The sequence below is a fragment of the Bacillus sp. CH140a_4T genome (assembly GCF_008923725.1).
Classification (GTDB): domain Bacteria; phylum Bacillota; class Bacilli; order Bacillales; family Bacillaceae_G; genus Bacillus_A.
Genome location: NZ_WBPF01000021.1, coordinates 197,077 through 254,747 on the forward strand (window position 1 = coordinate 197,077; position 57,671 = coordinate 254,747).

Consider the following 57,671-nt stretch of genomic DNA (forward strand, 5'->3'; position numbering starts at 1 on the left):
GTTGGAATATAAATTGGCGGAAGAACTGGAAAAGTAGGTCCAATATTTTCAGATCTTATCATACCTTTATTCAACGATAATTTGTCATTGCGGTTCAATTTAATACCTCATTCCACATATTTTTTATTCATTCAAATCATTATAAATCTATTTATTAAAAAATAACTTATCAGCTATTTTCTTTTTCATTCCAAATAATAATTCTATTAAACATTTTACCGTTATTATAACTACTACAAAAACCTTCATTTCCCAGCTCTACTTTTTATTCCACAATATCAACTTCAAATTAATATAATAATTCCACTTCACCAAATGTCTCTCTAACAATTATACGAATCGTTTAAAAAATGATTCATTTTTTTATAAGACACCATCTTAAATACTTAAGAAAAAAAGCGAAAGTTTAATCAGTAGGAGTTTTGTCCATCCCCATTTATTATTAGTTAAACCAATCGAGCATTTACGTGAAGCTCGATTCCCACCTAACTTCTTTGCTGCACCTGAATTTTAATGTAGGAATTTTACTGCTCGTTAATACGATATAATAAATACATTACACTATATTCATAGTAGAAATTATCTATACTAAATTTTCCGTATAAACATTATCAATTTACACTTCTCACTGCCAATGTTACATTGAATAAGAAGACAGTTTATCAAATGCGGACCATCTCAATACGTATTCGATAAACACACTCCAATCCTATACGCGAGAGCAATACTATGTTGACACTCAAACGAGTGTCTTTTTTTTATGAATTTCAAAAAATAAAACCATCTTTTATAGATGGTTTATCAACGCACTTTTCTTTATATTCTTGATGCAATAACAAGTTTATACAGCTGGATAATAAATAGTCATACTTAACCGAGTTAACGTTCTTCCGGAATTATAATAAGAGTGCGGCCTATCCGCCTTAAAGCAAATTGCATCCCCGCTATTTAAATTATATTGGCAATCATTTATTTCAATTGTCAATTCCCCTTCAAATACCGTTATAAATTCTTTACTCCCTTCTTTATGGCCTTCCGAAATTAATTTTCCTTCTGTTTCAATTTCAACCGTATAGATTTCAAAGTTCCTATCATCTTGAAAAGGAAAAGAAGGATACACTTTATATCTCCCATTGTCTTCTGATAATACTTGAACATCATTTCGTAAAACAACTTTCGTATCCGGTTGTGAATTATTAATTAAAGAAGTAAATGATACTTTCAAACCATTCGCAATTTTCCAAATCGTCGTTAATGTTGGGCTTGACTCTCCTCTTTCAATTTGTCCAATCATCGTTTTACTCACACCTGTTAATTGAGAGACCTTTTCTAAACTCATTTTCTCTTTTTCACGTATTGTTTTTAAATTTTTTGCTAAAATAAGTTGAATTTCCTCCATAAGAAACACTCCTAAACTATATACAATATAACGACCATTATGTATAATAAAAAGCACACGTTATATTGTTCTTTTCGGTCATTATAACACACACTAAATAATTAGGGGGTTTTGAAATGCCTATATTTTCTTTTTTATTATTTGTTTTTATAAGTAGTTTCACACCTGGGCCTAACAATTTTTTAGCTATGACATACGCCAACCAACATGGTTTAAAAAGGAGTATGCAATTTTGCTTTGGAGTAGCTTTCGGTTTTTTCATTCTCACTTCCTTATGTAGTTTCTTTAATGTTGTACTAATTAATATCCTACCCATAATCGAATTCCCTTTAAAAATATTAGGTGTAGCTTATATGCTATATTTAGCTTTTAAAATACTCACTAGTAAAACTAGTACAGATCCCAATGAACAATATAATAAAAATTTATTTACAGTGGGGATCTTTCTTCAGTTTGTTAACCCTAAAGGAATACTTTTCGGACTTACTGTAGTATCAACTTTTATTCTTCCTTACTATAATTCATATTCAAGTTTTCTACTTTTCTCATTATTTCTAGGTGTAGTTGGTTTAATGAGTACATTTAGTTGGAGCTTATTTGGTTCCATGTTTCAAAAACTTTTATTAAAACATACTCAATTATTTAACATCATTATGGCTGTTTTATTAGTTTTTAGTGCTATTTCAATTGTAATCAATTAAATTCAACTTCTAAATTTCTTTTCTCTTTAAAAGTATATTTTGTAAATACACTTAAAATTTCCGATGCATCTCCCACTTACATGTATTACTTATTAATTTTTAAAGCGGGAGTCTCCTACATCTAATCTTATTTTTACGAGATAAAATAATAAAAAGAGGATTACCGATAATAAGTAATCCTCTTTTTATAGCCTATTGTTTTTTATATTCTGTTCTATTAAATTAGAACCTTTACTTAACTTCATACCACCAGCCTTTACGATCGAGATAGTCCGTCATTCCTTTAAGTTGCGCATCTGAAGTTGGTTCAGAGATAAAATATGTTAGACCATCAGATTGTAAGATGAAATTAGCTGTCATTTTTAAGGACGTTAAAGCTCCCATTACATCAGGCGTTTCATACGGTGAAAACGCTCCTGATTGAATGATATTCTGTTTAGATGGCGGAGTTGTCCCACCAGATTGCCCCGTTAATGCATACACAATGGAATTAGCAATCTTATCTGGATTCCATTTTGCCATATCTGTTTCATTATCGATAAATCCAAGTTCAATTAAAATTGCAGGTGCTTTCGTATTCGCTAACACATATAGATCTTTTCGTTCCTTAGCACCACGATTTGACCAGCCAATATCTTTTGAAAGTTGTGCTGCTATTTTTGCTGATAAAGCTTGTTGGTCATAGTACAGAACTTCAACACCATTAGCTTTCGTATCATATGAGTTTAAGTGAAACGAAACTACTAAGTCTACATCGTGCGAATTTGTTTTTAAAACAATATTATTTAAATTTTGTGCTTGTGTTGTCCCTACTTCATCAGTATCATCATAAACTGTATGCCCTAATGCTCTTAATTTAGCAACAACTGCATCCTTAACTTGGCGATCCATAATGTGTTCTTTCCGATTTCCATAATTCGCACCCTGTACAATACTGTTGTGACCTCCATGCAAACTATACCTAGCCATTATTCAACATCCCCTTTTTTATTACTATATTCAAAGCTCGTCTTATTGTCCGGTCAAATATCCAGTACAGCTCTAGCAAATAATAAATAGGGCACTAATCTATTTTTTTAACCTATCATTTCTAAATTAACTATCTTCTAAAAAACGAATTCCAACATAAATACCACAACTAATGTTTTAAGTTGTGGTATCATTTTTTGCATAATATTCATTTTGAAATCTATTTATTATAATATATATTTCTGTTTTTTAGGAGGGGTTTAATGGCTGATAAGTATAAATTTTTGATTCTCATTGTTACAGCATTTTTTTCTTTCTTTTCCTTAATAAAAGATTTCCGTAACACTTCAAAAAGTTTCTTTTTTGGGAAGCTTTGCAATCCTAACCAGCTTTATATTATTAACTCACACTTTAGAGTTAACTCCAATACTTCTCTATTCAGCCCAGATTGCTCTTGAGATTATTACAATACCACGTAAATTATTCCTTCCATCTGTCACTGAAGTTGCTAGTTTTCGCTAACAATTCATGTATCTAAAACATTCCAATCCTATATTTCTAATTATCTTTACAAATATAAAAAATGCGGCTTCTCCTTCCTAGAGAAACCGCATCACATCAATGTTTTTATTAAATTTTAAACTGACTCGTATACAGGTCAAAATAAAATCCTCTATCTTCCATAAGAGATTCATGATTTCCTTTTTCTAAAATACTTCCATCTTTTATAACAAGGATTTGATCTGCTTTTTCAATCGTTTTCAATCGATGAGCGATTACGAAACTTGTTCGATTTCTCATCAAATTGTTTAATCCTTCTTGAATTTGCAATTCTGTTCTCGTATCAATATTTGAAGTTGCTTCGTCGAGAATTAATATATCTGCATCTGCTAAAATTGCTCGTGCAATCGCAAGAAGTTGTTTTTGTCCTTGACTTAAATTCGATCCTTCTGAAGCAATTTTTGTTTCATATTGATTCGGTAAATGCTTAATAAAAGAATGTGCAGATGCTGCCTTAGCTGCATTGATTATTTCTTCATCACTTGCATCTAATCGACCGTAACGAATATTATCCATAATCGTCCCAGCAAATAAATACGTATCTTGTAAAACTACCCCTATTTTACTTCGCAACGAATTAATATCATAATCTTTTATATTTTTTCCATCGATATGAATTTGGCCTTGTTGTATATCGTAAAAACGCGTTAGCAAATTAATAATTGTTGTTTTGCCCGATCCAGTTGGACCAACTAAAGCAATTGTCTCCCCTGGCTGTGCCTTAAGACTCACTTCTTTTAAAATCGTTTTATTTTCCTCATAACCAAATGAAACATTCTCAAGTGCAACATGCCCTTGTAAATTTTGTACAATGCATGATGCATCTTTTTTATTTTGAATTTCTGGTACTTCATCCATAATTTCAAAGACACGTTCTCCACCAGCAACTGCCGCTTGAATCGTATTCATTAAAGTTGCGAATTGACTGAGTGGTCTTGAGAATTGGCGAGAATAATTAATAAAAGCCGCAATGACACCTACTGTTGTCATTCCATTTAAAACCATAACTGAACCAGTCCCAATTACAAGCCCCATACCTAAGTTATTTATAAAGTTCATACTTGGAAAAATAAAAGCTGAAAATGTATCCGCCTTCGTAGCTGAAATTCTTAGTTGTTCATTAATTTTATTGAAATTTTGTACGGTTTCTTTTTCTTTCCCGTATAACGTTGTAACATCCGCTCCTGTTATAGCTTCCTCAATAAAACCATTTAATTCTCCTAAATCTTTTTGACGCTTTGCAAAGTTTTTACCGCTATAAGCAACTAGTTTTTTTGTAACGAAAAACATAATAGGTACTGTAATTAAAGTAACAATCGCTAAAATCCAATCTAATGCGAACATCGCAATCGTTACACCTATAAAGGTTAATGCTGATGAAATAATTTGTACAACACTTTGCGTCAACGCTTGATTCAAATTATCTATATCATTTGTAACACGGCTCATTAAATCCCCTTGAGAACGTACATCAAAGAACCGTAAAGAAAGCGTTTGGATTTTCTCAAAAATATCTTGTCGTATTTTTTGTATTGTTTTTAATGCAACATTAATCATAACAAATGTTTGCAACCATGTTAATACTACCGTTACACCGTAAATCGCAATAAGTAACAAACACATTCTCGCCGTACCACTTAAATCTTTCGGCACAATATATTGATCGATAATTACTCCCATTAAATAAGGACCTAATAACCCAAGTAACGTCGTAACAAATACTAAAAATATGACGAACGTAAGAGAAGCCTTTTGATACCCCATATAGTTCCATACTCGCAATACAGTTCCTTTAGTATTTCTAGATTCACCCATTTTAGGCGCGTTACGCCCACCTTTATTAGCAAATTGCCCTTGAAAATCACGCATGTTCTTTCCCACCTTCTTTATATAAGTTACCACCTTGGGAAAGATAAATTTCTTGATATACCTCACATTGTTCTAACAATTCTTCATGTGTACCATCACCAACTAATTCACCGTTATCTAAAACGAGAATTTTATCAGCATCTATTATAGATGAGATTTTAGAGGCAATTAATAATGTTGTTGTTCCTTTATATTCTGTTCTTAATGCCGATTGAATGTTAGATTCTGATTTCGCATCAACTGCTGATGTAGAATCATCTAATATAAGAATGGATGGCTTTCTTACAAGCGCCCTTGCAATGGATACCCGTTGTTTTTGTCCACCTGATAAATTTGTCGCACCTTGTGTTAAATGATATTGATAAGAATCTTCCAGCTTGCTGATAAACTCAGTCGCACAAGCTGATGAAGCCGCTACTTCCAGTTCATCACTTGTTGCATCTTCTTTACCATAACGTAGGTTCTCTTCTATACTACCCGAAAACAACAATGCCTTTTGAGGTACAAAACCTATTGAAGCACGAAGTTTTTGTAAATCATATGCCTTAACATTTATTCCATCAATGCATATTTCACCTTGATCAACATCGTATAAACGCGGTAACAGTTTTGCTAGAGTAGATTTACCACTTCCTGTAGAACCGATAATCCCAACTTTTTCACCTTTACTTATACTAAATGAAATATCTTTTAAAACATATTCATTATTTTTCGTGTAACTATAACTAACATTTTTAAAGTCAATCTGTCCCTCAATTTGCTTAGGTACAAATGCATTTGTTTGGCTCATTATATCAACTTCAGTATTTAAAACTTGTTGTACACGATCCGCAGACGGAAATGCTCGTGCGATTTGCATAAATACCATACTTATAGACATAAGTGACATTAAAATAATATTCAAATAGTTTATAAACGCTAATATAGCTCCTACTTGAAGAGATCCATTAAATACTTTTTCTCCACCAATCCACAATGTTGCGACAATACCTCCGTTCACAACTAACATAATGATTGGCATCATTAAGGAAATAAGCTGTACCGCTCGAATATTTATCTTCGTTAAATTTGTATTAACATTTCCAAACTGATTAATTTCATATTTTTGTCTTACATACGCTTTTATAACACGTACACCAGATAAATTTTCTTGTAACTTTGTATTCACTTTATCTAATGCTTCTTGCACTTTTTTGAACGTCCCGCTTGCTCTACTTGCAATGAATATAATCGCAAGTAATAAAATTGGAACGACTACGAGCAATATAGGAAATAACTCGCGCGCTGTTACAAAAACAATTATTATACTTCCTATAAATAACAAAGGACCACGAACAAGAACACGTAATGTCATCGTCATCGCCGATTGAATAGAAGTAATATCATTTGTCACAATCGTTAATAATTTCCCAGTTCCAAATGAATCACGGTTTTCACTAGAAAATGTTTCTATTTTCGCAAATACATCTTTTCGTATGTCTGTAGCGAAATTAACAGCTGCTTTTGTAGAATACATCATACACCCAAGTCCTCCAACTAAACCGAGTGCTGCTGCTCCTATCATAAGAAGCCCCATTTTTATTACATAATCCATATCCCGATTTGCTATCCCAACATCAATAATATGTTGCATAATAGTCGGCTGAATTAAGTCCATCGCAACCTCAAGTACCATAAATAGCGGTCCAATAATAGCGAAGAACATGTATGGTTTTAAATACTGTAATAATTTGCGAAATGATTTCATACATAATCTCCTTTTTCCTATAAAATTACCATTTAATAATTCATACCCTCCTTACTTAAGCCATATAATTTTTGATTTTTTCATTACTTCTATTATATTATGCAAATTAATATTTAACATTATTAAATGATAAGCATTAATGACTTTCCGGTCAATAAATGTGCTTTATATTACGCAAATAGAAAAACCGTATTCTCAAATAGAAAGAATACGGTTTTTATCTATATTTGTTAGATTGCAAAATTCAATCTCAAATTCATTTTTTCAAGTGGGCTTCATATGTATAAACCTATTTTAATAGTATTTATACATGTATCCCCCTCAAAAATATCTATATAAACATTTAAAATTCCGTTAACACTGGGAATTTAAATCCTTTAAAATCTAACTCTTTATTACTTCGAACCATTAAATACTTACTTGATTGTACTTCTGTAAATTGTACATCCTCAATCCCTAATTGATCTGGAGAGAAGTAAAATTCGATTTCTGTAAACCTTTCAGAAATTTCCCCGCAAATTTCATCTAAAACTGGAAGTACTGGCGCAAACACTCCAAATAATTTCAACTTCTCATTATTTACTTCATACACAATTAGAGCATCTAGTTTCTCTGAATAATACAGTTTCTCATTCCATTTCGCATCATACATATTTAAATAAAATGAAGATTGGAAGTTAGATGTTGAAAATTTATTTGAAAGCCTTTGGCTACTATCGATAGTTTCTTGTATTAACTGCCTATTCTCTTCGTTATAATAATCTAATTTTCTAAGTAAGGAATCATTATTATTCTTTTTATCATATGGAATAGTCATCAAATACTCCTGCACAACTTTAAACCCAAATGATGCATATAGTTCAGGTATTTCCGTAAACAATAAAATACATTCACATTTCTTATCGATTTCTTCTAGCATTTTACTCATTAATTGTGTCATGAGTCCTTGTCTACGAAAATTAGGGTGTGTCATGACCGATTGAATTCCCGCTGCATTTATTCTTTCACCATTTACTAACAATGGTAGCGAAAATGCCGCAACATTTGCTATTGCTTTATCGTCATGTAAAAATGATAAAGCTTTGTATGTATCATCCCAATAACCTCTCTCTGAAAAATCATTCAATGTTTGAATTGTAATCTCAAACACTTCTTCAAATAAAGGAAATAACTGCTCTCTTTCCGGTTCTTCTAAAAGAAGTTTTTCAAAATTTTCAACATTCCCCATGTTGTCCCTCCATACGTTAATTCCATCAAATTAGATATAGTTGTAGAACCTGCTCTTAAAGTAATAGGTCTTACCAATCAATATACTATCATAAAATATAAAAAAAAAGTCTAATTTATTTTATGTTTCGACTATTCGAAAATAAGTCGAATAAAATAATATTAGGATTTTTGAATATTAATGAGTTGATTATTTAAAAATAGTGCTTTCTAAGTCGTTTTTACTAATAGAAATGCACCATTTATAAATAATATATTTTATTATTCCTTATCTTCTAATCTCTCCTTTGTACTAATTTTTTCTCCTCTCATTCGCTTTTCAAATGTATTTCTCCAACTAGTAGAAAGTGCATGTACTTCTAAGATCCTTTTTAACCCTTCCATATTTTGTTTTTCCTTATGCATGATACGGTTAGCAAATGCTACTGTAACATCTTTCGGATCAGATTTTAGTAACTTTAACGTATCAACAGGTGATACCCACCCTTCTTTTAATACGCGAAAATAAAATCCTGTATATCCTGTTTCTTGAAAATATAGTGGTAACTTTGGAATATTGTATTTCTTAGCTAATTTAAAACAAGGTTGTCTTGGCTGTGTTATTTGTACAATTGCTTCTCCAATTTGAAATATATCACCAATACAAACATCCTCTTCACACATAGCACTAATTGTTATATTTTCTCCGAATGCTCCATATACAAGATCTTGACTCAACTCTTTTTCCCAGTATCTATAATGTTCTCCCGAATACACACAAACTGCTTTATCTACTCCGCCATGATGAACTAAGTCCGCTTGCCCATCTCCATTAAATTTTAAAAATGATAAAAACACCGGTTCCCTTACTTGCTTCTTATTTATACCTGTATGAATTACCTTTCCGCCGTATGTAACCTCTTTTGGTAACCCAATATTTAAAGATAATAATTTATATTCATTAACCAATCTACTTCCTCCTTTAAAGGTGTTACATGAATTTTCTCACTCGATTTATTTTCACAACTATCTCTGTTATATAAAGATGATTATAAAACCCGAAAATTCATTGTTCAATCCAATTATTTATATAATAATGATAGGTATAACCTATCATTAAACTTGAGGTGATCCCAATCGAATTACGACAACTTGAATATTTTTTAGCTGTTTCAAAAGAATTGCATTTCACAAAAGCAGCTGAAAAATTAAATATTTCACAGCCTTCACTAAGTCAGCAAATACGTGCATTAGAACATGAAGTAGGAATGCCGCTTTTCGATCGCATTGGTAAAAAAATATCTTTAACTGACGCAGGAAGGATTTTATTATTACATAGTAAAACCATTTTTCATGAAGTTGAACAAGCTCGTTCCGCTATTCAAGACTTAAACGGATTACAGCAAGGTTCCTTAACAATAGGATCATTGTTAACCGTCGTAAATTATTTACTACCACCAGCTATTTTAAATTTCAATCATTTATATCCCAATATAGAGCTTTCTGTATTAGGACTTCGTACAGGCGATATTCGTGAAAAACTATTACAAAACGAACTAGATATTGGTATTATATTTCTTCCTGTACAAGATAAAGAGATTATTTCTATCCCTCTATACGAAAGTGAACTTACATTAGTCGTACCAAATGGTCATCGATTAGGTGAACGTGATCATGTAGCAATTGCTGAATTACAAAACTACCCTTTAATTCTTTTACCTAAAAATTTCTTTTTAACCGAACTAATTACATCTCATTGTCAAAAATTTAACTTTAAACCAAAACCAATTTTAGAAATTAGTACGATGGAATCTTTAATCCAAATGGTTTCAATGGGGATGGGAATTACAGTGTTACCAAAACCGTATATAGACTTTTTACAAAATAATAACATTCAAGCTATTAAAATAGAAAATCCTACTCCAACAATTGAAATAGGACTTATTTACAGAAAAGATAAATATATGTGTGCTGCAACTCGAGAATTTATTGAGCAACTAAAAAGAACGGTGCGTTCTTTACAAAGTTAAACGAGCAAAAGAGATTATCCTATGAAACCGTTTTACAACGACTTAGTAGAATAATCTCTTTTTAAAACAAAAAACATAATATGAAAATTCACATAAATTTCAATGTACCTTTTTAGATATTGGAATATATTTCGTAAAATATGCTCCCACGAGCAATAAAACGATTGAAATGAACCAAATATAAATACCGCCAAAGTTAAACCAATATGCAAGCAAATGTAAGATTGCTAGTGTAAAAAAACAAATGGAAGTTAATGCACTCTTCAATCCTTTTACCCCTGCTTTTTTTCTTTTTTCATAAGTAATATACATTGAAACGACAACTAATAGGATAAAAACAATTGGTAACACAACTTTAAACAATGGTAATCCCCCCCATATTTACACCTTGTTATTACCATCTTATCTTATTCAATCTTTTGGAATCAATTAATAACGCTCTTCTCTCCAAAAATCAGCATACTTTTTATTTTTAAAGTTCACATTCACCTCAGAAAACGGAAGACTTTCTCCAACTTTCAATGAGTACCAGGCGTTTAATAGTGGAGAGCCGAAACAAATATTCATTGTACGATTATGTAAATCAAATAAGACAGAATGCAAAGTTCCAAACCATTCTTCATAATTATGTACTGTCAGCCCAGTAGGATACTCTTTTTCTACTAATCCTTTTAAAGATTCCAGACTCACTTGTTCATTTCGATTTAAATGATCATACAATGTGTGATATCTGTTTGTAGATTGTTCTAATCTTCTATTATTCAATTTTTGAATAGGTAAACTGATCGCATGGTTTGTTGATACGATAAAATCTTGGTTTTCCTCATCGATTGTGGTTATGGATTTATACCCATCAAATATTTCAATTCTTGCTGCGTCTAAAGGATCCGCTACAATTAGATTAATATTGCTTGCAATTGGCATTTCAACTATAAGTGATTTCGCCTCCTGCACATTTTTACATTTCTCCAACAATACTCGAATTACCGTAAAACATTGTAAACCACTTAACACTGGCTTTCGTAAACCTGCAATATTTCCTACTGGTTGACCACATGCTGAAAATGTAACAGCTAACCCATGCTCATTAACACCTTCAGTTCGACCAAAATAAAAAGTAGAAAATCCACTATGGGCATACGTGCCTTCAGCATGTGTCGAGCAAAAACGCATATCATCTATTTCTGGTGACAAATCATAATTTCTTAATATATATGTGTGCTGTGAATCTGTCTTTTTAGGCAATACCACACCATGACTACATCCTGCTTTTAATAATGTTTGATAATAATACATCATATGTTTAGAAGGAATTTTCAACACTTCACAAAAACCTTCAATTTCTTCATTAATTCCAGGACAATATTGATTTAATATATTTCTACATTCTGACCAATAGTTATCTGATACTAAATGTTCTTGTTGTATAAACTGTGGAATAAGATACGGATGATTTTTCACAAACTCCCCTTGTTGCTTTCCAATATCATAATGACTTCCTTTTAATGATGAAAAATACCCCTTTACTTCATACATCACTTTTCCCCCTCGCATTGATTATATCCATATCATACCAAATGAATTTTATTCATTCTTGATGTTTTTTACTCTCCCCCTTAATACCATCCCATTTAAAATTCTCTTCTAATAATTATTTGATAGAAAACTAGACACTTGTTAATATTACCGTAATAGCTTTATTTCAAAATAAAGTAGTTTAATATTAAATGAGCAAAATTCTATATTGAATCCATTTATAAGTAATCAACTAATTATTGTGATAATAACTTATTTTACGGTACAAAAGGAGAACATTTTTATGAGTAATTGCAAACCAATTGATGAATTAACGATTGAGGATTTGAAACAAAACCCAATATGGGAATGGACAATCGATGAAGAAGAAAACGAAGAGTATGATGAAACATGGGTGAAACCAGGGACAACAACTAACTTTACAGAAGAGTTAAACGGTTCAATAGTACTAGGCGAATTACTCTTACATAATGATGAAAAATTCCCTATGATGTGCGAAATTGATATAGAAAATGAAGAGGTATTAATTAGATCTGTTGTTTACTATAACGAAACAGATGATGAGTATGTTGCTATAGAAGATGTAGTAAAAAAGCTCGAACTACCTGTAACAATTCATATAAATCTTACTATTAATAAAGAACATAAAACATTAATATTTTCCGCGAATAAAGTAGATATTTATAAAAACTCTATAAAAACTAATTTATATTAAATTCTCACAAAAATAAGAACTAGGAAACTAGAGTTTCCTAGTTCTTATTTTTGTGTAATTCTATACTAAATAATCCCTTCCTCCACCAACGTTTCTGCAATTTGAACTGAGTTCCAAGCAGCCCCTTTTAATAAATTATCGGAAACAATCCAAAGATGGAACCCTTTTGGCGTATCAGGATCTTTTCTAATTCTCCCGACAAATGTGTCTATTTTCCCTTCTGCATATAATGGCATTGGATACAGCTGTTCACTAGGGTTATCTTGCAATATAACACCTGGTGCATCCAGCAATACTTCTCTTATTTCTGCAACGGTCGCTTCTTTTTCAAGTTCAATATAAACCGATTCTGAATGCCCTGAAACAACTGGAACACGCACACAAGTAGCTGCCATTTTCAAGTTTTGGTCCTCCAAAATTTTCTTCGTTTCTTGAATCATTTTTACTTCTTCAAATGTAAAATCATTCTCTGTAAATAGATCTACTTGAGGCAATACATTAAATGCAATTGGATAGTGTTTTTTATCTTTTTTCGCGGGCAGTATATTACTCTTAACCTCTTCCCCTGCAAGCATTGACTTTGTCTGTTCCTTTAATTCATGAATCGCATGAATTCCTGATCCTGATACAGCTTGGTATGTGGAAACGATAATTCGTTCTAAACCAAATGATTTTCGAATCGGCTGAAGAGCTGTTACCATCTGTAATGCTGAACAATTTGGAACCGCTATGATACCTTTATGATCCTTTAAAGTGTGCGCATTTACTTCTGGAACAACAAGTGGTACACCATGTGCCATTCGGTACTCACTTGTGTTGTCAATTACGATGGCGCCACTAGAGACTGCGTAATTAACAAATTGTCTAGACACTTCTCCTCCAGCACTAAAAAAGGCAATATCTACACCTTCAAAGCTAGTTGTTTTTGCCTCTTGTATTACTATCTCTCGTCCTTGAAACTGCACTACCTTACCAGCGGACCTTTTTGACGAAAGTAATGTAACTTCAACTATATTAAATGTAGTTTCTTTCTCTAACAGTTCAATAATTTTCTGTCCTACTGCACCTGTAGCCCCCACTACAGCTACATGATAGCCCTTTTCAATCATCTTTTCTCCTCCAATACCACTTAAATGAATATTGCTACAATTTCATTTTATAAAGAATTTAATCATTTGGAAAATTGAAATACATGATATAATCATTCACAAATCATGATAATAAAAGAGGGATCGCTTATGGAAATGAGACATGTTAAAACATTTTGCGCCATTGTTAAGTATGGTAGTTTTTCTAAAGCTGCTCATGCGTTAGGTTATGCGCAATCTACTGTAACAGCGCATATGAAAGCATTAGAAAACGATTTACACCTCCCTCTTTTTGATCGATTAGGGAAAAAAATACTTCTTACAAAAGCAGGTCATCAATTTCATCCTTATGCTCTAGAGTTACTTGCTATTTATGAAAAAGCACAAGAAATCCCTCAAAATAGTGATAATTTAGAGGGAACATTAAGTATTACATCTAACGAATCATTAGCAGTGTACCGATTACCACAATTATTACGTACTTACAAACAGGAAAATCCGAAAGTAAATATCGTACTGGAAACAAATACAAACGAACAAGCAATGAATAAGCTACGTGAAGGAGAAACAGATGTTATTTTCATAATTGGGGAAAGTATGGAACATAATGATTTTATTACACATACTTTTTGTAATGAAGCATTTGGATGGATTTTACCTACACATTACTCAACGCACTCTAATCCATTTTGTTTACTAAACGATACCCAGTTTATCTTTACAGAACAAAGCTGTGGCTATAGACCGATGGTAGATCGTTTTTTATGGCAAAGCGGGAATATACCCGCTAAAACATTTGAAACTTCCAACGTTGAAGTCATTAAACAATCTGTCATGTGTGAGTTAGGAATTTCGATTCTTCCTTACATCGTTGTAAAAGAAAGTTGCGAAAATGAGCAACTCTGTTTTCAGCCTATCGAAACGCCAGCAGTTATTCAAAGCCATGTAATCTATCATAAATCTAGATGGATTTCACCGATTTTACAATCGTTTCTTTCCTTACTAGAGAAAGAATAAAAAGTGCACATAAAAAAGAGTAACTGCCAAAAAGCAATTACTCTCTTCCGATATTATCTTATTTATTAGTCTGTCCCCCACCTGCAATTAATTTACTACCTGAATATGTACCTTTTTGCATAAACAATTGATTAATTAACTCTTTTTGTTCCGCTTCAGACATTACTCCTTTTCCTTCGCCTAAATTCCCACTTTGTAATTTCCAAATCTTATTGTGATCCGCGTCCATCTTTTCATATTTCCCTTGTTTCCATCTCTCTAAAATGTCTGCATATGTATTTCCTTGTACTAGATCATTACTCTTTACAATATCAAGTAAACTTTCAATACGTTCTTGTGTGATAAAAATATAACCCCACTTTTGATCAGCTTTCGTTTTTTGATGTGCCATTTCATGTAATGCTGTCTGTATGTTCTCATCTGTCCACTTGAAATTTTTATTAAAGCCGCTATTTGGTAATGAATGATTGCCATTTTCTAAAAGCTTTGCATCTTCAGCTTTTACATTACTATCAGCTAGTACTTCTGCTGCTGGAGCAGCTGGTGATTCCTTTTTCGCAGCTGGTTTACTATTATTCAGATAATACAGCATACCATATGTTACACCTACTCCGATAACCGCCATACCAGCTATAATTCCTATTATTTTAAATAATGTTTTCATCTTGCTTATTTCCTCCCACATATCCCATTTCGTATTTTCTATTTCCTGAAACATATGTATATTTCCTTATATTATATTTCTTTCCAATGGTAATTGAAAGATTATTCTGTCAAAACACCCCGTCTTTTTTTAAATACAAATCTACCTCTAAGCATTTCGTTTTAAATTAATAAAAATATATGCTAGCCTAAATTTAAAGGAGATGAATATATATGAGTTTATTGTATAGCGATTTAACTTTTTTAAACTTTGATAATACGTATTTATTACAAAATAAACTCCATTCTTATTCACATGAAGATATTGATTTTAGTCATTTAGAGCACTCAAACCTGTATTGCGAGTCTGCTTCTTTAATGCATATAAAACAGGAGTTATATCGTAGAAAGCAAAAAGGAATCACTTTTATCGGTTCTGGAAATTATCATTATGTATCTTATTTACTACTAAAAGAAATAGATGAACCGTTTAGCCTTATTTTATTTGATCATCACACAGACATGAACTTAAAAGAAGAAAATGAACAAACTCTTATTTCTTGTGGGTCATGGGTATCATTCGCTCTTCAAAAAAACCCGAAATTAAAGAAGGTAATTATTATCGGCCCTTCTTCTTTAAGCATTCATTCTACTGATTATTCATGCGTAGAAGTGTTCCCAATAGATACGTCTCATGAAGCATCTGCATATACAATACTTCCGTATATTCATACAGAAACTATATATGTAAGCATTGATAAAGATATGTTAGATTCAAAAGTAACTATTACAAATTGGGATCAAAGACAGATGAAACTCTCTACACTATTAAAATGTTTTCATTCTCTTATTAGGAATAAAGATGTCTATGGTATCGATATTTGTGGTCAACTACCGGTTTATCCTTCTCAACTCTTTCTAGCTAAATATACAAATGCTTTTCAAAAAAATGAAAAAGCAAACTTACAAATTTTAAATTCAATATATAATACATAAAAAAACAACGAGTACCTTATACGGCACTCGTTGTTTTTTATGCACGATGTTCTTTTAACCACTTCGTAATAGCATCTAACCGTGAAACATCAAAACGGCTCTTTTCACACACATTTAAACTGTTCAAACTGTTTACAATTTCTAATTCATTCGATTTTACATTTTTCGCGTCAATCATTTTGCAATACCCATCTGTAACGGTATTTAAATTTTCATAATAACGTTTAAACAATTTTGATATATGTAAATGTTTTTCAAAGTTTCTTCTTTTTTTCGTCTCGTCAGATTCTTTCCGTTTTCTAAGCTCTTCATCATTCGTATATAAATAGAAATATTGATCAGGAAATCCAATTTCCCTATTTATCAGCTTTTCTTTATAAAAGTTTTCTATTAAAGATAATGGCTGATTAAATATATCAAAATGGAAACACCAATTATAACTAAGTGGCTGATAAATATCGCCATCAAGTATTACTAATTCATATTGCTCTGACTTCTGCACTGCTATTTTCCAGCGCTCTACTTGCTTTTCAAAATACCATGTTCTATGTTCGTTTTTGGGTCTTTCAAATAAAACATTCACTTCAGGTATAATGTACGCACCATAATTTTTTTCTAACTCACGACACGTGCTGCTCTTACCAACCGCGCTCGCTCCCTCAAACGCTATAATCCCCATAGTTTCTCCCACTTTCATTAACTTAGATCTCGTTGTTTCGCTTTTCTCCCCCATAACTGTCTCCATAAAACAATGGAAGCGATAGAAAGCATGATTGTTGTGATGATACTACCCTCGATTCCGAACGAGCCTCCATGAAGGAATTCCGATCCTTTTGTTACAGGTTTAAAAAGTGGTGTAGAATACATTGCCATTCCACTAACTGCAAATCCGAATACGTTATATTGTGCCCAATTCCAAATGGAATGCCATGCGCATATCCCCCAAAGACTACTGTCTTTCAAAACGTAAAAAGCTGCAAATACACCAACTAATATTATATTCGATATTGAAAGAATTGTAATACCTGGATTTAGTAAATGAAGAAAACCAAATAAAAAAGAAGTAACAACAATCCCGATCCATATACGGCTTCTTATTGAAAGGACTGGAAATAGCCATCCTCGAACAACAATCTCTTCTGTTGCACCTTGTATTAAAAAAGCAACTAAAGATCCCGCAATTCCAAGTATAGCGGTTGGTGTGATTTGTTGCATTTGTAGTTGTACATTACTTGTTAATAAAAGGAGCATGACTGGTATTGAAATGAAAACAAAACCTATTAATGCGCCTTTCAAATATTTTCTTATCCACTGATTTCTCCAAAACCCAATGGATGAAATCGATCTTTTCTCTACAAATCTAATCCATAAAAACACAAAAAATATAGCTCCACCAAACGTCAAGATCATCTCTATATCACTATAAATTGCCTTCATTAAAAGTGTTTCTGCTTTCGGTAAAAAAAGCATAAATAACATGAACAATTCACCTAAAGTTAAAAATACAATTGCAAGTATAACAGCGAATACCGGATGAACTTTTCTTCTTCCCTCTTTGGCTGCTTCAATTATTTTAAATTGAGTAAATTGCAATATTCTCACCTCCATAACAAATATATATATAAATAATATATATCATTTCTCTAATGCAAATTTTCAATAAAAATGTTCTCAGTTTAGCATAAACCCGAATTAGGAATAATATATAAATAAAAGAGATGACTTTGTGCGTCTTACTATTATCACCAAGATTATTCACTGGTATTACCATCACTTGCTATTTCCCACCATTTGTTGTAAGATAGTAATTAAGGTCAATTTAACACTATATTTTCTTTGCATATTATCAAGTATCAATCAGGAACATTTTGTACGCCTTATTGGTTTTTGATAATATGTGAACTTTTATTTTTCATTCAAATAAGGCCGATCATATTGTAATCTTTTTAAATTTTAGGAGGCATTACCATGACATTAACAGGTAAAGTAAAATGGTTTAACAGCGAAAAAGGTTTCGGTTTCATCGAAGTTGCAGACGGTAACGACGTATTCGTTCACTTCTCAGCTATCACTGGCGACGGCTTCAAATCTCTTGACGAAGGTCAAGAAGTTAGCTTCGAAGTTGAAGACGGTAACCGTGGACCTCAAGCTAAAAACGTTGTAAAGCTATAATTCAAACAATAAAAAGGTTGTTACCAGCTCGGTTAACAACCTTTTTAATATATAACTAAAATTTTTTACATAAAAGGAGTGGTTATATGTATCGCAATCGAAAGAACGATGTAGCAGAAGTACCACCAGAACAAACCCCTGTCTGGGAATGTGAAGCAGAGGATTGTTTAGGATGGATGAGAAAGAACTTTTCATTTGAAGAAGAGCCTAAATGCCCTTTATGTAAAAGTAGCATGAAAAGCGGAGAACGTTTATTACCTAAATTAGGTTAATTTTTACTTAACCCCTCTTTTATAAGAGGGGTTTTTTATTATAAATTTATATCTTCTACATCGGTTCGAACTATAGAGTACAGTAGTGCATCATGTTGCTTATTTCCTTGATGAATATATCCACGTAATAACCCTTCTTTATGAAAGCCTATTTTAGATAACATTTTACAAGAAGTAACATTTTCAGGGTATGTAATAGCTCCAATTCTAAATAAACCTAAATCTTGAAATCCATAATGAATAATTTCCCCGGCCGCTTCTGACGCATAACCATTCCCCCAATAACGAGGATGTAAGTCATATCCAATTTCAGATCGTTTACTCCATAGTTGTAAATTATTTAATCCAATTGTACCTACTAAAGTATTTGTTTCTTTTAATACAATCCCCCATCGTATCGCCTTTTTCTCGAAATAATTTTTTGAAAAAGATTCAATCATACGTGAAGCTTGTCCAAACTCCGTAAAAGAATTCATACCGTAATAACATGTTACCTCATCCAATGAAAAGATTTCATATATTTTTTGACAATAAGATTGTTCTATTTCAACTAAACGCAAACGTTCAGTTTCTAATATAGGAAATGCCATAGAATCATTCCTTTCTTTCTACTCATTCATTATAGCAGAAAAAATATTTTAAATTAGGAAAGTCCTTAATGTCCCATTAATCAAATATTTCAAGAGAAGCTTATCCTCTTAATTCCATACGAACTAAGAGTAACCCTTCTTGCTTTTATATGATTAGAAAAAATAAAGAGATGATCAAAATACTATGACCATCTCTTTATTATCTATTTTCAAAAATTAATTGTTTTATTTTCATCACTCTGCTCGTAATAATATGTATTATAATTTCGACTCCATACTCACTTTTCCCTTCTAAAATAACAACCTATCCCATACATTTATGGTAAAATATAGTTAAAATATAGTTTGTTATGGAGGTGTATATTTTCTATGTATATATTCATCGGTTTATCCCTCTTACTCATATTACTCATATTTTTATTTGCAAAAAAGTTCGCACCAAACTCATTCATGATGACTAGTTTTAAAGGTAATAGCTTTAAGACATTTTCAATTAGCATTTTAATCGCCGCCACTCTTTCACTTTCCTATGGAATCTACCACGCAGCAACATATCAACCTAAACATTTAGATATCACGTTACAAAATCATAACTTTACTGTTTTCGGTAATGTTGGGGAGCTTGGATATTTCTCAGAAGAATTACTAAAAAAAGATATAGAAGTTGAACTATATTTTGCCTCTTGGAAACCAATGCAATTAAATAATCCAGAAATAATAGTAAATTATCCTTCAGGTAAACAGGAATCATGGAAACCGAACATAACATTACTTCCTGCCAATACATTGAAAGAGAAACACGGTATAAAAGAACTTTATCAACTCTCATCCTATTCATTTAAAGAGTCCGGAAATATAACATTAACGATTACTGAGAATAATACAACTAATAAAAAAATTTCTATTCAAGTGAAATAAATAAAATGTCCCTCCAGTATACTGGAGGGACATTTTATTTATATATGTATTCTATTTTGAAGGTTCCTTTAATGTTGCCATTATTTCATTTGCAGTGTTCTTTCCATTTCCAATGCATGCACCAATTCCCACACCGTAATAGGAAGCACCAGCTAAGTATACATTTGGATAAAGATCCGTCATTTTTTCTTGTAATGTTTGAACTGCTTGATTATGTTTTAAATGATATTTCGGCATTAAGTCTTTCCAATTTGTAACTTCAACTACTTCTGGTTCACCTTTAATTCCGAGACTCTTTTCAATATCATATAAAGCGACTCGTACTAATTCTTCTTCACTATAATTTTTAATCGTTTCATATACCGGATTGGTACTCTTATAAAACATTCTTACTAATAGCTCTTGGTTTCCAGATGTATGTTTCCACTTTCGGCTTGTCCATGTACAAGCATCACACTGTAAATCACTATTCTCCGTTACGATAAATCCTGTGCCATCCGCCGGTAATTGTTCATCTAATATGTCAAATCCTAAGTAAATACTTATAAGAGATGAGTTTTTAAATGTATGGAACTGCTCGTTTAACTCATTAGACTGTAATAAAGTTTGTGCGATATCATGCGGAGCTGCTAAAACAACATAATCTGCTTGAATTGATTCATGATTTGCAAAGGAAATTTCATAGCGATCACCTTGTTTCTTTACAGCTGTCGTTATAGCACCTTTCTTAACTACTGTCTCAGTCAGCACTTCTTCTAAACAGTCAATAATCGTAGATAGTCCACCTTTAAATGATACGAACTTTTTGTTTCCTGCTGATTGAAACTGTTTTTTATTCTCTTCAAAACCTTTAATAATACTTCCATATTTATTTTTATAATCCAGTAAATACGGTAATGTCGATGCCATAGTAAGCTCATTTAATTTACCGGAATATACACCTGAAAGCACCGGAGCAATTTGTTTTTCTACTAACTCTTTCCCTAAAAAGCTTTCTAAAAATAGAGCAAGCGAAGTATCTTTTGTAAACTCTTTATTTTTCGTTATGAAATCTTTTAAAGCAACAATTTTCCCTTTCGTTGATACTAGCGTACTGCTAAACAACGACTCGACACTCATCGGTATGCCAAATATAGTGTCAGAAGGAATTGGATGTAAAGTATTATCAGAATATATGTAAGAAATACCCGTTTCGTTATATACCATTTCTTCTTCTAAATTTAAATCTTTTACAAGCGGTAAAACATGTTCATTACGAGCAACGATAGAATCTGCTCCTGACTCCATAATAAAATCCTTTTCTTCTATGCTATGGATTTTACCACCTAAGTACTCTTCTTTTTCTACAAGGATTAAATTTAAATCAATATTATTATCCTTTTTTAATTTTTCTAAATAAAACATAGTAGAAAGTCCTGTTATACCTCCACCGATAACAACAACTGTTTTCATATGTGCTGCGCTCCTAACCGATACAATTAATAATTCCTTTATTATTATACCCAAAAGTCCTTATATTCGACTAGCAGCTTGTGCATTCTGTAAGAAATTAGACAATATATTCGAATATATTTCCGGTTGATCATTGTGCACTAAATGACCAGCAAACGGAATAACAGCAATATGAATATTGTCATTTAATTGTTTGAAGGTTGTAGCAGCTGTAACTTCATCTTCCGAATCTCCCCCTGCAATACAAAGTGTAGGTACTTGAAGATTAGCTACATCACCAGTTTCATCGAATGGGTACCAATCTTTAACTTGCCACGATTCAAGCAATGCTTTCCAATCACTTTTTTCATGAATTTGATTCATATAAGTTACAACTTCTACATTTTCCATCAATTGCTGATGGCAATTTGCTTCATACTCCTGAGACTCCTCCCAATTTTCTCCCTTAAGCGGAAAGATACCAGAAAAAGTTAATGTTCTCACTTTATCTGGATATTTTTTTGTAAATAAAAAAGCGACTAATCCTCCTAGGGAAACACCAGCTATATGACATCTATCAATTTGCAAATGCACTAACGTATCATGTAAATCCTTTACAGAACGTAGGAAATAATTATCCAATGTCCCCCCTGATCTTCCATGTCCTCTTAAATCCGGACGAATGACTTGATAATTTTTTTCTCGAAAAAATGCTACCTGCTCATCAAATTCTTCTAAACCTGTCATACCACCAGAATGTAAAAGCACAATTGGTTCCCCTTCGCCTGAAATGTAAGTATGTAAAATCATATATGCCCCTCCTTTAAAACGGAATATTCTATTAATTATTAGTATATAGAATATACATCTGAATTTCCAAATAAAAAAGAACTATAACATTTTCAAATCACGTCATAGTTCTTTCTATTTCAAAAACATAAAGTAATTAATCAATTTGTCTATTTCTTGGCTTAATGCCAGTACTTTTTCATGTTGAATTCCATAATCCGATACTAAATATAAAAGCTCTTCTTTTTTAATTTCTATTACTTTCTCTAATTTCACTAATTCCATGTCGTTTTATTTCTCTCCAATAATAAAATGTATGTATTTTAGTATAGCCTACTTACATAATTAGTAAAAGTAAAATACGCATGTAAAATCTTACAAATTTCAAAATAATATATTTTCAACAAAGAAATTTTTAATTTAGCCCTTTATACAGATCATTAGACTCCATTATGTATTAATAATAAATCGGAATTTCTCTAATGTTATATTTTTATATATTGGAGCTCTCTTTATATGATCAAAATAACTATATGAGAATTTAAAGACATGCCCGAAATCCCAATCAAATACACTATAATCTTTTAGCCAAAATTGATTTTCTGTTGGCAATGCATTAGCACGTTTAGATTCAATTAAAGGTAAACGATCTATAGGTGAGTGCAAGTTTATTTCACTATTCGACGTAAGATTTTGACTGGCACGTAACACGAATACTAGTTTTAACAGTGGACGTATCCCGCGATGGAATATATCCCTATGCCCTAAGTCATACATAATATTAATTGCATGAGAAAAAGTAAGTAAATGACCAATTAAATCATGATGCGATTCCGCTCTATAAATAATTTTAAATTGCGAGAGCTCCTTTAAAATAAACTTGGATACTTGTTTCGGATTTCTTAATTCACTTTCTATCACGTCATTTATATTTAATTGTTTTACTTCCTTCGTCGTAAAACCAATCCACGATCTACCTGGAATTGTTTTTTGAAACGATAATATAAGATTAGTAATCCCTTCAATCTCTTGATTACTACCCCATTTTTGTAACTCTTTCATAGCTAATAAACTTAATGCAGCATAAATGACATTATGCCCCCCCCAATGAAGTTCATCAATTGTATGTTCCAATGATTTTATAATCATTTTTTCAGCACTTTGAAAATCAATTTCTTCTTTACTATCGATGACTTCACCTAAGTTTTGCTTGTTCAGCATCATTTTTGTTTGGGAATACATACTACGAGTCACTTCTTCTTCCGGATTATTATCTTTCATAAAGAAATAACTAGCAATTGCAGCTGCTCCGAAATGTGCATGCCAAATATCATTTGTTTGTTTTTTACATTGTGAAATAATTGAAAGGCCATTTTTTAAAACAGTTTTATTTTCCATCTATCTATCCCCCGTAATAAAAATCAATTTATACTCATCCTAAAGATGGCGTCAATACAAATAAAATATGATTGGATTCATCACTTTTATTTAAAAACCGATGCTTCACGTTTGGCGGTATACGTACAACGTCACCTTCTTCTAAAAAATATTCTTTTCCTTCTAATTCCACATACACTTCTCCTTTCATAACAACAGCAATTTCTTCCTTATCTTCATGTGAATAATGACTTTCCGTTGTTCTTGCTTGTTTATTTAAATCCATCATTAACATTTCAATACGTGCTTTCATAAAATCCGGTGTTAATACATCATATACAATGTGATCATTGTTCTCCCGATATACTTTTTTTCGATCTTTTTTCTTAGAAATGAGTGAATCTGTATCGATTTCATTAATAAAAAGTGTAAATAGTGGTACATTTAATGCTTTTGCAATTAATTCCAATACACTTAAAGAAGGATTCGCATATCCTCGTTCAATTTGACTAATTAGTGAAGTACTAATCCCTGCATAATCAGCAAATTCCCGAATTGTCATATTATTTTTCTTACGATAACTTAATACCGTTTGTCCGATTCTATCATGGATCATAGTAAAAACTTCCTTTCGTCCATCATATTGCACATTTCGTTGTCTTTGTGCTGACATAGTAAACAAAGGCAAATAATCCTTTCCTATCGCCTTAAGGACTTATATACTTACCTTTGTACATTATATCGTATTAAGTTTATTATAATAAACATTGTATCGGAGGCACAAACTGTGAAATCACCTATTCTTTCATATTGCATCTTATTTTTCGGCGTATTTGCCCTATCAACTTCAGCGATTTTTGTAAAATTAGCAGATGCTCCTGCAGCTATCATTGCTTTTTATCGATTATTCTTTGCTGCACTAATTCTGTTACCCTTTTTACTTTTTAATAAAAATAATCGAAGCGAGCTAAAATCAGTAACAAGAAGACAATGGGTATTCGGATTCATATCTGGGCTCTTTTTAGCTGCACATTATGTACTTTGGTTTGAATCATTACAATATACTTCTGTAGCAAGTTCTACAGTTATCGTAACGTTACAACCTTTATTTTCAATGATTGGCGGTTACTTTCTATTTAAAGAGAGATTTACGAAAGGAGCGATTATTGGTTGCCTCATCGCTATTTCAGGAAGTATCGTCATCGGATGGCAAGACTTCCAAATTAGTGGAGAAGCTTTATACGGGGACATTTTAGCGTTTATTGCGGCCGGAATTATTACAGCTTACTTTTTCATTAGCCAACATGTTCGTAAAGATTTATCACTTATTCCGTATTCCGTAATTAGTTATGGAAGTAGCGCCTGTTTTCTTGGTTTATTTGCCTACATGCAAAACGAATCTTTCATCCATTACTCTACACAAACTTGGGTTTGCTTTATTGGCTTAGCTTTCATTGCTACGATTTTAGGTCAGACTATATTCAATTGGTTACTAAAATGGATGAGCACTACTGTTATTTCTATGAGTATTTTAGGAGAAACGATTGGAACTTGTATACTAGCGTACTTTATATTAGAAGAGACTATTTCTTTACAACAATCACTGGGAATTTCAATTATTTTCATTGGATTAGCATTATTTTTATTACAACCAAAACTGCCTAATCACAACTAACAAATAAAAAAGCATGACATTGATTTGTCATGCTTTTTATTGCTGTGTAGATTGATCCATCTGTTTTTGTTTCAATCTTTGTTCTAAAACATGAATCATAAACAGGAAATGTTCTGCTTCTCTTGTAACGTGATCAGCCAACAGAGGGTTGATAACATTTCGAATTTGGCACGTTTGAATTAGTTCTAATCCTGCTTTTTTGAAATTCCTTAACTCCACTGTCGCATTTTCGCTATCTTTATTCATTTTACCAATAATTGGATAGGTCGGTTCTTTTTTGTATAGCATAGATTCAACATCTCTAGCTTGGTTTAATAACACCTCAAAATCATCTCCGAACTTCAATGCTTTATGAACTAGGTTTCTCTCCGATTGATCCAATAATGAAGCAATAAAACGGGAATGCTCCATCATAATGCGCAACCAAAATACATTCTCACTAATGATCGCATCTTGAATAGGGTCCATTTTCCCTTCGTTAAACTTTTGAAGTGTTCGCATAAAATATTCTGCTTCTCTTGCAATGTGATCTACTAAAAGCGGAAAATTAAAACCTTTCACCTTACAATTAATAATTAAAATGAGTAAATTTCTTTTATAATTACGAAAAGCATATACGAGTTGAATACTTTCTTCATTTAATTGCCTAACCGCTTGAACTGTTTGCGGAATCGTAAACGCTTTTTGCAAATGTCGATCAAACAGATTATAAAATTGGTCTACCTGCTGAATTAAATTTTTATCATTTCGATTAAATCCTTCACCAAGAAACAATGCATGCTCTTTCATTATACGTAACCAAAATCTATTTTCTGTTAAAGATCGTTCAATAAATAATTGTTCAGTTAAGGATTCAGATGGAGCCGCTTTTAATTCTGGCGGCAACAGCATAGCACGCTGTTCATCCATTACAAAATGTCCAGGAATAGGTTGCTCTGTCGACAATCCAATCACTCCTTATTCCTTGAATGCATTAATATGCTATGTATAGAAATATATATAATTTAAATGTACTTATGTAATGTAGTGCATTGTTCAAGGTGTAATAATTTATACCCATGCATATATCTGATGCATGTTCCATCTAGCACTGTAGTTGTCTGAGTCATAATTACAGAATTGAGTATAAAATTTCTATTTCATTCTTCCTGTTCACAGAAATAAATACTATTAAGTAATATGCATTTCAAACTAAAATGATTCCTAACATATCAACCATTATTAATTATTCGTTCTTCTAATAGCAAAAAAAGCATGGCAAATATTAACCATACTTTTTATGTTAAAGCAACAGTCTTAATTTACAATTTTATTTATTATGTACAATTAAACCATCTGGTCTAAAACGACTCATCATAATTTCATTAATAAACTTTCCGTGGGCCTTCAAATTCCCTATCTTTACTCCCTCTTCTACAAATCCGAATTTTTCATATAGAGATTTCGCATTAGGATTCGTTTCTAAAACACCTAATTCCACTCTCTCTAACATTAACCAATTATCAGCTAAATCAAGCATTTTTGTAAGAAGTGCTTTCCCAATGCCTTTATTATGAAATTCACTATCTACCCCTATAAATAAATCACCCGAATGAGATCTACGTCCTGGGTTTTGGGTTAATCCAACAAATCCAACAACTTCTCCATCATACTCCGCAACAAATTCAAATTGATTTGGTGCTAAATTTCGAATTCTATTTTCCATCGCATCTACACGCATGCTAGGTAAGAAAACCATATAAGGTAAAACGTTATCTTGTATGCATATACGATGAATGGCTCTAGCATCTTGTATTTCTACCGCTCTTACTTTGATCCCCATAATTTCTTCCCTCCATATTCATAACAATACATATATATTCTCTAGCTCCCTACATAAAACCCCTTCTTAACTTCATTTCTTTATGTTATTTTTACATAATTATTTTAGAATAACATTCGTTTTTCTATCAACTTATGAACAATTTATGCTGGTTAACCCTTTACTTTATTATATAACTCAAGCAGGTTTTCAATTGAAATGCCATTTATTTTCATACCGGTTATATCACAATTTTCTATTTCCATATTCTTTAGATTACTATTATTTATCGTACTACCTTCTAAATCACATTTATCGAATAAAATTGGTTCTTTATCATCTCCAAGACTTGTATTTTTGAATTGCACTCCACCTAATGTCACCAAATTAAATTTACCACCAGAAAGATTTAAATCTGCAAATAAAGACCTTTTAAAATTTATATTTCTAAACTTTGATTGACTTACATTACAATTACTCATATTCATATGCATTATATTACTACCAACAAATGCACTATTTTTTAAATTTACTTGATAATATTCTGTATTAACCAGATTACAGTTTTCGTATTGGCTATTTTTCAAATCTTCATTTTTAATTAAATTCTCTTCAACTGGCTCTACAGTTATTCTTTTTACATAACAATACTCATCTTCAGATTTAAAAATTATTTCATAACCCATTTTTTTATAAAAATGATGATTATTAATTTGTCTACTAGATGTTTCAAGATCCCAAATCCTTATACTTTTGAATTTCTCTTCTATTAAATTAATAACTTGCGACCCTATTCCTCTTCCTTGATATTTAGGATCTACAAAAATACGATCAATTCTACCGTATGATTTACCAGAAATCGTAACTATAATTCCCCCTATTATTTCTTCGTCCATTATTACTTTGAAAGAATCCAGTTCTTTAATCGAATATCTCATCATTTCAACTGAAGAATACCCTGGTGGTTGGATGTTATAGTCAATTACATCATCTTGACAGCATAACCATCGTTTTGCTTCTTCATCAAATGTTCTTGTCATTATTTCTGTTAACTTTTCGGCATCTAAAATTGTAGTTTTTTCTATAGATATTATTGTCATTTTTGTTTTCCCCTTCATTGTTACAAAATAATAAGTTTTGCGAACGATATAGATATAAAATAAAGAAAATTAAAATTAATCTATTTATATACCATTAAACTACAAATCGACCCATTTTTTCCACTGTAACTTAGTATTAATGAATAAAAAAGAGACCATGTAATAAACACGGTCACTTCTTTTATTCATTTTTAATTGTGTATATTTAAAAATTACATATTACTTAAGCCACTCGTTACAACGATTACTTAACTTCTGTAAATCCTCTATAAATCGACTCGCATGATATCCATCACAAACCGAATGGTGGACTTGCAATGAAACTGGTAGTATAACCTTATTATCTTCATTAAAATATTTTCCACAAGTTATAATTGGCAATAGAAAATCACCATCATTATTAATATTCAGATTAAATCCAGTAAAACTAGACCAAGGTATGCTAGAGATTGGAAAAGAATTTGGCGGAATATTCTCTTTCGTGAAGAGACCATGAACATTAGCATAGCATCTCATATCTTCTTCATAATTTTTATAGAAAATGTGGAAATCACTAGAATAATCCGTCCATATACTTGAAAAAGATTTATCATCTTTATGGAAGATTGTATAACTTGGTGTCATTTTCTCCCAATAGCCTAAAACTCCTTCATCGTTAAAACATGTTCGAAATTCTTTATGATTATTTACTACTCTAGAAATTAAATATATAAAAACGGGATAAAATTTTATTCCCTTTTGATGTAATTCCTCTAATAACATCGTGATATCAACATTCACCGTCATACTAAACGTACATTTCAACTTTAAATAATGTTCAAAATACTGCTCTCTATGCCAATTTTCTCTGTCAATTATATGAAAACTCATTTTAATAGCCTCCTAAAATTTTATTTTTTATTTTAGAAGGCTAACTTTCTTGTTCTCACCACACCTGTTCACTCCTTACAATTTCAATTTATCCTCAAGTTTTTTATTTAATTATATAACATCCGCAAAATCCATTCACATATTTATTGAAATCCAACCACATACTATTAATAAATCAACTGACGTTTGGAGGGGTAAAACATGAATAACAAAAATGTAAATAAAAAAGAAAATGTTACCGAAAACGCTACACCTATTCAGAATAATAATACTGCAAACCTTAATGTGGAAGAACAAGCAATGAACGGCTTATATGGAATGCCAGAAACCGCTATTGAAGATGCTGATCACGCTGAAACTGAAGATTTGACTTCAAAAAATTAATGGACTACATAGAAAAAGCCAAGGAAAATATCCTTGGCTTTCTTAACTATGCATCCACCTTTTGTACTTCTTCACTCTTTCTCGAAAGTTTCCCTGGCCAAAAAGCAAAACGCCCTAGAACAACTGTAATTGCTGGTACAAGTAATGGTCTAACAATAAACGTATCTAGTAGTACCCCAATTGCAGTTACAATACCAAATTGAACAAGAACTTGAATTGGAAGTGTACCTAATACCGCAAAAGTTCCTGCTAAAATTAAACCTGCTGATGTAATGACACTACCTGTTTGTATAACCCCATTTTTTACTGCATCCAAATGATTTTGTGTCTTTCTGTTTTTCCATATTTCTGAAACCATAAAAATATTATAGTCTTCACCTAGAGCAACTAAAAATACGAATGCGTATAACGGTATCGCGCCTTGAATGGCCGGTGCTCCCATACCGAAGTGAAGTAATATCCATCCGGCGCCTAATGCCGAGAAGAATGATAAAACGACAGTTACAATTAAATAAATCATCGCGACAATTGATCGTAAGTAAACAAGTAACAATAACGCTATAATACTAATCATTACTGGAATAATTACCGCTTCATCACGTTCCGTAATTTGCTTTGTATCGTATAATGACGCCGTTTCTCCGCCAATCCACAATTGATCTTCAGCATTACTAATCTCTGCATCTTTTAATACTTTTTCTACACTGTTTTTCAATTTAGGGATTTGATCTAACGCTTCAATTGAGTAAGGATTTTCAGCTAAAGAAACCTCATACATTTGTATTTGCTTATTTTCTGTGCCCACTTTTGGATCTTTCACAGTTTTTACGAAAGAAAATTTCTCGAGTTCTTCTTTAATAGGAAGCTCTTTTCCTTTCGTATCAACAACAACTTTTACTGGCGCTAGTTCACCAGCTGAGAAATGATCACTAATTAACGTAAATCCTTCGCGGGAAGGCATATCTTTAGGAAACGATTCTAATAAGTCATATGTGTATTGAATACGTGGTACAAATGATGCCAATCCACCTAATACAAATACAGTGAGCATAATTATTGTCCACGGTCTTCGTACTACAACATCTCCAAGTTTTTCACTAAAGGCACCTTTTGATTTTTTAACTTTTACTACTTTCTTTTTCTTTCTTATTAATTCCTCATTCATTGAAGTTGTTCTCGGTATAAATGGGAAGAATGCAGCTCTACCGAAAATTAATAATAACGCTGGTAAAATTGTTAAAGCAGCAATTCCCATTATGAATACAGCAACACTAAATGGCACTGCAAATCGATGAAAGGCACCATAATGAGCAAGTAATAATGTTCCTAATCCAAGTACAACAGTTAACGCACTCATTATAATTGCTCCGCCAGAAGCTTTAATTGCAAGTTGCAATGCCTTATATTTATTTTCTTCTTCTAACAAGTACTCTCGATATCTTGAAATTAAAAATAAACAATAGTCTGTTCCAGCACCAAACAATAATACTGTCATAATTGATATGGCCTGAGCATCTACTTTAATCCATCCGTGATCAGCTAAAAAACCAAGTGTAGGACTAATAATACCATATGCTAAGCCAACAACAAGTAAAGGTAAAATAGCTAAAATTGGTGAACGGTACAATAAAATTAATAGGACTAATACGAGTAATACAGTAGCAACTAATAACTTCACATCAGCTTGACTAAATAAGCTAACCGCATCTGTTTGAATACCTACTGGTCCAGATAATCGAACATGTAATCCCGAATCACTTATTTTTTGTTTAAATGGATCTCCATCGACCTTACTATTCACTATGTTTCTTAAATCATCAAGATTTCCTTTTAATATATCTGTTCCAGCAGCCTTGTTAAAGAATACTGGTGTAACAAATGATGTACCATCTTTTGATGCACTTTTTAATAATACTTGTTCCGGAATTGTATCAAATGGTGGTAACGTTGATTGTTCCTTTAAAGGACTAGCCTTTAATTCTTTATAAACGTCTTGTATGAGTTTATAATCCTGTGACTGTAATCCACCATCTCTATACCATACTACTAACAAAGGATTCCCTGTATTATTCGGAAACTCTTTTTTCATAAGTGCTTCCGCTTGCTGCGACATAGCTGTTTCAGGTAAATTTTTCGGATTCGGTTCTTTCGTACTGTTTACTTGTGGCAACGTAAATGAAAGTAGTAATGTAATAAGAATCCAAATCGATAAAGTGATCCATTGTGTATTTTTCCCTGCTACAAGCCTCCCTAACATATGTAACGGGTGCTTTTTCATAAAAACCCACCTCCCTTTTTTCCTCTAATATTAATTATATATACTGGTCGGTTAATTAATCAAGAATGAATAAAAATTTGTGTTATAATTATCTCAACAATACATGTCAGGAGCGAATGGATTTGGAACAAAAACAACGTCCCCTCGGAAGGCCTCGTCAGAATAAAAATACAAAATCTACAAAAGAAACTATTTTAGAAGTGGCAACTCGGTTATTTCTTACTCAAAATTATCAAGTCGTTTCCATGGATGAAGTCGCAAAAGTTTGTGGTGTTACGAAAGCAACCGTCTACTATTACTATTCAACAAAAGCAGATTTATTTACCGCTACTATGATTCAAATGATGGTACGTATACGCGAGAATATGTCTCAAATTCTTTCTACAAATAAGACTTTAAAAGAAAGATTATTGAACTTCGCTAAAGTCTACTTACACGCAACGATGGATATTGATATGAAGAATTTTATGAAAGATGCAAAACTGTCGTTATCTGAAGAACAATTGAAAGAATTAAAATACGCTGAAGACAACATGTATGAAATATTAGAAAAAGCACTCGACCATGCAATACAAATGGGAGAAATCCCAAAAGGAAACGCTAAGTTTGCGGCTCATGCATTCGTATCTTTATTATCAATTGGGAATTTTAAAGATGAAAATCACAATCCAATTCTTGCTAATATAGATGAATTAGCACAAGAAATCGTTTCTTTTTATTGGCACGGTTTAGGTCATACATATTAAATAGATTTCCTTTAATAAAAAAGCATGTTTGATTTTCTTCAAACATGCTTTTTTATATTTTAAATGTTTTATTTATATACCAACAATTAGATTACACTTTGGCACCCATTAATCAAAAATTATTGTCTTCAACTTTTATAAATTTTGAAGTTGAATCTTTATATTCTCCTTACTTAATCCCCCATGGTAACAAACTACAGATTCAATATCTAGATTTGAATACTTCTTCAAAGACTTCTGCGCTTCCTTAACATTTAAAGTTGTTGGGGTGTGAATTCCTCCTAACATTCCATTCACACTATACATGGAGTCTCCTGCAATAAGAATTTTACTTTGTTTTAAATATAAACTAATATGACCCGGAGTATGCCCTGGAGTATGGAGAATACGAATGCCACCGCAATACGGAAGCTCCTGTCCATCAATTACAAGATCACTCACTTTTCCTTTTGGTGGATTCTCTACATTTCCATCTTTTATTAAAGGTAACTTCCCCTCAATATACGGCTTATCTAGTTCATGCGCATAAACTTTAATATCACTTACACCATTCTTCAATAATTCAGGAAGGCTACCTATATGATCTATATCCTGATGTGTCAAAATCACAGCTATTAGCTTACTAAATGATACGCCAACTCTCTCCATCTCTGCTTGTATGTCTTCAAATTGTCCAGGGAAACCAGTATCTATTAAAACTGCCATTTCATCATCCCATAAAAGAATTGGGTGAATAATAAATTCTTGAAACTCAAGTTGTAACATTTCTACCCCTTTAGCAATCTCCATACAGCAATTCTCCTTTATAATGAAGTTTGAAAATATGTACGAGTAAACCGAAAATATAAAGCGCGGCTATCTTATAATATGTTTTTTCATCCCAATAGAGAATGCCTCAAATCCTATAGATTCATAGTAAGATTGCAATTTTTCCACACACATAAGTTGGGGAATAACCTTGTTTTGTTCACAGTGCTGGATTAATCGCTTTACTATTTCTTTTCCAATACCAATGGACTGATATTCTGGCATTACACATACACCGCAAATAATGCCCGTAATTATCCCATCTGATATTACTCGTCCCATCCCAATTAATCTTTGCTCTTTAAAAGCATATATTGCATACCAACTTTGTTTACACATTTTCTCCAATTCATTAACCGTTAATTTAAGAGAATTCCATCCTAAAAATTCGTATAAAGCTAATAATCCATTGAAATCTGTTGGGTGTTCCATTGTGTAATTTATACTATTATTCATGTAAATTCTCCTTATTCTCTCGTTTGTTTGTATTTCACAAAATTACCCTTAATATGTAATTAACTTAAACAAACTTCCATAAGAACAAAATAATTCCTTCTCAACATAAACTAAAAAGAAGTTAACCTCACCTCAGTTAACTTCTTTTATATAAATCTATAATTATAGTATCAACCAAAAATCATACAACTGCAGACGATAAGAACAAACAAAACTAATAAACTATTTGAGAAATAACCCATAGAATACTACCCCTTTATTTAATTATGTTAAAGATTTTACCATAAAATTATTTTCAATATAATAATTGAAAAAGACATTGCATGCATTAGTTATATATATTTAGTAATATTATATTTTCGGTCATATTCTTCTTGCCTAAAGCCACTTCTTATACCCTATACTTAAGTTCATATACCTCAAAACAATATAAATAAAGAAGACCTCAACGTATCGATGTCTTCTTTTCAACTACGCTAATTGCTAACTCATGTTTTTATTCAATAGATATAAAACCTTCACTTATAGGACATATAAGAAAGACATTCTCTACTACATAAATATATAATCTGATTCTTAATACCTTTGCCTTTATATACTTTAAATCTCATCCTCAGTTATTTTAATAGCTTTTTTATTCAAAAAAAGATTTTTAAAAATTGCTACCCCTACAATTAAAAGAGCTATTCCAATTAATTTATTTATTTGTAAGGAAACCCTTTCTATTCCAAATAATCCGAATGTATCAATACATAACGCAACAACTAATTGAGTAATAAGACTAATGAGCACCGTATAAGCTGGACCCAAACTCTTTATTGCACCCATTATACAAATAATTAACCCACCAAGTGCACCAGCTACTAAATATATTTTTTTCACATCCTTTAAATCCGCTACTTTCTCTTCTTTCTTTAATAAAAATACAGTTGTTGCAATAAGGAATCCAATGAAATGCGTTATAATACTCGTTGACCATATACCAATATGTGAACTAAGTTTCGCATTAAAGGTTCCTTGAAGTGTAATAAATACACCAGCAAAAATAGCAAATACAATCCCTTTCAAAAAATCATCTCCTCATCTTCTATTTCTGACTTAATTAAAAGCTATAATCCTATATAAGCAAAAGGACAAATGTCACAACACTATGAAAACAACTGCGAATGACCATAAAAAAAACACCTCAAAATATTTGAGATGCGCTTTTATTTTTTATTAATATATATAATTTTAATAATTATAACTACGCTACATTAACAGATTTATTCTTCAAAACAAACTTTCCAAATAAGAAACGCACAAGCGGCCCCATAATAATTAATTGTAATGGATACGCCATAATGAAGTTTTTAATAAAAATCGAGAAATACATCGATACAAAGGAGCCTCCTTGTAGTCCACCATGTAAATACATCATAGCCATTCCGTAAAAAGACATAAAGAAAACCATTCCAATTACCATAGCTGTCGCCATCGCTATAATCATATTTACTTTTTTCGATTTATCAAATGGTAACGCGATTACAATTTTTTTCGCACAAGGTCCAACGATACATATTTCAATTAATAGTGCAATAATGAATCCAATTACTAGTTCTAATGCGATCTCCTTAATACGAATTGGTCCCCCTGCTCCGTTCAGTAGTAAATTATAAAACGTCATTACAATAACCATCCCAAGGCACATCATCATACCGAATTGGAGGCTTTCTTTTCTTGTTGTTGGCAATTTCTATCATCCTTTCTGTTTAAGTCTTTGTCATTATATCGATTGTGGAAACCTCTTCGTAAGTGAACATTTTGTGAACGTTTTTAAAGCGTTATCATATATTTACTATACTTTCTATTCAAATTCTCACTTTTTTTATAAAGGTTTTATATATTTCAATGTTGAATTACTAAATTTAACATTGAATTACATTACTACTAGGAGGATAACCATGTATGAACAAGAATTTTACGCATATCACATCGTAACAAGGAAAAAAATGAAGATAGGACAAAACATTCATTTTGATAAAAATCAAACTAATATCCTATTTCATTTCTTTTTTGAAAGGGAACATTTGAATTCTAACGGTGAAGATTCTATACAAATTTTAAAAGAGCATTATACAAATGAAGAATTACATATAAAAAATGATAATGCTAAAGTAGTTATGAATTATATGGGCCAAACAATGAGAGCGGTTAGAGAAACGATTGTAGAAATGGTAAGACTACAAGAATTCCCTGAATACCCTTCAAGATTATCTTGTTTATATGCTGCAAGGAGCTATGAAAATGCTATAAAATGGAAAGCGTTATTTGATTCTTACAATCGAGAAGTTTTACAAATTGTTAAACTACGAGTAATCGGTAATTCTTTTGAAGGTGACGGAAATCTTTTACCGAAAGAAGACGGTATTCCTTTCTCTCAAAAAATTGAGCAAGCTAGAGAGTATTGGAGAGGAAACGATAGTAATGAACTCCCTGAGTTACTGATTAATGGTGAAATTGAAGTGGTGAAAATTATTGATGATTTTTCCACAATTCATATTTAATTTCTAACTAAATCATATAGGATGGAGATTACAATGAGGAAAAAAGTGTACTTCAATCATGATGGTGGTGTAGATGATTTAATTTCACTATTTTTATTACTTCAGATGGATAATGTCGAGCTTACAGGTGTTTCAGTTATCCCTGCAGATTGCTATTTAGAACCAGCAATGTCTGCAAGTCGCAAAATTATTGATCGTTTCGGCAATGGAAATATTGAAGTAGCTGCATCAAATTCCCGTGCGAAAAATCCATTTCCAAAAGACTGGCGGATGCATGCATTTTATGTAGATGCTTTACCGATTTTAAATGAGTCTGGAAAAGTTGTCACACCCGTAGCAGAAAAACCTGCACATCATCATTTAATTGAAACCCTACTACAAACTGAAGAGAAAACAACTTTATTATTTACAGGTCCTCTTACCGATTTAGCCCGTGCACTATATGAAGCACCTGTAATCGAGGGGGAAATTGAGCGCCTTGTTTGGATGGGAGGAACATTTCGTACTGCCGGCAATGTACATGAACCAGAACATGATGGAACAGCTGAGTGGAATTCGTTTTGGGATCCTGAAGCAGTAGCTCGTGTGTGGGAATCAAAAATTAAAATCGACTTAGTAACGCTAGAAAGTACAAACCAGGTTCCATTAACTATAGAGATACGTGAACGTTGGGCAAAAGAGCGAAAATATATTGGTATTGATTTCCTTGGTCAATGCTATGCAATGGTTCCCCCTCTCGTTCACTTCTCAACGAACTCTACTTATTATTTGTGGGATGTACTAACTACTGCATTTGTCGGAAACACTAATCTTGTAAAAACTCAAACGATTAATAGTATCGTTCATACATATGGACCTAGCCAGGGGCGTACAGTGGAAACTGTTGATGGACGACCTGTAAATGTAGTATACGATGTAAACCACAATGGATTTTTTAACTATATAACTGAATTAGCGAAGAAAGCTTCTACTTGAACCACTATCTATACGAAAAATAAATAGAGTGGCATCACCTCAGACGATAAACCCCATATTTAGAAATTGGTGGAAACTAGATATTTAATTATAAAAAAGAGTATTGAATTAACTTTCAATACTCTTTTTGTGCAGTTTAATTATATTTAATTAACGTTGTACCTTATAGATTATTCATTTCATAACCATTTACAAAAAACGTTATTGTTTCTAATTCATCTTCATTTAATTCTCTATCTACGTCTCGTTTATACGCTTCCTTTATATTCTCTTCATCGCCTTTATGAATTTCTGTATAAGTTCCTACTGTTTTTAGTAAATGCATTTCTTGTAAAAATTCTTCTCGATTTATAGCTGTCCCATGAGAAAGAATATAGGTTTCAGCATCAAACGCCTCCAGCTCTTCTATTAATTTAAACGTTCGTTTCGTCGTATAGTTCCACTTTGAAGAAAAGATATCTGCATATATACAGTCTCCTAAAAATAATATCTTTTCTTCCTTCACGTAAATAACAACTGAATCATGTGCATGATCTCCGCCGACATGTTTTAGCACGCATGTCACTTCACCAAGGTCTAATTCAAGTTGATCCTGGAACGTTAAGGTTGGAGGAATAATTTTAATATTTCTCGCTTTTTCTTCAAACTCTTTTTTGATGCAATCCGCGCAAAATTCAATTTCAGTACCCTCTTTTACGCGTGCGTCCAACGCTTCATCTGTCCATTTATAAGATACTAGTGTCTGCATTTCTTTTTTCGTTTCAGCATGCGCAACAGTTAATGCATTTTGTAGTACAGGTAATCCAAAAATATGATCCCAGTGCCAATGCGTGAGTGCTACGAAATCAGGGCTTGATACATTCTGTTCTTTTAGCATTTCTAAAAATAATTGTGCATGTGCTTCTGAATTCCCTGCATCAATCATTACAGTTTTTTCTTGTCCAACGACCATTCCTAATATAGGTCTATCTGTTTCAGAAACTGGTGTCATATACCAAAATGAGTTTCCTATTTTTTTTATTTGCTGCATAATTAGTTCCTCCATTTACTACTATTCTCTTCAATTTTTACTACTTGTAAATTCCTGCCATCTAACATACTAACTATTTCACTTTATTCATATACTGTTCTTGTACATGCTGCATTAAATCTCTCATCTTTTTTTCAGCCGGATGCTCTTGATCCTCTGGTACCTCTCTGCCATTGGCTGAAAATTCTTGAGAACATGCTGTACGAGTTACTTCTAAGTTTGCAAATGGAAATTCCCACGAATTTTCGCTTCTACTTCCAGTTGAAGCAAGGCGTATACAGCTTGAATCAATCTTTGTACGCTTCCCTTCCTTGTTTACTGTATAATATAAATCATTTACCGTGCCATATTTCATATTTTTTGTAGATTTCACAGCGGTACCATCAGCTGAGAAAGTAACAATACTAAACTCTTCTTCCTTCGGTAACAACTCCGCACCAGGTACGTTGTACACAACGATTAAATTCCCTTCGTACTCTTCAGGAATTAAATATATTGTATCTGTAGTTTCTTTACCAAATCTCCAACCTTTAATCTCTCCAACACTTCTGAACTAGGAAGGTAGAATGTATATGGCGCTTCTTTATTTAATTCATAAACATTATCTAAGTACCAAGACATCTTTTTCTCTCCTTAAAAGTGATTACACTCATATTTTTAGACTATCTTATTATTTCTTCCGGCAAACTACTACCATAGAATAGCAATCTTCCCCTAACTCATTTCCTTCCCAATCATTATATATATGTAATAATTCAAATCCATTCGCTGCTAATAATCTTTCTAACTCTTGCGGATACGTATAGCGAAGATCAATCGTTGTTTTCAGTTCTTCTACTCGCACATCCCCCTCATAAAACCTTCTTGTTGTTATGTAGTGCTGTACTTGCTGAATTGAATCGTATGTCATTTCAGTATATAGATCACATTTCCTTCCCCTTTCATCCCTAATAGCTGTCCAATATTCTTCTGTAGATGGTTGTATTAATTCTTCTTTTGAAGGAAAACGTGTATCGAATATGAATATACCATTCTCAGCTAACACATGATGAATAGATGTTAATAGCTTATTTTGATCTGTATTCGTAAGAAAGTGCTGAAATCCATGGCCAACCATAAATGCTAACGGAATCGTTTCTTCAATCTTCAATTGTAAGCAGTCTTGTTGTAATCATTTTACTTTTTTACACTCCATAGATTTTCTCTTCGCTTCAGCAAGCATGCCTTCATGTATATCTACACCGATCATTTGATATCCGTTTTCAATAAAGGGAATGGTAACTCTGCCTGTTCCACAAGCAATATCTAGAATCCATTCATTTTGTATACTTAGTTTTTGTGCCCATGATAGTAAGAACGGAAAATCTGACAAACTTTTATTTTCCACATCATATCGTTTTGGGTTTTCATATTCAGATAGACTCCATTTTGTTTGCAATTGTATTCCCCATTTCATTTCCACTTAAGTTTAATATATAAATTATAACGAATTATTAGTTTTTTCTCTATAATCAAACACAATTACTTGGACTAATCTAACTTTCCTTTTCGTAAGCTAAAAATAAGTGGAAGAATCGGAGTGTGATACGATGGAACGATTATGGATTCCTATGATAGTTACATTTTTTTCATTCGGTGGATTACTATTAGGCGGTGCAGTCGGCATTGCTACGCGCCAGCTAATTGAAGAAAAAATGCATCGTTTATATGCATTTTGTGGCGGAATTTTGCTTGGACTTTTATCTCTTGAAATTATTCCTGAAACATTTTCAAGCTTTGAAATAATTGGGCCTATACTTGGTATAGCTATCGGTATTTTAGTTATGAGCTTATTAGATAACTATTGTCATCATCCAATGATACATAAAAAAGATCAACAAGCATGGCAAACTTTCCTTTTTCTCTCTTTCGCTATATTTATTCATAATTTACCGAGTGGATTTGCTTTAGGTACAGCTTTTATCAATCATGCTGACTCTGCCATTCCTTTTTTAATAGCAATTGTCGTTCACCATATTCCTGAAGGATTAGCATTAATTATTCCCTTTCTCTTTACAAAACATAAATATATTTCCTTTTTATTAACAACTTTATTACTTTCAGTTATTCTCGGTACCGGTACTGTTTTTGGAATTTTGATGGAAGGAAAAGCTCTTCATCTACAAGGTCTCATTATGGGAAGTGCTATCGGTTCACTTGGCTATGTTACAATTCATGAAATGCTTTGGAAAGCTAAGAAACAACTCTCTTCCCTTACATTTTTAATGTGGGCAACTAGTGGATTTTTACTAATAACAATGTTCACTCTATTTGCTGGACACCACTAAATCAAACGAAAAAAGAAAGCTGAGAACAATTTGTCTTCAGCTTTCTTTTTTTATTTTTGTATCTCTCTATAAAAAGAAAAATCATTCACATTATTTTGTACTCGTTTCTCTTCCTTTACCTCTTTATCCTTGCTCTTAGGTATTTTTATATTTCCTAGTTTAATCGCATCTTGCATACTATTACTAACTAGATTTCCCGCTAAAATTGTCATACTATAAAAAGCAATTGGTATAAGTACAATCCATGTATGTGTAGTTAAATGGCGGAAGTTTTGACCAATTAGGCCCGTCCATTCTTTTGTTACACTATCTGGATCCATTCCACTAAAAGTTATTGTTCCACCAAAAAATAATTGCAACAACCCAAGGTGTAAAAGAAGTAATAAAGTACTTACAAATTGTTGAGCTACTAATAAAAGAAATGATGGTAACATATGCGGCCATATATGGTGCTTCAACCTATGCCACTTACTTCCGCCGAGCACAGTAGCTGCCAACATAAATTCTTCTTTCTTAATACGCTTTACTTCTTGCGCTACATACAACATAACTGTTGGCACAGCAAGGCATACAAGTACTATAATTTGAAATGCCACACGCAAATATAACGGCACAACTTCTGCTCCACTATCAAACGTTAAAACTTCATTTAACATAAAATAAGAAATCATAACCATCGGTACAATACTAAAAGGATCAAAAAAGGATGAAATAACTGGAAAAGAACGTTTACCATACATACCAAGAAGTAAACCAATTCCCCCTCCAACTATAACTCTTAATATCGCTATAATGATACTCGCTCCAACTGTCCATTTCGCGCCTTCTATTATTAATTGAACAAGGTCGCGGCCTTTCACATCACTTCCAAACCAAAATTTACTTGATGGTGAAAATGGGGCTGCCTCTAGTTCCCCTTTTTCGTTATACATCATCGTAAGTTCACGAATATTCCCATCAAAAAACACCGTATATCCAATACTAACAATCATTAGTACACTCAAAAAAGTAATACCTATCCAAAATCTCACATCTCTTTTTACAACTTGCCACATGTTACACACGCTCCTTTATCACATTTTGTAAAAGCGTATGTAATATACGAAATAGTATAAAAAGCGGTACGTATAATATTACTAGACTCACTGTAAATATTTCTAATTTAGAATTTTCTTTTACAAAAACAAACATTCCATATGTATTGAAAATCCATTCGATAATATATAAATTTGAAAGCATAAATAAAATATTTGTTTTCGCATAATAAATTGTCGTCAATAAAACATTTCTTGAAATATGATGTGTCAAAATATGCCGTAAGCTTAATCCTTTACTCTTGGCAAACAAACTATATTCTTTCTCTAATTCTTCTTTAAATCGTAATAACAAAAGTTTAATAAACAATAATGTTGTTGGTATAGTAAGGCATATAATCGGTAACAAACGTATTCTTTCTTCCCCTAATCCAGCTAGTTTGACCGGCATAAATCCTGTTTTTTGAAACATAATTACGACAAGAAGTTGTGATAATAAAATAAGTAATATATCCGGTATACTCTCAAGCGTAAGAAAAATCCCGTTCCACATTTTCTGTTTCATATGAGAACGCTGTAATACCAAAACGACAAGTATATACGCTATAAGCAAAGATAATAAAAAAGCTGAGAGAAATACAATCATCGTTTCAATATAATGAATCCATATTTGCGGAAACAATTTTCTTGAGTTCCGAAATCCATATGTAATTTCACCTGGTTGAAGTAACTTCCCTCCAAGAAAGACAATCGTGTTCCAAAAACCAATTAAATCAATTTGCAATCCTTTAAATAAACGCGGTAGCGCACCTAGACAGATTATACATAAGATTGCAGCTACTAGTTGTAAACAAGTAATCCCACACCATTTAACAATTCGCATCAACATAACGATTTCTCCTTACCATCCGATAGAATATTCAGAAATCAAAAAGCCACATATATTACATCTCTTCAGCTATACCTTGCACCCGTTTCTTCCCACTAGGTAAAATGGCTTGATATAAACACGTAACAAAAAATAATAAACCAAATAAAATAATAAACAACGTATCTGCACGAATCCATTTCGGGAATAACATGGCTATCGCACCGAGAGATAACAACTGGAATCCTGTCGTTAATGGACTAAGTAAACTTTGAACGCGTCCCATGAATGACTCTTCTACAATTTCATACATCCAGCCCATTATTGCAACATTAATAAACGGTAAAAAGAAAGTCGCAAAAGCGATACATACATAAAAAGACCATACGTGATTTACAAAGTAACACATACCGAAGAACACACCTGATCCCGCCATACCAAATACAATAATAGATTTTGGTGCATATTTCTTACCTATACTTGTTGCTATTATACTTCCAATTAGTAATGAAATCCCTCCAACTACACCGCCTACCATCGCTAAACTTTCATACGTTGCTGGTGCTAATTTGTATTTTAATATGTAAGTTGTTGATACGCTTAAAATACCATTTAATAATCCAAAAACGATAAATCCTAAAAGTAATTTTTTCAAAGTTTCATTTTGGTATATATACTTGATCCCTTCTTGAAACTCTGTTATTAACATCTTCAAATTAACTTCTTTCCATTTTGTTCTACCATTTGGCAAACGAACTTTTTCTGGAATGGACATCGTTTGAATCAAAATACCACTCATAATAAAGGTGAGCGTATTTACTAAAATGCTCCCGTATATTCCAAAAGTCCAGTACACCATCGTTGCAATTCCTACACCAAATAAAGCATACAAACTATTTACCATTTGATTAATCCCAGCTGCTGCACCGTATTGGTCTGATTCAACTACTCCCTGTATCATCGACTGTTCTGATGGAGAGAAAAATTGTATACATGCATTTTCTAAAAATAAAAATATAAAGACGAGTATAATCATCCCATAATAAAGTGAAATTAGGATTCCAATATTACAGAGCGAACAACATATGTTACTTACTGTACAAATACGCTTTCTATCAAAACGATCCACTACTGTCCCTACTAATAGAAAAAAGATTAATGCAGGTAATGCGATCATAATTTGTGTCATCGTTGCGTAAACTGGTTGTTTTCCGTATTGATCTAACAAGTAAAACATTAAAGAAATTCCAGCAATCATAGAACCGAGTCGCTCTAAAATATTTGCTAGAAAAAAACGTGCATACACTTTGTTGCGAAATAACTGTAGCATTTCTTTCATACTTCGTATCCTTTCTCTCGACAAAATAGTATTATTTTAGTCATTTCTTGGAAGTTACATTATATTTTTCGACCATTATCCAATCTTTTCCTTCTATATAAAGAACATTACAAAAAGACTCTTGTCTTTTATACAAGAGTCTTTTTCCTTTAACTATTTCGCTACTTCTTCTTTCGGCATTACCATACCTTTATAAAGCTGAACAGTAATCCAATAATAGATGAAATAAATGACTAAGAAAATCCCTATTGGCACCCACACTTTCACAAACGGGTCAACCAATATAAAGCTGAATAAGTTAAGCCCTACTAACACGTGGGAAATTCCAATAATCGCTGGGAAGATAAATAAATATGAAATCTCTTTATAAATACTTTTCGTTAACATACTACGTCTCACGCCAATTTTTCGTAACATTTCATAACGGCGTACGTCACGAGAAGCACCTGTTAATATTTTGAACATAAGCGAACTTGCCATCATTGCTAAAAAGGCAATTCCGAGGAAGAATCCCATAAACATTGTTCCACTCATGAAACTGTTCATAAACTGATAAATTGTCATTTTTGTATATAGTTCTACTTTTGTACCTGTTGTTGTTTCAATTAATTCTTTTTGCCTCTTATCTATATCGAGCAACAATGGTTTATATTTTTTCATATCATCTACTTTTGCTAATGTTACACTATGTTCCGTTCCTTGAACTGCTTTGTAGTGTTCTTCATCAGCAATTCTTACAGGTTTTCCGTTAAACTGATTATGTGTAATTTGTATTTCTCTTACAACTGCATCTTCCCAATCTCTTGGCATACGAGGAAGCTTATTCGCTGCTTCGGGAGCTTCCAAAGCAGAATATACAGGTTCAGTTAAAGGTTCAGCCACACGTTTACGAGCAGGCTCTTTTAAAGTTTTTGTATCAAAGTGATCGGAAACGAGTGGTGGTTTCGCAGTTAAGTCGTTACGTAAGTAATACACCGCTTCTCCATCAACTTTATACTTATACTTGCTTTCTTCCACAATTTCCATTTCTTTTAAGGATGCTTTATCTTGATCATTTGGATCATGAATTACAACATCATATACACGAGAAAAGTCTGTCATAATACCTACATTTTTTTGAAACGCCATACCTGCAGTCATTGCACCTGCGCCTAATGCAATTAACATCGCTACAGTACCTAATACTCTCGATAAACTATTTACGCGAAAGCGTAGCTGAGCATATGTAAAACTATTTAAGCCCGTTTCATTTCGTTTTTTATTCCCTTTAATCTTCATCACAAAAAATGGGAGCAATGAACTAAAGATAAAATATGTTCCAAGTGTTGTGACGATTGTCGCTATAATAAAACCAAGTTCAGCAAACATTTTTATATTTATCATAAAGTAATACCCTGTACTTACTAGTAATACACCAAGTACTGTCATTATAATAATGCGAGTTTTACTTTTCTTTACTTCATCTAGTGTTTCATCTTCACGAATTAACTCCAATTCTGTTTTACGTAATAACCGGATGCTATTCATTAAACCAGTAATAAAAAATAGTATTAAGAAGAATATAGCTGTAACTATGATTGCTGGTGTATATACAGATGAATAACTACCTTTTGCTGAAATTTCCATACCATTCATTAAAAAGTTTCCTGCTACACTTGCAAGTAACATTCCTACTAAAATACCGATAATAATACTGACAATACCCATACCGAATGTTTCAATAAATAATAACTGTGCTACTTTTTTCTTTTTCGCGCCGAGCATCATGTACATACCGAGTTCTTTTCTTCTTAATGTGAGTAAGAACGAATTGGCATATATAATATAAAATACAGTAATGAAAGATAATAGTATGGCACCTACCCAAAATACGAGTCTAATGCTACTAATAAGACTATTATCCTTGGTAAATTCACTATTCATCGCCATCGTTTGGAACATGTAGAAGATACTAATACTAATAACGAGACCAATAAGTAAAACCATATAATCTTTTAACATCTTTTTCATACTATGACGTGATAATTTGAATAACATAGTCTCGCCCCCTACTTAGACTCAGCAGCTGAGCCCATATGAGCGAGCACACCTAAAATGTCTTGATAGAAATTTTCTCGTGTTCCTTGACGCTTTAGCTCTTTATATAGAAGACCGTCTTGAATAAATAATATACGCTCACAATAACTCGCACTAAATGCATCGTGTGTAACCATCAAAATACTTACATTGTGATTTTCATGTAAATCTTGCATCGCTTCTAATAAGCTTTTTGCATTTTTACTATCTAACGCTCCTGTCGGTTCATCTGCTAATACGATTGCTGGATTATGTACTAAAGCTCGAGCTGCCGCTGTTCTTTGCTTTTGTCCACCAGAAACAGCCGTTGGATATTTTGTTAAAATTTCAGTAATCCCTAATTTCTTCGCAACCTCATTCACCTTTCCAGTAATCTCACTTGAAGGCACGCCTTGCAAAGAAAGTGGTAAAGCGATATTTTCATAAATTGATAAGTTTTCTAGTAAGTTAAAATCTTGAAAAATGAACCCTAATTTTTGAGATCGAAAATCTGATAATGCATTCCCCTTCATAGAAGTAATATTTGTACCAGCTATTGTCACACTTCCACCTGTCGCTTGATCCAATGTACTAATCACATTAAGTAAAGTCGTCTTTCCAGATCCAGAAGGACCCATAATCCCTACAAATTCCCCCTCTTTAATACTTAATGACACACCCCTTAATGCTTTTGACTGATTCTCATTTCTTTTCCCATACGTTTTTTCTACACTTTCTACAGTAACTACATTTGTTGACATCTCTTTCACTCCATCCCTTTTGTATAAAATTAATTTCTCACATATTTCTTATCTTTTTCTCATGTAAACCCTTAAGAATTTTTTAATTTTTCAATTACTAAGGATTACACAGGTAACGTAAACCTTTTTCCTATTTCATATTCTCACTTTTCTACAACTCGTTCCTTCGATTTCGCTTACATTTACCTTACATTTTTGTAAGGTAAAAAGAGAAAACACACCATTATGAATTGGTGTGTTTTCTCTTTAAACGCTACTTCCGATTATTTATTTCCTCTTTCATACCTTCCACAAACACATCTAGTTCCATTACATCTGAATTTTCTTCCCCATATTTACGCACATTTACAGCTCCATTCTCCATTTCCTTATCCCCAATAACAAGAACATAAGGAATTTTTTGCATTTGTGCTTCTCTTATTTTATATCCTAATTTTTCATCTCGTACATCTCGTTCCACACGAATACCAACTTGTTCTAATTTATCTGCAACCTCATCTGCGTATTGTACATGCACTGCATTTGAAACTGGAATTACTTTCACTTGAACTGGTGCTACCCAGGATGGGAACGCGCCTCCAAAGTGCTCAATTAATATTGCCAGGAAACGATCTAAAGATCCTAATACTGCTCGGTGAATGACAACTGGTCTTCTCTTTTCATTCTTTTCATCTATATAATTTAAATCAAACTTCTCTGGCATTTGGAAATCTAGCTGGATTGTTCCGCACTGATGACTTCTATTTAAAGCATCTTTAATGTGGAAGTCAATTTTCGGGCCGTAGAATGCACCGTCACCTTCATTTAGTCTATATTTACAATTCAATGAATGTAATACATTTGCTAACGCTGCTTCTGCTTGTTCCCACAACTTATCATCACCCATCGAATCTTCTGGACGAGTAGAAAGCTCTACTTCATATTCGAATCCAAAAGTTTTATAAACGTAATCAATTTGCGCCATTACTGATTTAATTTCATCTTCAATTTGTTCTGGAGTTACAAATAAATGAGCATCATCTTGGCAGAAAGTACGAACTCTTAATAATCCATTTAATGCCCCGCTAAATTCATGTCGATGTACTTGACCGAATTCACACATACGAATCGGCAATTCGCGATAAGAGTGCAATTTATTTTTGAACATTAACATATGACCTGGACAATTCATCGGTTTTAATGCAAAACTCTTATTATCTACTTCTGAGAAATACATGTTGTCCTTGTAGTGTCCCCAGTGTCCTGATTTCTCCCATAATTCTTGGTTCATCATAAATGGAGTACGTACTTCTTGATACTTATACTCTTTTTGAATTTCTCTTAAAAATGCTTCTAATTCATTTCGGATAATCTGTCCTTTCGGTAAATAAAATGGCATTCCCGGAGCCTCTTCTGAAAACATAAATAACTCCAGCTCATTACCTAATTTACGATGATTTCTTTTTGCTGCTTCTTCAACGAAATGTAAATACTCTTCTAAATCTTTTTGAGAAGGGAACGCAACACCATATATACGCTGAAGCACTTGATTGTTACTATCCCCTCGCCAATATGCACCAGAAACGTGAGTTAATTGGAATGCTTTTAAATAGCCTGTTGACGGTAAGTGTGGTCCTCTACATAAATCTACAAACTCCCCTTGTTTATATAGTGTCACGCTTTCCCCACTAGGAATCGCTTCTAACAATTCTAATTTCAGGTGATCATTCATCTCTTGAAACAGTTTTGCTGCCTCTTTTCTTGAGACTTCAATTCGTTCTATTTTTACATTTTCATTTATAATCTTTTTCATTTCTTTTTCGATTTTCGGTAAATCTTCTACGTTTACACTACTTGGAAGGTCCATATCATAATAAAATCCATTTTCAATAACAGGGCCTACTCCAAGGTTTACATTACCATACATTCTTTTTACAGCTTGCGCTAATATATGTGCAGCGGAATGTCTTGCAATTTCTACTCCTTCATTTGAATCTATAGTAACGATTTCTACTTCCGCATTTTCTTCAATATTGCGGCGTAAATCATATAACCCATCATTTACTCTCCCTGCGACTGCTTTCTTTTTCAAACTACTGCTAATGGATCCAGCAATTTCTTCTAAAGTAATTCCTTTTACAAATTCTTTAACGCTACCATCTGGAAATTTAATTTCAATCATCTGTTCTTTCATTTTTCATCTCTCCATTTCATAATAAAAAGCACACTCATCCCTAAAATAGGGACGAGCGTGCTTTTACCCGTGGTTCCACCCAGATTCCCATCACATAATGCAATGGCTTCTTTTACGGTAACGTCGTTTACACGGCACTAGATACTTAGTTTCCCCAGTGCAGCTCTAAGGTGGTAAGTTATTTTTCTGCGTTAGGAAGTTCTCAGCTTTCCTTCCTTCTCTGTATAACCGGATAAAATAACTCGTGTCCTTTTCTTCGCTTATTATGAAATTGAATGCAAAAAAGCATATTCATCCCTAAAAATTAGGGACGAATATGCTTATATTCGTGGTTCCACCCAGATTCCCATCACAAAAAAACATAATGGCTTCTTTTGCGATAACGTCGCTTACACGGCACTAGATACTGTATTTCCCTAGTGCAGCTCTAAGGTGGTAAGTTATTTTTCTGCGTTAGGAAGTTCTCAGCTTTCCTTCCTTCTCTGTATAACCGGGGAAAATAACTCGTGTCCTTTTCTTTGCTTTTATAAGTACATCCATTAATTGTAATTCACTATATCTTATTCATTTTATTTTTGCAAGTGTTTAAAAAAGATTTTTTATTTAATAAAAAAAGAAACCAAAAATAGATTTTTGGTTTCCCCTTCTCAATTTTACCAATCTTGTGGTTCGTAATTTAAGTCTGAAAATAGACGTCGTTTCTCTTTCTTCGATAAATCTCTCCACTGTCCGACTGGTAAATTATTCAATTCAATATTCATAATTCTCGTACGTTTTAACGTGTATACTTGATAACCTAAAGCTTCACACATACGACGAATTTGGCGATTTAGCCCTTGTGTTAAAATAATTTGGAACTCATATTTTGATAACTGTGTGATCTCACAAGGAAGCGTTTTTGTCCCTAAAATTTTTACACCAGCTGCCATTTTCTCTAGAAAATCAGGTGTAATTGGCTTATCTACTGAAACGATATATTCTTTCTCATGTTTGTTTTCAGCACGTAAAATTTCATTAACGATATCACCATCATTTGTTAATAAAATTAAACCGTCTGAGTCTTTATCAAGACGTCCAATGTGACTAATTCGTAATGGATGATTCACTAAATCAATAATATTACCTTTTACAGCTTTTTCACTCGTACATGTAATACCTACTGGTTTATTTAAAGCGATATATACGTGATCTCGAGCAATACGAAGTTGCTCTCCATTAACACGTACATCATCACCTGGATTTACTTGGTCACCAATTTTTGCAACCTTACCGTTAATAATTACTCTTCTCTCATTAATTAATTTATCTGCTCCACGTCGAGACGCTTTTCCAGCTTCACTAATAAATTTATTGATACGCAAATTAGGCACATCCTTTTCTAAACAAAATTTCAAGCTCACACTGCTTCTACCGTACAATACATAAGGGTAAGCCTTCTATTATAACTTAAATATATTAACATGAAAGGGTATAGAACGTCTTCTATTAATTACTCGTTTATAAGAAAATATCTTTATTATACATTCATTTATGCACTTTTTCTGCGCTTAATATACAAGCCATTCTTCCTTACATATAGCTTGTTTACCTCTTATATCTTCTATCTCTTCATGAATATTAGCTAGTTTATACAACTCAGGGAAAATCTCTTCTACATAATTTTGATGCGCCATTTCATCTTTCCAATAAGTTACCACGATGTAACGATTTTCAATTTTTAAAGACTTCCCAACAACGCCAGCTAACATTCCTTTTGTATTTTTCATTCCTTTATTCCAAATTGTTTCTTGTTTATGTAAAAACTGCTTTTCCATTCCCGCCATTACATCACATATAGCAACTCTTACAAATGACCCTTCTGTAACAATGCCTTTCAAAGGCATATCAGTTATATCATACAATGTTTGAAACAATTCAATTTCACATGAAAGAAATGTATCCTCTTGATTACTATTTAAATAAATGGTATCGTGAGCAGCATTCATAAATGATTGATACGCACTTCTATCTTCCCATAAAGTAAATACACATGCCTCATCCTCATACCATCCACCAAATTGCCCATGAAATCCATCTAGATGCTGTATAGCTTGCCATTTTTCTTGTGCTTTTGAAAATAAGTCCTTTTTCTCTTCTTCTACCTTACAGTAGATTGTTTTTAGTAACATTTTTAATTCCCCCTCTAGAATATAATATAATTTATTTTCTTCTCACAATATTTAGTTCACATAATAATTTTATAATCCCCTAATACTCTTTATAGACATATAGAACTAATCATATTTATCACTACATCTATCAAACCATCTATCTATTTTAATTTCAAATAATTTAGAATACTAAAAAGATGTAACACTTAATGAATTACATCTTTCGCTAATCTCTCTTATTCATCTTTTACTCAAATACATAATACGTAAGTTCTCCCGGATAATGTAATACATTTACCTTCCGCTCTCCTTTTTTAAAACTAACAGTATGCCCGTTTTCCCCTAAGTTCTCCCATCCACTTGCCTTTGTAATAGACATTACACTTATATATCTATAATACTCTTCCTTATCATCGTTAATATGGATTGCTGACATTGGTACTGGAAAATCTTCAATTTTAGATTCTTTGTCTAAATATATAAGTGTAAATAAACCAACTAATAACACAGCCGTTGAAATATTTGAAACTATTTTTCTTCTATTCATTTTCACTAAAAACCCTCTCTTCTCACATATAACTTTCATCATTCTACTAATATTAATTATTTATGTATAGAAAAAATATAATTAAAATCAATTCCAGACTATTTTCTCTATCATTAACAATATTATTGTTATATATTACAATTAAAAGATTCTTTGGAGGTATTACCCGTTGAAGAAATTATTTTTTAATAAACGGACAATAATTATTTCTATTTTTATTATTACCTGTACGATTTTCTACGCAATTAAAGATAAAAATAATAACGCAAAAACTACCGTAGAAACAGTTGATACAAAAAGTTTTAAAACTAAATTAAAACCAAAAATTGATGAATTAACTACAAATTATAATGACATAATCGAAAAAGATTGGTTGCCTGCCTGGGAAGAAATTAACACGAGCGGAGATTCAGTAGATAGAGATAAACTATTAGTTACAATGAGTGCTGTTTCCAAACAATATGAAAACATTATGAACGAAATAGATACTTTGAAAATTATAGAAAATATATCAGAAGTACAAATACAAGAACAACTAGTTTATTTCACAACTGAATTTAAGGCTGCTTCTAAATTTATGAAAAACGCGGCAGATTTAATTATAGACGGAACCAAAAACTCTACTCTAAACAGTGCAACAATTGAAAATACTAAACATGCTTTAGGCCTTGCGGATCAACATATTGTCATTGCTTTATCTACTTTAACTGAAGTTGAAGAGAAATTAAGACTTGCAAAAAAATAAAACTGTTTACTATTTTAAAGTAAAAAAAAGATTGCAATTCACATTTTGTCTGTCTATAATATTTTTATTGATTTACAATCAATGCTTTTATAAATTTTATAATTCGGATGAACCATTCAGGAGAAGATCTATTGATCTACCGACGGGGCAAAAAGTTGTAAAACCAACTTTGAAACTCTCAGGTCTTGGTTACAAGTAGAACTGCATGGGGACGAACCTCTGGAGAGACTCCCTCTCGCTTTATATAGCGCGGAGGAAAACGAGCACCGAAGGAGCAAATCCGCTACTATTGCGGATAATCTCTCAGGTAAAAGGACAGAGACAAGCGAAAGAAAATGCCGATTTGTATCGGTTTATTTTTCTATCCCTTGTTTCTCCAGAGACCATTTCATTTTCTTGAAGTGGTTTTTATTTTTTCATAAAAAGGAGAATACAGATGGAGACAGTAAGTACAGTATTAGAACAACTCAATCACTATGTGTGGGGATTACCAACGTTGTTGTTACTCGTTGGTACTGGTATCATTCTCACAGTGCGTTTAAAAGGTTTACAGTTTAGTAAACTATTATACGCTCACAAACTAGCTTTTAAAAAATCAGAAGATACATCTTCCTCTGGAGATATTAGCCACTTCCAAGCACTTATGACAGCTATGGCGGCAACGATTGGTATGGGAAATATAGCTGGTGTTGCAACTGCTGTGACGATCGGTGGTCCCGGTGCAATCTTTTGGATGTGGATTACTGCTTTGTTCGGAATGGCAACAAAATATGCCGAAGCCATTCTTGCGGTGAAATATCGTGTTAGTAATGAAAATGGTGAATATTCAGGTGGACCAATGTACTATTTAGAACGTGGTTTAGGTAAGAAATGGCTTGCTGTTTTATTTGCGATATTCGGTACAACTGCTTCTTTCGGTATCGGTAATATGGTGCAATCTAACTCAGTTGCAGAGGCAATGCGAATTAATTTCTCTTTCCCTCCTGCTTTAACTGGTATACTAATGGCATTTTTAATCGCAATTGTTATTTTAGGCGGTGTAAAAAAAATCGGGAAAGTGACGGGATATGTCGTTCCTATTAAAGCTTTCTTTTATATCATTGCTGGTCTTATCATTATTTTCTATCACTACGACCAAATTCCAGAAGCATTTTCACTTATTTTTTCTGGTGCATTTAATGGTACGGCAGCTGCTGGTGGTTTTATTGGGGCAACAGTTGCATCAGCTATCCAAATCGGAATGGCGCGTGGTGTATTTGCGAACGAAGCTGGTTTAGGGAGTGCACCAATTGCGGCGGCGGCAGCAAAAACTGATTCGCCTGCAAAGCAAGCTTTAGTTTCAATGACTGGTACTTTTCTAGATACATTTATTGTATGTACAATTACAGGACTAGTATTAATTACTACAGGTGCTTGGAAATCTGGTAAAACTGGTGTTGAAGCTACAACACTTGCGTTCCAATCTGTATTCGGTACTGCTGGTAGTATGATTCTCGGTATCGCTATAATTTTATTCGCCTACTCTACTATTTTAGGCTGGTCGTATTATGGAGAAAAATGTGTAGCTTATTTATTCGGAGAAAGTGCTGTTAAATATTATAAAGCAATCTTTATCGTCATGATTGCAATTGGTGCTAATTTAAAGCTAGGAATCGTATGGACATTTGCTGATATTGCAAATGGACTTATGGCAATTCCAAACTTAATTGGTCTAATTGGATTAAGTAGTATTGTTGTTGCTGAAACGAATCGCTTTTTACAAGCAGAGAAATTGAAAGAAAACAATAAAAAACAGGCAAGTTAATCTATGAAAAAAGGAATGACTCATACATGATGAGCATTCCTTTTTTTATCCCCTCTTTTACTTAATTACTTTCATTAAAAATATATTTATATCAATGTTTACTCCTTTTTATTCCTCCAATAGTTTTTCACATAAATGTCATAAATCGTATGGTCTAACTATATAGTTGAAAAGGAGTGCAACATTAAAGTGCCGCTGAAAAAACTCATCCAAGAAAAGGGAGGAAAAATCTTTTGAAAAACAAAATCATTGTTTTCCTATCTGTTTTATCATTTATTATTGGTGGTTTCTTCTTTAACACGAATACTTCAAGCGCTGAAACATCATCTACTGATTACGTTCCTAACCAATTAATCGTTAAGTTCAAGCAAAATGCTTCTTTAAGTAATGTGCAATCTTTTCATAAATCTGTCGGAGCTAATGTCTTATCTAAAGATGATAAGTTAGGTTTTGAAGTCGTTCAATTTTCGAAAGGTACTGTAAAAGAAAAAATAAAGAGTTATAAAAATAATCCAGATGTAGAATATGCAGAACCGAATTATTACGTTCACGCCTTTTGGAATCCAAACGACCCATATTTTAAAAATCAATATGGATTGCAAAAGATTCAAGCTCCACAAGCTTGGGATAGCCAACGAAGTGATCCTGGTGTAAAAGTAGCTATTATTGATACAGGAGTTCAAGGCTCACACCCTGATTTGGCTTCGAAAGTAATTTACGGGCATGATTATGTTGATAACGACAATACATCTGATGATGGTAATGGCCATGGTACACATTGCGCTGGAATTACTGGAGCACTTACGAATAACAGTGTCGGAATTGCTGGTGTTGCCCCACAAACTTCAATTTATGCTGTCCGCGTATTAGATAATCAAGGAAGTGGTACTCTTGATGCTGTAGCGCAGGGTATTCGAGAAGCTGCTGATTCGGGTGCAAAAGTAATTAGTTTAAGTTTAGGAGCTCCAAATGGTGGTACTGCATTACAACAAGCCGTTCAATATGCATGGAATAAAGGTTCTGTTATAGTTGCAGCTGCTGGAAATGCTGGAAATACAAAAGCTAATTACCCTGCTTATTACAGCGAAGTGATTGCAGTTGCTTCTACAGATCAATCAGATAAGAAATCTTCATTTTCTACTTATGGTAGCTGGGTAGATGTTGCAGCACCAGGTTCAAATATATATTCCACATATAAAGGAAGCTCATATCAATCATTAAGTGGTACATCTATGGCAACACCTCATGTTGCAGGAGTCGCTGCTCTTTTAGCAAATCAAGGATATAGCAATACACAAATCCGCCAAATTATTGAGTCTACTACTGATAAAATTAGTGGTACAGGTACGTACTGGAAAAACGGTAGAGTCAATGCATATAAGGCTGTACAATTCGCTAAGCAATTACAAGAAAATAAAGCTTCTTAAGAAATAAAGCAAAACTTTAATCAGTCGATCTATCATTAATACGAAATAAAATAGAAGGAGAGACTTCTACAATTAAAGCCTCTCCTTCTTACAAACTATATTACTCCCCCTGCTTTTTAACCATATGTAAATATAGTACAAAATCCATCATTGTCGACGAATGACCAAGTTGACGGATCATCGCTGTTATATTTCCTCTATGATATGTACCATGATTTACGACATGTTGCACTAATTCTAAAATTGAAGTTTCTAATTTCCCTACATATGGATTCTCGATAACAAATACAGCATTCACGTCTTGTATTGTAATTAAAAAGTCTATATATTGTTTTGCCATGTTTTCAAACATTTTTTCTAATTCATGTAACGATTTATTCTCGATTTCTGTTCGTAAGCTTTCTCGGTCTTGTATTGCTTCATTCATACTTTTACCATGCAATATATGCAACCACACTTGATCTGTAATATAAATATGCGCAAAAGTATCCTTAATTGATGGGAATACGCTCTGTATCTGTTCCTTAAAAATCGTCTCATAGTTTGGTAATTCTTTTAGTCGATTGAACAATCGTGTATTAGCCCAAGCATGGTAATTCACCTGTTTTAACATGTACTCTTTCAATCGTAATCGCCCCCTATTATATGAAATGAATGGTTTGTTTCTTCATTTCTGATTCTCTATCAGCCTTTGCAATCCCTTTTCCTTCAATTTCACGTTTATTTATAGTTTTATATTTTACATACGTATGAAATTCCGTTTGAAATGGAAACGGTGTGATCCGAATTGTTTCCTCGTCCACCCACTCTGCTTGAACAGGTTTCTCCTCCTTATTATTAAACATTTCTGTTCCTTCAAAACCATCTTTAAACAAATCAATTTCATCTTTCTTTTCTACACCAGGTTTATTCATACATACGTATAAAGAAAGTTCATCGCAAAACTTTAATAATCTATAATGTTTATCGAACATCGCAAATTGTTCTTTTGTTAACGTTTTCAATATTCTTTTTTGTCGTTCCAATTCCCCTGTATAAAATGAAAGCATCTCTTCATCTTCCTCATTTAATGGAAATGATAAAAAATGTTTACTACAAAGTAATGCGCCGTATGGATTTGAATCTTCAATTTCATTCAAACCAATCGTATAAAAAACAAAGCGCAATGAACTTGGACAATCCATAAATGTATATGGAATATTTTTAGCATCATTCAAAATTGGTACTTTATCAAGTTCTATCCATCCTCTATCATGCTCATATATTGCATCAATTGTCTCTTTTAAGTATGTTTCATCTTCAAAAAAATCTTCTTTTATATGCTTTGCAATCTCTCCAGCTAAAAAACCATGATCATGTTGACGAATTAATATACTTTCTTTCTCATTCTTTTCACGAAAAATCATTCATATTCTCCCCCTCATTCTCATATTACAGCGTTTTCTATACATCAATTCTTAATTAATCCCTAATTATTAGCAGGGATTCAGTCTCTTACAACGAAATTAACATAACTATATAGTATTCTTTCTAACCATATAAATAGCTTTCTCTATACTATCCATTATACTAAAACATTCAATCTAAAAAACTTTTTATGAGGTGAAAACATGAACAAAACAGAATTAGTTAAAAACGTGGCACAATCCGCTGATATTTCTCAAAAGGAAGCTTCTGCAGCGGTACAATCCGTATTTGACACAATTGCTACTGCATTACAATCTGGTGATAAAGTTCAATTAATCGGC

General features: G+C 32.6%; 59 protein-coding genes, 3 pseudogenes, 1 riboswitch and 1 other annotated feature (1 of these 64 running past the window's edge). Of the genes and pseudogenes, 19 read left to right on the forward strand and 43 right to left on the reverse strand.

Going from position 1 to position 57,671, the window contains the following annotated elements; genetic code table 11:
* The coding region (locus F8162_RS29500) for an exosporium leader peptide-containing protein (RefSeq protein WP_413226581.1) at positions 1-62 on the reverse strand (62 nt) is incomplete at its 3' end.
* Between the two features lie 779 nt (positions 63-841).
* The gene (locus F8162_RS22800; RefSeq protein WP_151630367.1) at positions 842-1,456 is read right to left on the reverse strand and encodes a helix-turn-helix domain-containing protein; all 615 of its coding nucleotides are present in this window, start codon (positions 1,454-1,456) and stop codon (positions 842-844) included.
* Positions 1,457-1,515: 59 nt separating this feature from the next.
* Between F8162_RS22800 and F8162_RS22805 the strand changes: the two genes are divergently transcribed.
* Entirely contained in the window at positions 1,516-2,100 is a 585-nt protein-coding gene (locus F8162_RS22805; protein WP_151630366.1) for a LysE family transporter, read from the forward strand.
* A 231-nt stretch (positions 2,101-2,331) separates the two neighbouring features.
* Here F8162_RS22805 and F8162_RS22810 read toward each other — a convergent pair whose 3' ends face one another.
* A complete protein-coding gene (locus F8162_RS22810; RefSeq protein WP_151630365.1) occupies positions 2,332-3,069 on the reverse strand; it encodes an N-acetylmuramoyl-L-alanine amidase in 738 nt (245 codons plus the stop codon).
* Positions 3,070-3,332: 263 nt separating this feature from the next.
* Between F8162_RS22810 and F8162_RS22815 the strand changes: the two are divergent.
* A pseudogene (locus F8162_RS22815) lies at positions 3,333-3,591 on the forward strand (hypothetical protein).
* 108 nt (positions 3,592-3,699) lie between these two features.
* Here F8162_RS22815 and F8162_RS22820 read toward each other — a convergent pair.
* The 4 genes from F8162_RS22820 to F8162_RS22835 all read right to left on the reverse strand — a co-directional run bounded on the left by F8162_RS22820 (position 3,700) and on the right by F8162_RS22835 (position 9,421).
* Complete coding sequence (locus F8162_RS22820) at positions 3,700-5,499, reverse strand: ABC transporter ATP-binding protein (protein WP_151630364.1); 1,800 nt, start codon at positions 5,497-5,499, stop codon at positions 3,700-3,702.
* The gene (locus F8162_RS22825) at positions 5,492-7,246 is read right to left on the reverse strand and encodes an ABC transporter ATP-binding protein (protein ID WP_151630363.1); all 1,755 of its coding nucleotides are present in this window, start codon (positions 7,244-7,246) and stop codon (positions 5,492-5,494) included. The genes F8162_RS22820 and F8162_RS22825 overlap by 8 nt, the downstream gene beginning before the upstream one ends.
* Before the next feature lie 343 nt (positions 7,247-7,589).
* Positions 7,590-8,474, reverse strand: a complete 885-nt coding sequence (locus tag F8162_RS22830; RefSeq protein WP_151630362.1) for a GNAT family N-acetyltransferase — start codon at positions 8,472-8,474, stop codon at positions 7,590-7,592.
* A gap of 260 nt (positions 8,475-8,734) precedes the next feature.
* A complete protein-coding gene (locus tag F8162_RS22835) occupies positions 8,735-9,421 on the reverse strand; it encodes an MOSC domain-containing protein (RefSeq protein ID WP_151630361.1) in 687 nt (228 codons plus the stop codon).
* A 158-nt stretch (positions 9,422-9,579) separates the two neighbouring features.
* Between F8162_RS22835 and F8162_RS22840 the strand changes: the two genes are divergently transcribed.
* Positions 9,580-10,482 carry a LysR family transcriptional regulator gene (locus F8162_RS22840; RefSeq protein WP_151630360.1) on the forward strand — a complete coding sequence of 301 codons (903 nt, stop codon included), beginning with the start codon at positions 9,580-9,582 and terminating at the stop codon, positions 10,480-10,482.
* A 99-nt stretch (positions 10,483-10,581) separates the two neighbouring features.
* Here F8162_RS22840 and F8162_RS22845 read toward each other — a convergent pair whose 3' ends face one another.
* Both F8162_RS22845 and F8162_RS22850 read right to left on the reverse strand, forming a co-directional pair.
* A complete protein-coding gene (locus tag F8162_RS22845) occupies positions 10,582-10,845 on the reverse strand; it encodes a hypothetical protein (protein ID WP_151630359.1) in 264 nt (87 codons plus the stop codon).
* Positions 10,846-10,911: 66 nt separating this feature from the next.
* Positions 10,912-12,018, reverse strand: coding sequence for a C45 family autoproteolytic acyltransferase/hydolase (locus F8162_RS22850; RefSeq protein ID WP_151630358.1), 1,107 nt, complete (start codon positions 12,016-12,018; stop codon positions 10,912-10,914).
* A 283-nt stretch (positions 12,019-12,301) separates the two neighbouring features.
* On the opposite strand from F8162_RS22850, the gene F8162_RS22855 reads away from it, so the two are divergent.
* The gene (locus tag F8162_RS22855) at positions 12,302-12,733 is read left to right on the forward strand and encodes a hypothetical protein (protein WP_151630357.1); all 432 of its coding nucleotides are present in this window, start codon (positions 12,302-12,304) and stop codon (positions 12,731-12,733) included.
* A 65-nt stretch (positions 12,734-12,798) separates the two neighbouring features.
* On the opposite strand, the gene F8162_RS22860 is transcribed toward F8162_RS22855, so the two are convergent.
* Positions 12,799-13,842, reverse strand: a complete 1,044-nt coding sequence (locus F8162_RS22860) for an aspartate-semialdehyde dehydrogenase (RefSeq protein ID WP_151630356.1) — start codon at positions 13,840-13,842, stop codon at positions 12,799-12,801.
* Positions 13,843-13,947: 105 nt separating this feature from the next.
* On the opposite strand from F8162_RS22860, the gene F8162_RS22865 reads away from it, so the two are divergent.
* Complete coding sequence (locus F8162_RS22865; protein WP_151630355.1) at positions 13,948-14,838, forward strand: LysR family transcriptional regulator; 891 nt, start codon at positions 13,948-13,950, stop codon at positions 14,836-14,838.
* Positions 14,839-14,896: 58 nt separating this feature from the next.
* Here the strand turns inward: F8162_RS22865 and F8162_RS22870 are convergent, their stop codons facing one another.
* Positions 14,897-15,502 (reverse strand): PRK06770 family protein, encoded by a 606-nt coding sequence (locus F8162_RS22870; protein ID WP_151630354.1) that lies wholly within the window; start codon positions 15,500-15,502, stop codon positions 14,897-14,899.
* A gap of 212 nt (positions 15,503-15,714) precedes the next feature.
* Between F8162_RS22870 and F8162_RS22875 the strand changes: the two genes are divergently transcribed.
* On the forward strand, positions 15,715-16,476 hold the full coding sequence (locus tag F8162_RS22875) for an arginase family protein (RefSeq protein WP_151630353.1): 762 nt from the start codon (positions 15,715-15,717) through the stop codon (positions 16,474-16,476).
* 37 nt (positions 16,477-16,513) lie between these two features.
* Here the strand turns inward: F8162_RS22875 and F8162_RS22880 are convergent, their stop codons facing one another.
* Positions 16,514-17,209: an AAA family ATPase gene (locus F8162_RS22880; RefSeq protein WP_225990175.1), complete on the reverse strand. Its 696-nt coding sequence runs from the start codon at positions 17,207-17,209 to the stop codon at positions 16,514-16,516.
* A complete protein-coding gene (locus F8162_RS22885) occupies positions 17,173-18,069 on the reverse strand; it encodes a CPBP family intramembrane glutamic endopeptidase (RefSeq protein WP_151630352.1) in 897 nt (298 codons plus the stop codon). Before F8162_RS22885 ends, F8162_RS22880 begins: the two co-directional genes overlap by 37 nt.
* Before the next feature lie 375 nt (positions 18,070-18,444).
* On the opposite strand from F8162_RS22885, the gene cspD reads away from it, so the two are divergent.
* Together cspD and F8162_RS22895 are read left to right on the forward strand one after the other, a co-directional pair.
* A complete protein-coding gene (cspD, locus tag F8162_RS22890) occupies positions 18,445-18,648 on the forward strand; it encodes a cold-shock protein CspD (RefSeq protein WP_000176365.1) in 204 nt (67 codons plus the stop codon).
* Positions 18,649-18,734: 86 nt separating this feature from the next.
* The gene (locus F8162_RS22895; protein WP_000286198.1) at positions 18,735-18,920 is read left to right on the forward strand and encodes a cold-shock protein; all 186 of its coding nucleotides are present in this window, start codon (positions 18,735-18,737) and stop codon (positions 18,918-18,920) included.
* Positions 18,921-18,958: 38 nt separating this feature from the next.
* On the opposite strand, the gene F8162_RS22900 is transcribed toward F8162_RS22895, so the two are convergent.
* On the reverse strand, positions 18,959-19,510 hold the full coding sequence (locus tag F8162_RS22900; protein ID WP_151630351.1) for a GNAT family N-acetyltransferase: 552 nt from the start codon (positions 19,508-19,510) through the stop codon (positions 18,959-18,961).
* 369 nt (positions 19,511-19,879) lie between these two features.
* Between F8162_RS22900 and F8162_RS22905 the strand changes: the two genes are divergently transcribed.
* Positions 19,880-20,428, forward strand: a complete 549-nt coding sequence (locus F8162_RS22905) for a hypothetical protein (RefSeq protein ID WP_151630350.1) — start codon at positions 19,880-19,882, stop codon at positions 20,426-20,428.
* 51 nt (positions 20,429-20,479) lie between these two features.
* Here the strand turns inward: F8162_RS22905 and F8162_RS22910 are convergent, their stop codons facing one another.
* The 5 genes from F8162_RS22910 to F8162_RS22930 all read right to left on the reverse strand — a co-directional run bounded on the left by F8162_RS22910 (position 20,480) and on the right by F8162_RS22930 (position 24,641).
* On the reverse strand, positions 20,480-21,880 hold the full coding sequence (locus tag F8162_RS22910) for a protoporphyrinogen oxidase (RefSeq protein ID WP_151630349.1): 1,401 nt from the start codon (positions 21,878-21,880) through the stop codon (positions 20,480-20,482).
* A 60-nt stretch (positions 21,881-21,940) separates the two neighbouring features.
* On the reverse strand, positions 21,941-22,669 hold the full coding sequence (locus F8162_RS22915; protein ID WP_151630348.1) for an alpha/beta fold hydrolase: 729 nt from the start codon (positions 22,667-22,669) through the stop codon (positions 21,941-21,943).
* A 114-nt stretch (positions 22,670-22,783) separates the two neighbouring features.
* Positions 22,784-22,933 carry an aspartyl-phosphate phosphatase Spo0E family protein gene (locus F8162_RS22920; RefSeq protein ID WP_000424361.1) on the reverse strand — a complete coding sequence of 50 codons (150 nt, stop codon included), beginning with the start codon at positions 22,931-22,933 and terminating at the stop codon, positions 22,784-22,786.
* 165 nt (positions 22,934-23,098) lie between these two features.
* Positions 23,099-24,046, reverse strand: a complete 948-nt coding sequence (locus F8162_RS22925; RefSeq protein WP_151630347.1) for a hypothetical protein — start codon at positions 24,044-24,046, stop codon at positions 23,099-23,101.
* A gap of 34 nt (positions 24,047-24,080) precedes the next feature.
* Positions 24,081-24,641, reverse strand: a complete 561-nt coding sequence (locus F8162_RS22930) for a helix-turn-helix domain-containing protein (protein WP_151630346.1) — start codon at positions 24,639-24,641, stop codon at positions 24,081-24,083.
* Between the two features lie 171 nt (positions 24,642-24,812).
* Between F8162_RS22930 and F8162_RS22935 the strand changes: the two genes are divergently transcribed.
* Positions 24,813-25,700: a DMT family transporter gene (locus tag F8162_RS22935; RefSeq protein ID WP_151630345.1), complete on the forward strand. Its 888-nt coding sequence runs from the start codon at positions 24,813-24,815 to the stop codon at positions 25,698-25,700.
* A 36-nt stretch (positions 25,701-25,736) separates the two neighbouring features.
* On the opposite strand, the gene F8162_RS22940 is transcribed toward F8162_RS22935, so the two are convergent.
* The 4 genes from F8162_RS22940 to catA form a co-directional block, all read right to left on the reverse strand.
* Positions 25,737-26,645 (reverse strand): DUF2935 domain-containing protein, encoded by a 909-nt coding sequence (locus tag F8162_RS22940; RefSeq protein ID WP_151630344.1) that lies wholly within the window; start codon positions 26,643-26,645, stop codon positions 25,737-25,739.
* A gap of 364 nt (positions 26,646-27,009) precedes the next feature.
* Complete coding sequence (locus tag F8162_RS22945) at positions 27,010-27,522, reverse strand: GNAT family N-acetyltransferase (RefSeq protein ID WP_151630343.1); 513 nt, start codon at positions 27,520-27,522, stop codon at positions 27,010-27,012.
* A gap of 152 nt (positions 27,523-27,674) precedes the next feature.
* Complete coding sequence (locus F8162_RS22950; protein ID WP_151630342.1) at positions 27,675-28,619, reverse strand: GNAT family N-acetyltransferase; 945 nt, start codon at positions 28,617-28,619, stop codon at positions 27,675-27,677.
* 201 nt (positions 28,620-28,820) lie between these two features.
* Positions 28,821-29,471: a type A chloramphenicol O-acetyltransferase gene (gene catA, locus F8162_RS22955; RefSeq protein WP_151630341.1), complete on the reverse strand. Its 651-nt coding sequence runs from the start codon at positions 29,469-29,471 to the stop codon at positions 28,821-28,823.
* A gap of 201 nt (positions 29,472-29,672) precedes the next feature.
* Between catA and F8162_RS22960 the strand changes: the two genes are divergently transcribed.
* Entirely contained in the window at positions 29,673-29,855 is a 183-nt protein-coding gene (locus tag F8162_RS22960; protein WP_151630340.1) for a DUF4021 domain-containing protein, read from the forward strand.
* Between the two features lie 46 nt (positions 29,856-29,901).
* On the opposite strand, the gene F8162_RS22965 is transcribed toward F8162_RS22960, so the two are convergent.
* Positions 29,902-32,133, reverse strand: coding sequence for an MMPL family transporter (locus tag F8162_RS22965; RefSeq protein ID WP_151630339.1), 2,232 nt, complete (start codon positions 32,131-32,133; stop codon positions 29,902-29,904).
* A 116-nt stretch (positions 32,134-32,249) separates the two neighbouring features.
* On the opposite strand from F8162_RS22965, the gene F8162_RS22970 reads away from it, so the two are divergent.
* Positions 32,250-32,879, forward strand: a complete 630-nt coding sequence (locus tag F8162_RS22970; protein ID WP_151630338.1) for a TetR/AcrR family transcriptional regulator — start codon at positions 32,250-32,252, stop codon at positions 32,877-32,879.
* 135 nt (positions 32,880-33,014) lie between these two features.
* Here the strand turns inward: F8162_RS22970 and F8162_RS22975 are convergent, their stop codons facing one another.
* The 4 genes from F8162_RS22975 to F8162_RS22990 all read right to left on the reverse strand — a co-directional run bounded on the left by F8162_RS22975 (position 33,015) and on the right by F8162_RS22990 (position 35,874).
* Entirely contained in the window at positions 33,015-33,668 is a 654-nt protein-coding gene (locus tag F8162_RS22975; protein WP_151630337.1) for an MBL fold metallo-hydrolase, read from the reverse strand.
* Positions 33,669-33,734: 66 nt separating this feature from the next.
* Entirely contained in the window at positions 33,735-34,142 is a 408-nt protein-coding gene (locus F8162_RS22980; protein WP_151630336.1) for a GNAT family N-acetyltransferase, read from the reverse strand.
* A gap of 600 nt (positions 34,143-34,742) precedes the next feature.
* Positions 34,743-35,210 carry a DMT family transporter gene (locus F8162_RS22985; protein WP_151630335.1) on the reverse strand — a complete coding sequence of 156 codons (468 nt, stop codon included), beginning with the start codon at positions 35,208-35,210 and terminating at the stop codon, positions 34,743-34,745.
* Positions 35,211-35,388: 178 nt separating this feature from the next.
* On the reverse strand, positions 35,389-35,874 hold the full coding sequence (locus tag F8162_RS22990; RefSeq protein WP_151630334.1) for a DUF2798 domain-containing protein: 486 nt from the start codon (positions 35,872-35,874) through the stop codon (positions 35,389-35,391).
* Positions 35,875-36,085: 211 nt separating this feature from the next.
* On the opposite strand from F8162_RS22990, the gene F8162_RS22995 reads away from it, so the two are divergent.
* Both F8162_RS22995 and F8162_RS23000 read left to right on the forward strand, forming a co-directional pair.
* The gene (locus F8162_RS22995; RefSeq protein WP_151630333.1) at positions 36,086-36,688 is read left to right on the forward strand and encodes a DUF2441 domain-containing protein; all 603 of its coding nucleotides are present in this window, start codon (positions 36,086-36,088) and stop codon (positions 36,686-36,688) included.
* A gap of 33 nt (positions 36,689-36,721) precedes the next feature.
* Positions 36,722-37,663 carry a nucleoside hydrolase gene (locus F8162_RS23000; RefSeq protein WP_151630332.1) on the forward strand — a complete coding sequence of 314 codons (942 nt, stop codon included), beginning with the start codon at positions 36,722-36,724 and terminating at the stop codon, positions 37,661-37,663.
* A gap of 163 nt (positions 37,664-37,826) precedes the next feature.
* On the opposite strand, the gene F8162_RS23005 is transcribed toward F8162_RS23000, so the two are convergent.
* The 4 genes and pseudogenes from F8162_RS23005 to F8162_RS23015 all read right to left on the reverse strand — a co-directional run bounded on the left by F8162_RS23005 (position 37,827) and on the right by F8162_RS23015 (position 40,149).
* Positions 37,827-38,693, reverse strand: a complete 867-nt coding sequence (locus tag F8162_RS23005) for an MBL fold metallo-hydrolase (RefSeq protein WP_151630331.1) — start codon at positions 38,691-38,693, stop codon at positions 37,827-37,829.
* Positions 38,694-38,766: 73 nt separating this feature from the next.
* The gene (locus tag F8162_RS23010) at positions 38,767-39,228 is read right to left on the reverse strand and encodes a DUF6843 domain-containing protein (protein WP_225990188.1); all 462 of its coding nucleotides are present in this window, start codon (positions 39,226-39,228) and stop codon (positions 38,767-38,769) included.
* Positions 39,204-39,314: pseudogene (locus F8162_RS29140) on the reverse strand (DUF2185 domain-containing protein); the annotation flags it as partial. The pseudogene F8162_RS29140 and the gene F8162_RS23010, both read right to left, overlap by 25 nt.
* A gap of 49 nt (positions 39,315-39,363) precedes the next feature.
* A pseudogene (locus F8162_RS23015) lies at positions 39,364-40,149 on the reverse strand (class I SAM-dependent methyltransferase).
* A gap of 133 nt (positions 40,150-40,282) precedes the next feature.
* Between F8162_RS23015 and F8162_RS23020 the strand changes: the two are divergent.
* Positions 40,283-41,020, forward strand: coding sequence for a ZIP family metal transporter (locus F8162_RS23020; RefSeq protein ID WP_151630329.1), 738 nt, complete (start codon positions 40,283-40,285; stop codon positions 41,018-41,020).
* A gap of 50 nt (positions 41,021-41,070) precedes the next feature.
* Here F8162_RS23020 and F8162_RS23025 read toward each other — a convergent pair whose 3' ends face one another.
* From F8162_RS23025 to F8162_RS23065, 9 genes are all read right to left on the reverse strand, one after another.
* Positions 41,071-42,075: an ABC transporter permease subunit gene (locus tag F8162_RS23025; protein ID WP_151630328.1), complete on the reverse strand. Its 1,005-nt coding sequence runs from the start codon at positions 42,073-42,075 to the stop codon at positions 41,071-41,073.
* A 1-nt stretch (position 42,076) separates the two neighbouring features.
* On the reverse strand, positions 42,077-42,943 hold the full coding sequence (locus F8162_RS23030) for an ABC transporter permease subunit (RefSeq protein WP_151630327.1): 867 nt from the start codon (positions 42,941-42,943) through the stop codon (positions 42,077-42,079).
* 55 nt (positions 42,944-42,998) lie between these two features.
* Entirely contained in the window at positions 42,999-44,270 is a 1,272-nt protein-coding gene (locus F8162_RS23035; RefSeq protein ID WP_264158329.1) for an MFS transporter, read from the reverse strand.
* A gap of 144 nt (positions 44,271-44,414) precedes the next feature.
* Positions 44,415-46,298: an FtsX-like permease family protein gene (locus F8162_RS23040; protein WP_151630325.1), complete on the reverse strand. Its 1,884-nt coding sequence runs from the start codon at positions 46,296-46,298 to the stop codon at positions 44,415-44,417.
* Between the two features lie 11 nt (positions 46,299-46,309).
* Positions 46,310-47,077 (reverse strand): ABC transporter ATP-binding protein, encoded by a 768-nt coding sequence (locus F8162_RS23045; protein ID WP_000106429.1) that lies wholly within the window; start codon positions 47,075-47,077, stop codon positions 46,310-46,312.
* A 253-nt stretch (positions 47,078-47,330) separates the two neighbouring features.
* On the reverse strand, positions 47,331-49,250 hold the full coding sequence (thrS, locus tag F8162_RS23050; RefSeq protein ID WP_151630324.1) for a threonine--tRNA ligase: 1,920 nt from the start codon (positions 49,248-49,250) through the stop codon (positions 47,331-47,333).
* Between the two features lie 303 nt (positions 49,251-49,553).
* Positions 49,554-49,778: a binding site (T-box leader), on the reverse strand.
* Positions 49,779-49,903: 125 nt separating this feature from the next.
* On the reverse strand, positions 49,904-50,611 hold the full coding sequence (locus tag F8162_RS23055) for a pseudouridine synthase (protein WP_140392455.1): 708 nt from the start codon (positions 50,609-50,611) through the stop codon (positions 49,904-49,906).
* A gap of 186 nt (positions 50,612-50,797) precedes the next feature.
* Positions 50,798-51,418 carry a YdbC family protein gene (locus F8162_RS23060; RefSeq protein WP_151630323.1) on the reverse strand — a complete coding sequence of 207 codons (621 nt, stop codon included), beginning with the start codon at positions 51,416-51,418 and terminating at the stop codon, positions 50,798-50,800.
* Between the two features lie 229 nt (positions 51,419-51,647).
* Complete coding sequence (locus F8162_RS23065; protein ID WP_151630322.1) at positions 51,648-51,989, reverse strand: hypothetical protein; 342 nt, start codon at positions 51,987-51,989, stop codon at positions 51,648-51,650.
* Between the two features lie 127 nt (positions 51,990-52,116).
* Between F8162_RS23065 and F8162_RS23070 the strand changes: the two genes are divergently transcribed.
* From F8162_RS23070 to F8162_RS23080, 3 genes are all read left to right on the forward strand, one after another.
* Complete coding sequence (locus tag F8162_RS23070; protein WP_151630321.1) at positions 52,117-52,692, forward strand: hypothetical protein; 576 nt, start codon at positions 52,117-52,119, stop codon at positions 52,690-52,692.
* 209 nt (positions 52,693-52,901) lie between these two features.
* Positions 52,902-53,021: riboswitch (glycine riboswitch) on the forward strand.
* 107 nt (positions 53,022-53,128) lie between these two features.
* Positions 53,129-54,496: an alanine/glycine:cation symporter family protein gene (locus tag F8162_RS23075; RefSeq protein WP_151630320.1), complete on the forward strand. Its 1,368-nt coding sequence runs from the start codon at positions 53,129-53,131 to the stop codon at positions 54,494-54,496.
* A gap of 233 nt (positions 54,497-54,729) precedes the next feature.
* Positions 54,730-55,923, forward strand: coding sequence for a S8 family peptidase (locus F8162_RS23080; RefSeq protein ID WP_151630319.1), 1,194 nt, complete (start codon positions 54,730-54,732; stop codon positions 55,921-55,923).
* A 100-nt stretch (positions 55,924-56,023) separates the two neighbouring features.
* On the opposite strand, the gene F8162_RS23085 is transcribed toward F8162_RS23080, so the two are convergent.
* Positions 56,024-56,548, reverse strand: coding sequence for a DinB family protein (locus F8162_RS23085; RefSeq protein WP_151630318.1), 525 nt, complete (start codon positions 56,546-56,548; stop codon positions 56,024-56,026).
* Positions 56,549-56,564: 16 nt separating this feature from the next.
* Complete coding sequence (locus F8162_RS23090; RefSeq protein WP_151630317.1) at positions 56,565-57,329, reverse strand: DUF3891 family protein; 765 nt, start codon at positions 57,327-57,329, stop codon at positions 56,565-56,567.
* Positions 57,330-57,533: 204 nt separating this feature from the next.
* Here F8162_RS23090 and F8162_RS23095 point away from each other — a divergent pair, with 204 nt between their 5' ends.
* On the forward strand, positions 57,534-57,671 hold the 5' portion of the coding sequence (locus F8162_RS23095) for an HU family DNA-binding protein (protein ID WP_001043960.1). Its footprint extends 135 nt past the window's final position; 138 of the gene's 273 nt are visible here — the first part of the coding sequence; it begins with the start codon at positions 57,534-57,536; its stop codon lies off the right edge, out of view.

What these genes read in the sequence shown, in the direction of transcription:
- catA (WP_151630341.1), bottom strand. Translation starts at nt 29,471, where the DNA reads ATGAGTTTTCATATAATTGACAGAGAAAATTGGCATAGAGAGCAGTAT.
- F8162_RS22915 (WP_151630348.1), bottom strand. Translation starts at nt 22,669, where the DNA reads ATGATTTTACATACTTACATTTCAGGCGAAGGGGAACCAATTGTGCTT.
- F8162_RS22970 (WP_151630338.1), top strand. Translation starts at nt 32,250, where the DNA reads ATGGATTTGGAACAAAAACAACGTCCCCTCGGAAGGCCTCGTCAGAAT.
- F8162_RS22920 (WP_000424361.1), bottom strand. Translation starts at nt 22,933, where the DNA reads ATGGAATTAGTGAAATTAGAGAAAGTAATAGAAATTAAAAAAGAAGAG.
- F8162_RS23045 (WP_000106429.1), bottom strand. Translation starts at nt 47,077, where the DNA reads ATGTCAACAAATGTAGTTACTGTAGAAAGTGTAGAAAAAACGTATGGG.
- F8162_RS22895 (WP_000286198.1), top strand. Translation starts at nt 18,735, where the DNA reads ATGTATCGCAATCGAAAGAACGATGTAGCAGAAGTACCACCAGAACAA.
- F8162_RS22850 (WP_151630358.1), bottom strand. Translation starts at nt 12,018, where the DNA reads ATGTATGAAGTAAAGGGGTATTTTTCATCATTAAAAGGAAGTCATTAT.
- F8162_RS23020 (WP_151630329.1), top strand. Translation starts at nt 40,283, where the DNA reads ATGGAACGATTATGGATTCCTATGATAGTTACATTTTTTTCATTCGGT.
- F8162_RS22925 (WP_151630347.1), bottom strand. Translation starts at nt 24,046, where the DNA reads ATGGAAAATAAAACTGTTTTAAAAAATGGCCTTTCAATTATTTCACAA.
- F8162_RS22830 (WP_151630362.1), bottom strand. Translation starts at nt 8,474, where the DNA reads ATGGGGAATGTTGAAAATTTTGAAAAACTTCTTTTAGAAGAACCGGAA.
- F8162_RS22805 (WP_151630366.1), top strand. Translation starts at nt 1,516, where the DNA reads ATGCCTATATTTTCTTTTTTATTATTTGTTTTTATAAGTAGTTTCACA.
- F8162_RS23030 (WP_151630327.1), bottom strand. Translation starts at nt 42,943, where the DNA reads ATGTTGATGCGAATTGTTAAATGGTGTGGGATTACTTGTTTACAACTA.
- F8162_RS22945 (WP_151630343.1), bottom strand. Translation starts at nt 27,522, where the DNA reads ATGGGGATCAAAGTAAGAGCGGTAGAAATACAAGATGCTAGAGCCATT.
- F8162_RS22880 (WP_225990175.1), bottom strand. Translation starts at nt 17,209, where the DNA reads ATGGGGGAGAAAAGCGAAACAACGAGATCTAAGTTAATGAAAGTGGGA.
- F8162_RS22820 (WP_151630364.1), bottom strand. Translation starts at nt 5,499, where the DNA reads ATGCGTGATTTTCAAGGGCAATTTGCTAATAAAGGTGGGCGTAACGCG.
- F8162_RS22810 (WP_151630365.1), bottom strand. Translation starts at nt 3,069, where the DNA reads ATGGCTAGGTATAGTTTGCATGGAGGTCACAACAGTATTGTACAGGGT.
- F8162_RS22980 (WP_151630336.1), bottom strand. Translation starts at nt 34,142, where the DNA reads ATGAATAATAGTATAAATTACACAATGGAACACCCAACAGATTTCAAT.
- F8162_RS22860 (WP_151630356.1), bottom strand. Translation starts at nt 13,842, where the DNA reads ATGATTGAAAAGGGCTATCATGTAGCTGTAGTGGGGGCTACAGGTGCA.
- F8162_RS22960 (WP_151630340.1), top strand. Translation starts at nt 29,673, where the DNA reads ATGAATAACAAAAATGTAAATAAAAAAGAAAATGTTACCGAAAACGCT.
- F8162_RS23090 (WP_151630317.1), bottom strand. Translation starts at nt 57,329, where the DNA reads ATGATTTTTCGTGAAAAGAATGAGAAAGAAAGTATATTAATTCGTCAA.
- F8162_RS23065 (WP_151630322.1), bottom strand. Translation starts at nt 51,989, where the DNA reads ATGATGAAAGTTATATGTGAGAAGAGAGGGTTTTTAGTGAAAATGAAT.
- F8162_RS22950 (WP_151630342.1), bottom strand. Translation starts at nt 28,619, where the DNA reads ATGAAGGGGAAAACAAAAATGACAATAATATCTATAGAAAAAACTACA.
- F8162_RS22930 (WP_151630346.1), bottom strand. Translation starts at nt 24,641, where the DNA reads ATGATCCATGATAGAATCGGACAAACGGTATTAAGTTATCGTAAGAAA.
- F8162_RS22975 (WP_151630337.1), bottom strand. Translation starts at nt 33,668, where the DNA reads ATGGAGATTGCTAAAGGGGTAGAAATGTTACAACTTGAGTTTCAAGAA.
- F8162_RS22865 (WP_151630355.1), top strand. Translation starts at nt 13,948, where the DNA reads ATGATAATAAAAGAGGGATCGCTTATGGAAATGAGACATGTTAAAACA.
- F8162_RS22995 (WP_151630333.1), top strand. Translation starts at nt 36,086, where the DNA reads ATGTATGAACAAGAATTTTACGCATATCACATCGTAACAAGGAAAAAA.
- F8162_RS22905 (WP_151630350.1), top strand. Translation starts at nt 19,880, where the DNA reads ATGTATATATTCATCGGTTTATCCCTCTTACTCATATTACTCATATTT.
- F8162_RS23025 (WP_151630328.1), bottom strand. Translation starts at nt 42,075, where the DNA reads ATGTGGCAAGTTGTAAAAAGAGATGTGAGATTTTGGATAGGTATTACT.
- F8162_RS22910 (WP_151630349.1), bottom strand. Translation starts at nt 21,880, where the DNA reads ATGAAAACAGTTGTTGTTATCGGTGGAGGTATAACAGGACTTTCTACT.
- F8162_RS22855 (WP_151630357.1), top strand. Translation starts at nt 12,302, where the DNA reads ATGAGTAATTGCAAACCAATTGATGAATTAACGATTGAGGATTTGAAA.
- F8162_RS23040 (WP_151630325.1), bottom strand. Translation starts at nt 46,298, where the DNA reads ATGTTATTCAAATTATCACGTCATAGTATGAAAAAGATGTTAAAAGAT.
- F8162_RS23075 (WP_151630320.1), top strand. Translation starts at nt 53,129, where the DNA reads ATGGAGACAGTAAGTACAGTATTAGAACAACTCAATCACTATGTGTGG.
- F8162_RS23005 (WP_151630331.1), bottom strand. Translation starts at nt 38,693, where the DNA reads ATGCAGCAAATAAAAAAAATAGGAAACTCATTTTGGTATATGACACCA.
- F8162_RS22825 (WP_151630363.1), bottom strand. Translation starts at nt 7,246, where the DNA reads ATGAAATCATTTCGCAAATTATTACAGTATTTAAAACCATACATGTTC.
- F8162_RS22875 (WP_151630353.1), top strand. Translation starts at nt 15,715, where the DNA reads ATGAGTTTATTGTATAGCGATTTAACTTTTTTAAACTTTGATAATACG.
- thrS (WP_151630324.1), bottom strand. Translation starts at nt 49,250, where the DNA reads ATGAAAGAACAGATGATTGAAATTAAATTTCCAGATGGTAGCGTTAAA.
- F8162_RS22870 (WP_151630354.1), bottom strand. Translation starts at nt 15,502, where the DNA reads ATGAAAACATTATTTAAAATAATAGGAATTATAGCTGGTATGGCGGTT.
- F8162_RS23000 (WP_151630332.1), top strand. Translation starts at nt 36,722, where the DNA reads ATGAGGAAAAAAGTGTACTTCAATCATGATGGTGGTGTAGATGATTTA.
- cspD (WP_000176365.1), top strand. Translation starts at nt 18,445, where the DNA reads ATGACATTAACAGGTAAAGTAAAATGGTTTAACAGCGAAAAAGGTTTC.
- F8162_RS22900 (WP_151630351.1), bottom strand. Translation starts at nt 19,510, where the DNA reads ATGGCATTTCCTATATTAGAAACTGAACGTTTGCGTTTAGTTGAAATA.
- F8162_RS22965 (WP_151630339.1), bottom strand. Translation starts at nt 32,133, where the DNA reads ATGAAAAAGCACCCGTTACATATGTTAGGGAGGCTTGTAGCAGGGAAA.
- F8162_RS23060 (WP_151630323.1), bottom strand. Translation starts at nt 51,418, where the DNA reads ATGTTACTAAAAACAATCTACTGTAAGGTAGAAGAAGAGAAAAAGGAC.